Below are 54224 nucleotides of genomic sequence, written 5' to 3'. Positions count from 1 at the left end.
ACCTTGGCACACCGTTCGGGAGTGATGGCCATTCCGGCACTGACCACGTCGAAGCGGTCCGCCATCAGACCGGGGATGAGCGACTTGAAGTCCGTGAGCGTGGGGCGCAGTTCCTTGATGCCGAGGGCCTTGAAGATCTCCCGGTGCAGGGTGGGTGCTTCTCCCGCGAGCTCGTTGCCGTTCTTGTAGCCGTACGGGGCCTCACCGGCGAAACCCACCCGGACGAAGCCCTGGTCGCGCAGCTTCGCCAGGAGGTCACCGTCTCCCGCGACGGACCCCGAGCCGGGTTCCGTACGGCTGCACGCGGTCAACAGGCCCGGGACGGCGACCAGTCCGCCGAGCGCAACGGTACGGGTGAGGAGCCCCCGACGGGAGAGGGGCGCGCGCTGCATCATGCCAATCCTTTCGTCGGTGCCGCGTCACGGAGGCGTGACGCGGCACGCTGCGGCGCCTACCCGACCGATCCCCATGCATGCCCAATGATTTCGCGGGGGCGTGCGGCCCGCTCTCGGGGGCGCTGCAGTTCGCGGCCTCGGTACCGCTCGCGATCTATGCCGCGACCGTCTCGGCGGGGCTGCCCAAGCTCGGGGTCCGTGCCCCCGGCGCCACCATCGCCCCCGCCCACGACCCGGTCGAACGGGCGCTCCGCTTCCACCAGCCCGAGAAGCTCCTGCGGCACCTGGGCCCCGCCCACGACGAGGTCGTGCTCGCCGCCCTGTTCGGACTCGACCCGGCCGGCCACCGGACGCGACTGGACCGGTTCGAGGAGCGGAACCGGGCGGTCGCCGCCGCGCTCACGGCCGTTCCGGGGGCGGACGCACTTCTGGCCGGGCTGCCGTTCCGGCCGGGCGGCCACGTCGTGGCCGTCGGCGAGAGCACCACCGCCGACCGGCTCTCCTGGTTCGAGATCCTGCGGCACCTGCTCCCGGAGGGCGTCCGCTGCACCAATCTGGCCGTGTCCGGCACCACGACGACCCGGGCCCTGGCGAACCTCCCGCTGCTCGCACTCCAGCGGCCCGACTGGGTGCTGTGCATGTTGGGGGCGAACGACGTCCAGCGGCTGGACGGTGTCCCGCTGGTCGCCGCCCCCGAGACCGGCCGCACCCTGAGGGCCCTGCGCGACCTGACGGTCCGCCTGACCGGGACCCGCTGGGTCTGGCTCACCCCGACCGGCATCGACCCCGGACGCGTCGCACGGTACGTGCACTTCCGGCGGGCGGGGCTCGACTGGGTCGCAGCGGACCTCGACGCCGTGGCGGACCTCCTGCTCGCGGAGCCCGAGCCCACGATCGACACCCGGGCCGCCGCGCACGGTCACCTGAGAGGAGGACGGTCTCCACCTCACCCCGACCGGCCAGCAGCGCGTCGCCGAGGCGGTGCTGGCCGCATTGGGCCCGCTCCGGTAGTGCGGTGCCGAGGCCGCTCGCCCCGTGGTGAGCCCCGTGCCGGTAGCGCCAGGGGCAGGGGCAGGGGTAGTCGATGACGGGGTCGGCGTCGCTCAGCACGGTCAGGCGCTGCGACACCGAGCCGAGACGGAGCCCGCAGGGTGCCGGCTGCGTCGTGGCTCCGCGGCCGGTGGCTCCGCGTGTGCTCGACCGCTGCTGGTTGCGAAGGGCCCGGACGGGTGGCTGCCCCTCCGGGCTCTGACGTCCTCTGTCGGTGGGGTGCCCGGGCCCCGTTCTCGTGGGGTGGGTCGCTTCGGGGTTCCGCTTCCCCGCCGGTTCAGTGGTTGCGGAGTCGGGTCAAGGCGGCGTCGAGGTCGGCGGCGCGGGGGCGGTTGTGGGGGAGCTTGGCGAGTACGGCGGCCATGCCGCAGGTGTTGGTGAGGGCGGAGAAGACCAGCCCTGCGGCGATGCCCGCCGACAGGATCTGGAGGGCCGGATGGACGAGGAGGCCGAGGAGCAGGCCGAGGAGGACGATCGTGCCCGCGGTGAAGCGGACCTGCCGTTCCATGCCCCAGGTGGCGCGGGTGGTGCCTTCGGGGCGGTGCAGTTCGTGGCCGTCGGCGGCCCATGCGCCGGTGCCGCCGGAGAGGGTGGCGGTGTCGATGCCGTTGTCGGCGAGGAGCCGGCAGGCGTTCTCGGACCGTGCGCCGGAGGCGCAGACGACCAGGACGTCACCGCGGTCGGCCGCGTGTCGGATGTCGGGCAGGGCTCGCTGGATCTGGTCCAGGGGGATGTTCAGTGCACCGGGCAGGTGCCCACCGGCGTACTCGCCGGGAGTGCGCACGTCGATCACGATCAGCTCGTGCAGGCGGGTGCGGGCTTCGCCGGTGCCGAGGGCGGTGGGCGTGGTCATGATGGGCGTCTTCCTTTGCTGTCTGCCGTGCCCCCGCAGGGGAGAGTGTATTACCCCTGGGGGTATCTGATGGGTGTGATGGCGGGGTGTACCCGGTGGGGCCGGGGCCTTGAGGTGGCTGGTCCCCGGCGCACGGGGCTCGTCCTCAGGCGATGACGTCGACGAGCATGAAGGCCGCCACGCCCAGTAGGACGAATGCGAAGATCCGCTGCAGGGACCCGGCGCTGATCTTCGTGGCGAGGCGCTTGCCGTCCCAGGCGCCGAGGATCGCCGCTCCGGTGAACGGGGCGATGACCTCCCAGCGCAGGTCCCCTCCGGTTCCCGTCCGCGCGGTGAGCGCGGCCAACGAGTTCACGGTGATGACCAGCAGGCTCGTGCCCACGGCCTGCTTCATGCGCAGGCCGAGGACCCCCACCAGGGCGGGTACGGCGAGGAAGCCTCCGCCGACACCGAGGAAACCGGTCACGGTTCCCAGCCCCGCGCCCACTCCCGCGGCCTTGGCGGGGCGTACGCGTTCCGGAGGCTCGGAGGCGGCGGGGCGCAGCATGCGCAGGGCGGCCAGTGCGGCGATGACCGCGAAGGCGGTGGTGAGTACCGCGGCCGGGATCTGTCCCGAGGCGGCTCCGGCGAGGAACGCGGGTAGGACCCCTGCCGCGGCGAACAGGCTTCCGGTCCGCCAGGCGACGTTGCCGTTCCGTGCGTGGGCGTAGAGGGCGGTGGCCGAGGTCATTGTGACGATGATCAGACTGGCGGTGGTTGCGGATGCGGGTGAGAAGTCGAGCAGGTAGATCAGTGCCGGAACCGCGAGGACGCTGCCGCCGCCACCGAGGGCGCCGAGGGCCAGGCCGATGACGGCCCCGGCGACCAGGGCGAGGATCAGGGTGCTCACGCTATCGAGCCGCTGTTCCCGCGTTCGTCGGTGACCGGGAATCCGGCGGCGGCCCACGCGTTCATGCCGCCCGTCACGTCCACCGCGTCCGCTCCGCGTTCGGTGAGGAGCTCCGTCGCCTGCTGCGAACGGTGGCCGCTGCGGCAGATCACCACGAGCGGGCGACCCTGCGCGGACGCGGGCAGAACCGCACCCGCGACCAGCCCGGTCAGCGGGGCGTGCACCGCGCCCGGGGCGTGCCCGGCTTTCCACTCGGACTTCTCCCGCACGTCCAGCAGGACGGCCTCGGGGCGGTCTCCGCCGGTGCGGGTCCGGGCCTCGTGCACGGACAGGCGTGGCCTCTTCTTGCGGAAGGGGAACATCGTGGGCGTCATTTCTTTCGTTTCTTTCGTTCGGGGGCTCGTGTGGATGCAGCGGCCATCGGCCCCTGCCGGGTTCAGTCGCTGACGACGGGCAGTCCGGCGTCGGCGGCGGAGGCGAAGGCGTCGTCCACGGCCACCACCCTCCGCCCGGCGGCGTCCAGCAGCGAGGCCGCGATGGCCGCGCGCATGCCGCCCGCGCAGTGCACCCAGACCGTGCCGCCGGGCACCTCGCCGAGGCGGCGGTGCACCTCGTGGATCGGGATGTGCACCGATCCCTCGATCCGCTCCGTGGCGCGCTCGGACGCGCGGCGCACATCCAGCACCACGATCCCGTCCCCGCGCCGTGCCGCCAGTTCGGCGAACGTGGCGCGGGGGAAGGTCGCGGGTTCCTCGCCCTCCCGGAGCCAGCGGGAGGGGCCGCCGGTCGCGGCGGCGGCAGGTCGGTCGATGCCGACCCGGACCAGTTCCCGCTGGGCGGCCGCCAGCTGCTCCGCCGTGTCGGCGAGCAGGGTGACCGGCTTGCCCCAGGGGATCATCCAGGCCAGGTAGGCGGCGAGCTTCCCGTCGGCCTCGAAGTTGAACGTGCCCGCGACGTGCCCTTCGGCGAACGCGATCCGGTTGCGCAGGTCCACCACCCATTCGCCTGCTGCCAGCCGAGCGGCGATCTCCTCGGGGTCGGCGGCCGTCGGCGGGGTGAGGTCGACGGGGGCGGGACCCGCGGCGTTGGTCGGGCCCATGTGCGCGTAGTAGGCGGGTATGTCCTCCAGGCCCGCGAGCAGGTCGGTGACGAAGGCGTCGACGTCGGAGGTGAGGACCGTGTTGGTGGCCTTCTCCTTGCCGATGGTGGTGGCGTCTCCGTCCGCCTGGGCGGAGGAGCAGAAGCTGCCGAAGCCGTGCGTGGGCAGGACCGCCGTCTCGTCGGGCAGGGCGTCGGCGAGCCGGTGGGCCGAGGCGTGCTGTGCGCGCGCCAGCTGTTCGGTGAGCCGTGGTTCGACGAGGTCGGGGCGGCCGACCGTGCCGATGAGGAGGGAACCGCCGGTGAACGCGGCGACCGGGAGTCCCGACTCGCCGAGTACGTACGCGGTGTGGTGCGGGGTGTGTCCGGGAGTGGCGACGGCCGTCAGGGTCAGGTCGGCGTCGACGTCGACGGTGTCGCCGTCGCTGACCGGGACCCGGGCGAACGAGACCCGCGCTCCGGCCGGCACCAGGTAGTCGGCCCCCGTGATCCGGGCCAGTTCCAGGCCGCCGGTGACGTAGTCGTTGTGGACGTGCGTCTCCACGACGAGGGCTATGCGCACTCCTCGTCGGGCCGCGGCGGCGAGCACCCGGTCGACGTCACGGGGCGGATCCACCGCCACCGCGGTCCGCGTTCCACCGGCGAGGTAGCTGCGGTTTCCCAGACCCTCCAGCTCGATGGTGTCGACGAAGAACACCAGGATGCTCCCTTCTCGCGAAAATTACCCCCTGGGGTATGGATTCCACCATAGCACTTTTACCCCCTGGGGTATGTGTGGAAGGGGGTGACGGTTACGCCCGGTGCATCTGAGCCGGATGCTCGGGCCGCACGGGACACGGGCGGCAAGGCGGGCGCCCAGCAGTCGTGGCGAGCCCCCGAGGCGTTCCTCTCCGAGGGGTACCGCGGGCCCGCGGCCGTACGGGTGCGTTCCGGTGGCTCGTCGATGCCGTCCGTGACCGCTCCCCGTCCCTAGTCGACGGCGCCGGGGGGCCAGTCGCCGGTCAGTGCCTGTTCGACGAGTGCGGCGAGTGCGGCGACGTCCGCGCGATCGGCGGGGTCGAGCTCCTGGGCTGCTGCGACGTCGCGCACGCGTGTGAGCTGTTCGACGATGGCGGCACGCTGCTCGGGCCGGCTGTGCCAGGCGAGTTCCCGCAAGAGCATCAGGAGGCGGGCGAGCACCGCGGGCTCCGCCGCACCGTAGTGCAGGGGCTGGGCGATGCCGAGGCGGAGGAGCTCCGCCAGGTTCGCGCGGCGCAGTACCACGCGGACCCGGCCGCGGTCGTCGTGGAGCAGCCTGGGTGACGGGTCGCGCTTGGCCAGTTCGCACAGCAGCGCGGACGAGTGGGAGAGGGCATGGACGGCAGTGGTGGGGTCGTTGGTGCCGGGGGAGAGCGCTCTGGTGGCCACGTCGGTGAGCTGGCGCAGGCCGAAGGCGACGTCCTGCAGGGGGGTCCGCTCGGGCTCCGTGGCCAGGGTGCGGGCCGCGTTGGACACCACTTCCTCCCGCACCTCGGGGGCGAAGGGCCGACCGGTGCGGGGCCAGACGGCTCCGACGGGGGTTCCGGCGATCAAGGAGCTTCCGGGGGAGCGGTCGACCAGGACGACGGCGTCCGCCTCGACCGCGACGGACAGGATCGCCCCCTCGTCCACGGCGGTCAGGAAGCCCGAGGAGGCCGCGAGGAGGGGAAGGGCTCCGGCGGGCGGCTCGGGGGGTGCGGGAGCGACCGTGGCGGCGGGATCGGCTTCGGGGAGCAGCCTGCGGATGGTTGCGTCCGCGTCGACGTGCACGTCGCGGAGCATGGTTTCCACCCGGATCTTGCGCGCCAGGTGCGACAGGAACACCACGAGCGCGAACATGCTCGCCAGGGTGAGCAGGAAGGCGACGGTGATCGACACCTGGGGCACGGCCGGTGCCCCGTTCCCGGTCCCGCTGCGCACGGTGCGCAGTACGGTCAGTGCATAGGTGAAGGTCGCCAGGAAGAGGGCCAGGGTCGCCTGTACGTAACCGTCCTGGCTGAAGGTCCGCAGCAGTCGGGGGGAGAACTGGCTGCTCGCCAGTTGCAGCGTCACCACCGTGAGGGAGAGGGTCAGGGCCGTTGCGGTGATCAGGGAGCCGGCGATCGCCGCGAGCAGTGCGCGTGCGGCGTCGGGGTCGCCCCCGAAGAGGTACTCGGCGAGGGAGGGCGGGATGCCGGTCCGGATCCGTGCGTCCAGACGGGGCAGCCCCACCCCGAGGGCGACGGCCAGCACGACGGCCAGCGCCGGCACCGGCCAGAGCCGGGTGCGCAGCATCTCGCCCAGCGGCGGAAGGGGCCCCATGACGCGTCTCCTCTCGTGCCGGAGTGCGGCGGGCCCCATCCTGCGTCCCGGGGCGGCGGGGGCCCGTCCGGACACGGCGGTCCCGTCCGCCGCACGCTGAAATCCCTCCGAACGGGGGTGTCGTTGAGGGGCGGCGAACCGGTTGACGGGCGACCCGCCGAAGGGGCGCGCTCCCGGTGGCCTCGCCCCTGGAGCTCATGCGCACCCCGGCCTTCGAGTGCCGGTCGTCCGGTCGATGCTCAACGGCCGGGGCGCGCAGGGGGCCCGGAGCTCAGGAGGACGCCCGGGACTGGAGGGCGTCCTGCCAGGCGGGGGCGGGGAGGACGGGCTCCGCCTCGGCCGGCCGTCCGCCGCGGGCGAAGAAGTCGGCGAGCGGGAGCAGCGCCGCACCCACGGTGACGGCCTCCGGTCCGAGGGTGCCCAGGGAGATGGTGCTTCGGCTTGCCGGGTAGCGGAGCGCGTACTCCCGTGCGTACTCCCGTACGGTGCTCAGGAAGCGTTCGCCGAGCTGGAGGCCGGCCCACCCGCCGACCAGGATCCGCTCGGGTTGGAAGAGGTTGATGAGGTCGGCGAAGCCGGCGCCGAGGTACTCGGCGGTCTCCAGGAGCACGGCGAGCGCCGTTCGGTCGGGCTCCCGTGCGGGGTCTTCGGGGTAGGCGGCGGCGAGCAGTGCGGTGAGGGCGGTCTCTTCGTCGGCTCCGACCGGCGGCCTCCCCCCGGCCTCCTGCCAGCGTTCGAGCAGGGCTTCGGCGCCCGCGTACGCCTCCAGGCAGCCCTGCGCCCCGCAGCGGCAGCGCCGCCCCCGCACCCTCACGGTCAGGTGCCCCCATTCGAGGGCGCGGCCGGGGCCGAGCGGATCGGTGGCCACGCAGGCGCCGACGCCCGAGCCGAAGAGCACCACCACCGCGCTGCGTGCGCCGCGCCCCGCGCCGAACCACATCTCGGCCTGGCCGAGGGTGCGGGCCCCGTTGTCGATCCAGTAGGGCACGGTGTCGGGGAGGTCGACGGACTCCCGCAGCAGCCGCTCCAGCGGCACCGCGTCCCAGCCGATGGTCTGCCCGTGCACGACCGCGCCGTCCTCGGGGGTGCGGGCGACGATGCCGGGCACTCCGACGCCGACGCCGAGCAGGCGATCGACGGGGACCTTCGCGGTGCGCAGGACCTCGGCCACCCCGTCGCGCAGATGGTCGACGACGACCTCCACGTCATACCGCGCGGTGCGCGGTCCGGAGCTGGCCAACGGCCTTTCGGAACGCGCCAGTTCACTGAGGTTCAGGTCGAAGAGCTCGATCCGGAGCCGGGTTTCCCCGATGTCGACGCCGATCATGAATCCGCTGTCGGGCGAGACGCGCAGCAGGGTGCGGGGGCGGCCTCCTGCGGAGTCGACGCTGCCGGCTTCCTCGACGAGGCCCTCGGCGACCAGCTCGGCGACCACATTGCTGATGGAGCCGGAGCTGAGCCCGGTGGCAGGGCCGAGCGTGAGGCGGCTCATCGGCCCCTCGAAGTACAGCCTGCGGAGCACGGCGGTGCGGTTCTCACGTCGCAGGTCACGCACCGTGCGGCCACTCTTCGCGTGCACTTTGGTCCCCGTCTGTCGATGTCCTTCGATGCAACATACCCGCAATCCGGCCCTTGACGCGACCTTCTCATGCGGTTTAACTCACATCCTAAATTAAGCCGGTGTTACGAGGCGGGCGATCCGGACGCCCCGCACCGGCACCTCCGCCGCACCCCGAAAGGGCCCAGGAGCCATGCGCAGAATCAGAGCCGCAGTCACCGGAGCCGTCACCCTCTCCCTCGCCCTCACCGCATCCGCCTGCGGCGGCAGCGCCGACGCAGGCGGTGGTCAGGCGAAGAAGACCCTCACCTACTGGGCCTCCAACCAGGGATCCAGCCTGGAGGTCGACAAGGAGGTCCTCCGGCCCGAACTCGACCGCTTCGAGCGCGAGACCGGCATCACGGTCAGGCTGGAGGTCGTCCCCTGGTCCGACCTGCTCAACCGGATCCTCACGGCCACCACCTCCGGCCAGGGGCCCGACGTCCTCAACATCGGCAACACCTGGAGCGCCTCGCTCCAGGCCAGCGGCGCCCTGCTGCCGTGGGACGAGAAGAACTTCGGTGCCATCGGCGGGAAGGAGCGCTTCGTCGAATCCGCGCTCGGCTCCACCGGCACCCCGGGCCAGGACCCGGCCGCCGTCCCGCTCTACTCGATGGCGTACGCCCTCTACTACAACAAGAAGATGTTCCAGGACGCCGGCATCGACGAGCCGCCGACGACCTGGGACGAGGTCGTCGCCGCCGGCAAGAAGATCAGCAAGGACGGCAAGTGGGGGATCGGGGTCGAGGGCTCCAACCTCTCCAACAACATCCACCAGGTCTTCGCCCTCGGCAAGCAACACGGCGCGGACTTCTTCACCCCCGACGGCAAGGCCGACTTCACCTCGGACGGCGCCGTCGCCGCCGTCAAGCAGTACGTCGACCTGATGGCGGCCGACGAGATAGTCGCGCCGGGCAACGCCGAGTACGCCCAGAACCAGTCCCTCAGCGACTTCGCCAAGGGCCGCACCGCCATGGTCCTGTGGCAGACCCCGTCGCAGACCTTCGCCGCCCAGGGCATGACCGCCGGGGAATGGGGCGTCGTACCCGCCCCGGTGCCCTCCGGCACTCCCGGTCAGGGCGCGCAGACCAACTCCATGGTCGCCGGCATCAACATGGCCGTCTTCAAGAACACCAAGAACCTCGACGGCGCCCTGAAGTTCGTGAAGTTCATGACCAGCGACGCCGAACAGATCACGCTCAACAAGACCTACGGCTCCGTACCGCCGGTCAAGAGCGCACTCACCGACTCCGCGTTCTCCGACCCCTCGCTGAAGGTCATCCGCGACACCCTCGCCGCCAGCGCCGCCGCCCTGCCGCAGGTCCCCGAGGAGTCCCAGTTCGAAACCGTCGTCGGCACCGCGGTCAAGGAACTCTTCGCCGACGCCGCCGCCGGACGGCCGGTCACCACCGACTCCGTGCGCGCCAAGCTCGAAAAGGCCCAGCAGCAGATGCCGAAGAAGTAGGCCGCACGTCCCATGACGAAGACCATTCCCGCCCCCGAGCGCGAGCGGGTCGTGCCCGGGGCCGCACCCGGAGGGGCTCCCGCGGACCGCCGCTCCGGGCGCGGCCGCACGGCACTGCCGTACCTGCTGCTGCTCCCCGCCCTGATCCTCGAACTCCTCGTCCACCTCGTCCCGATGCTCCTGGGCATCGGCATGAGCTTCAAGGAGCTCACGCAGTTCTTCATCGGCAACTGGTCCGAGGCCCCCTGGTCGGGACTGGACAACTTCACGGTCGCGATCGACTTCGACGCTCCCGTCGGCCAGGCGCTGTTGAAGTCCTTCCTGACCACCTGCCTGTTCACCCTCGCCTCGGTCGCCGCGTGCTGGCTGCTGGGCACCGCCGCCGCGATCTACCTCCAGGAGGGCTTCCGCGGCCGGGGCTTCCTGCGCACCCTCTTCCTCGTCCCGTACGCCCTGCCCGTCTACGCCGCGGTCATCACCTGGGCGTTCATGTTCCAGCGCGACAACGGGCTGGTCAACCACGTCCTGCACGACCAGCTCGGCATCGGCGACAGCCCCGCCTTCTGGCTCATCGGCGACAACAGCTTCTGGGCCCTGCTCGTCGTCTCCGTCTGGAAGGGCTGGCCGTTCGCCTTCCTCACCGTGATGGCCGGACTCCAGAACGTCCCCCGCGACATGTACGAGGCCGCCGCCCTCGACGGCGCCGGGACCTGGCGCCAGATCCGGCACATCACCCTGCCGTCGCTCCGCCCGGTCAACCAGGTCCTCGTCCTCGTGCTGTTCCTCTGGACCTTCAACGACTTCAACACCCCCTTCGTCCTCTTCGGCAAAGCGGCGCCCGAAGCCGCGGACCTGATCTCCCTGCACATCTACCAGTCGTCCTTCCAGACGTGGAACTTCGGCACCGGCTCGGCCATGTCCGTGCTCCTGCTGCTCTTCCTCCTCCTCGTCACGGGCGTCTACCTCCTGCTCACCAGCCGCGGAAGGAAGACCTCCGATGTCTGACCGCACAGCCACCGCCGCTGCCCCGGGCCCGTCCGTCCCCCCGGCGCCCGCCCGCCCGACCCGCCCGCGTCCGCCGATGGCCCCGCCGCGCTCCTTCCTGTGGAGCCGACGGATCTTCCTCACCCTGCTCACCGGCTTCGTCCTGGTGCCGGTGTACGTGATGGTCTCCAGCTCCCTGAAGCCGCTCCAGGACGTCTCGGACGAGTTCCAGTGGATCCCCAGCGGGCTCACCCTGCGCCCGTACGCCGACATCTGGCGGACCGTGCCCCTCGCCGACTACTTCGTGAACTCCATCGTGGTGGCCGGGGCGGCAACGGTCTTCTCGGTGATCGTCGCGATCTTCTCGGCCTACGCCGTCAGCCGGCACGAGTTCCGCGGCAAGCGGGTCTTCACGGTCACCGTCCTGTCGACGCAGATGATCCCCGGCATCCTCTTCCTGCTGCCGCTCTTCCTCATCTACGTCAACATCGGCAACGCGACCGGCATCGCCCTGTTCGGCTCCCGCGAAGGCCTCATCCTGACCTACCTCACCTTCTCGCTGCCGTTCTCCATCTGGATGCTCACCGGCTACTTCGACTCCATCCCCCGGGAGCTCGACGAGGCGGCCAAGGTCGACGGCTGCGGACCCGTCGGCGCGCTGTTCCGCGTCATCGTCCCCGCCGCCATGCCCGGCATCGTCGCGGTCGCCGTCTACGCCTTCATGACGGCCTGGGGCGAGGTCCTGTTCGCCTCGGTGATGACCAACGACACCACCCGCACGCTCGCCGTCGGCCTCCAGGGGTACGCCACCCAGAACGACGTGTACTGGAACCAGGTCATGGCCGCCTCCCTCGTCGTCAGCGTGCCCGTCGTCGCCGGCTTCCTCCTCCTCCAGCGCTACCTCGTCGCCGGCCTCACCGCGGGTGCGGTCAAGTGACGTCCCCCCCGGCCCCGTACCGCAGAAAGGCACTCCGTGTCCGATCCCACCGCCCCCCTCGACCTCGGCGCCTTCCCGCCCGCATTCACCTGGGGCACGGCCACCTCCGCCTACCAGATCGAGGGCGCCGTCGCCGAGGACGGCCGCGGCCCCTCCATCTGGGACACCTTCTCCCACACCCCCGGCGCCGTCGACAACGGCGACCACGGCGACACGGCCTGCGACCACTACCACCGCTGGCCCACGGACATCGCCCTCATGAAGGAACTGGGCACCGACGCCTACCGGCTGTCGGTCGCCTGGCCGCGCATCGTGCCCGGCGGCGACGGACCGGTCAACGCGGCCGGACTCGACTTCTACGACCGGCTCGTCGACGCCCTCCTCGACGCGGGCGTCACCCCCAACGTCACCCTCTACCACTGGGACCTCCCGCAGGCGCTGCAGGACCGGACCGAAGCACACCGCGGCGGCTGGACCGAGCGCGCCACCGCCGAACACTTCGCCCGCTACGCCTCCCTCGTCGCCGAACGCCTCGGCGACCGCGTCACCCAGTGGGCCACCCTCAACGAGCCCCTCTGCTCCGCCTGGATCGGTCACCTCGAAGGCCGCATGGCCCCCGGGTACACCGACCTGACCGCGGCGGTCCGCGCCTCCTACCACCTGCTCCTCGGGCACGGCCTCGCGGTCCGGGCCCTGAGGTCGGCCGTACCCGGAGCGCAGATCGGCCTCGTCACCAACCACTCGACCGTCGAACCGGCCTCCAGCCGCCCCGAGGACGTCGCCGCCGCCGCCCGCGCCGACGGCCACACCAACCGCTGGTGGCTCGACCCGGTGTACGGACGCGGCTTCCCCACCGACATGCGCGAGCTGTACGGGATCGACCTCCCGGAACGCGAGGGCGACGCGGACCTCATCGCCGCCCCGCTGGACTGGCACGGCCTCAACTACTACTTCCCCGTCACCGTCGCCGACGACCCCACGGGCCCCGTGCCGTACGCGCGCGAGGTGCGCCTCCCGGACGTCCCGCGCACCGGCATGGACTGGCAGGTCGACGCGGGCGGCCTGGAGGCCTTCCTGCTGCGCCTCACCGAGGAGTACGGGGTGCGCCGCCTGTACGTCACGGAGAACGGTTCCGCCTTCCCCGACACGGTCGGCCCGGACGGCGTCGTCGCGGACCCGGACCGGGCCCGGTACCTGGAGCAGCACCTGGCCGCCTGCGCCCGCGCCCTGCGCAAGGGGGCCCCACTCGCCGGCTACTACGCCTGGTCCCTGCTCGACAACTTCGAATGGGCCTACGGCTACGACAAGCGCTTCGGCCTCGTCCACGTCGACTACGCCACCCAGCAGCGGACGGTCAAGGCGAGCGGCCGGCGCTACGCGGACGTCATCCGCACCCACCGGTCGCGGGCGCGTTGATCCGGCACCGTCCACCGTCCCGCGGGGGAGGGGCGGGAACGATCTCCCGCCCCGCTCCCTTCCCCGCGCGGTGCGGGCGCGCCGTCAGGCCGAGTCGCGCACCACCAGGACCGGTTCGAAGGCCAGGGACCCGGGTCCGTCCCCCGCTCCGTCGAGCGCGTCGACCAGCAGCTCCGCCATCGCCGCGGCCATCTGCTCCACCGGCTGCCGCACCGTCGTGAGCGCCGGGCTGCAGCTGCGTGCCGCAGCCGAGTCGTCGAAGCCCACCACGGCCACCGCATCGGGCACGGCCACTCCCCGTTCCCCCAGGTGCTGGCAGGCCCCCTGCGCCATCAGGTCGTTCGCGGCGAAGACCGCGTCGATCGACGGATCCAGGGCCAGCAGCTCCGCCATCGCACGGCGCCCGCTGTCCACGGTGAAGCGCCCCCGGGCGAGCGGCACCGACGCCGTGCCGAGGGCCGCGCACTCCGCCAAGAACCCTTCGAGGCGGGGCCGCGCCGTCGGAGCGCTCTCCGGTCCGGTGATCATGCCGGGGCGTCGCCGGCCCGTCCCCCACAGGTGCCGGGCCGCAAGGGCGGCCCCCGCGGCGTGGTCGAGGTCCACATGGCCGCACCCGAGGTCCTCCGAGGGCCTGCCGAAGAGCACGGTGGGCAAGCCGGCCGCCACCAGCCGTCCCGGTAGGGGATCGCCCTCGTCGAGCGGCACGACGAGGGCGCCGTCGGCGCCGCCGCGCCGGAGGTAGGCCACCAGCTGTTCACGGGCCCGCTCCGACTCGGCGACGTGCAACACGGGTTGCACCGCTCGTCGACGCAGCACCGGCAGCACCCCGTCCACCACGCGTCCGAAGAACGGGTCGGAGAAGATCCGGGCGGCGAAGGCCGAGTCGGTCGTCGAGAGCACCAGGGCCGCGGTCCCGGCGCGATCCGTCACCAGCGCACGGGCGGCCTGGTGGGGTGCGTAGCCGATCCGGTCGATCGCGTCCCGAACGGTCCGTTGGATCGCCGGATCCACGTTGCGCACGCCGTTGACCACCCGGGACACCGTCGCCCGGGACACCCCGGCCTCGCGCGCGACGTCTTCGAGCGTCGGTCCTCGATTCCCCACTCGCGCACCTTATAGGCCGCTCCGGGGCGTTCCGGGAGGAACGCCGGACAAACCGAGCGGGCCGTGCACCGGAACGACCCGCCGCCGTCCCCGTGCCCCGGCTCGACGACTCCGTCCCGGTGCGCGCGCCCGGCCCGCGCCGTGCCCCGCCGAGCCGCCGGGGCAGCGGCGCGGCGCGGTCAGGGCAGCAGGACGGCCTTGCCGCGGTGGCGGCGGGACTCCAGATCGGCATGGGCCCGTGCGGCCTGGGCCAGCGGGTAACGGAATCCGTCTCGGGGGAAGGCGACACCGTGCCGTCGGTGGGGAGAGGAGCGAGCGTTCCGGTGCCGGCGACGGCGGGCGGCGGGCCGATCAGCCATGCGATCTTCCGCCTTGCCCGTCTGCACCGCATGTTCGCCGGACAGCTGCTGCGTCGCATCGGTCTGCATCCGGGCCAGGAGCTGGTCATGATGCACCTGTGGGAGTTGGGGGCCCAGCGGCAGGCTGATCTGGTGCGGCTGCTGGACTCCGACGCGGCCACGATGACCCGCACCATCCGACGCCTGGAGCAGGCCGGTTTCGTGCGTCGTCGCCCCTCGCCGACCGACCGGCGCGCCTCGCTCATCGAGCCCACTGCGGCGAGCCATGCCCTCCGGCGTGAGGTCGAGCGGAGCTGGGGGCGGCTGGAGGAGCTCGTGGTCGAGGGGCTCACCGCCGATGAGCGGGCCGAGGCGCTGCTCACCCTGGAGCGCCTGGAGCAGAACCTGGTGCGGGCGGCCGGCGAGGTCGAAGGGTCCGGCGTCGAGGTCGAAGGGGCGGGCGCTGACCCCGATGTCGGCCGTGCGGGCGTCGGCGGAGAGGTCTGACCCGGCCCGGCCGGGTCTCGCGGGGGTTTGGGGCGGACGAGCCCCGGCATCGGCTCGGGTCCGGAGGCATGGTGCCGCGCCCCCGCCCCCCACCTCCGCCCGGACGTGCGACCTCCGCCTTCACCGGACGGGGCGGCGAGCCGTGCGGCGGTCCGTCGGGCCCGGGGCGGCTCGGAGGCCGTGTGCGGGACGAACCTCGAAGGAGTCCCCATCGGGCGCCTCGTTCCTGTGGATGTGGCGCGCCGTCCCGGCCTGCCGCCCCGCCCGCACGGTTCTGCGGAGGGAGTGGGCGCGGTGGGGCGCAGGTGTCCCGTGGCGCGCTTCGATGCTTAGTGCACGCTGTAAGAAAAGGTTTGCCACAAGGCTTGACCGTCAACTCCCGCCGCGGGCAAGGTTTCGGGAGAGCGCTCTCCCACGTTTCCTTCCCGTAAACCGAGGAGCCCCCCATGCCCTCCGTCGGGTCCACGCCGTTCTTCCGGCGCCCCGCTCCACTGCTCCGCCGCGCCGCCGCCGGAGCCCTCGTCTCATCGCTGGCGGGCGCCCTGCTCGTCGTCGCCCCCGCCACAACGGCCCAGGCCGCCCCCGCCCTGCTCTCCCAGGGCAAGACCGCCACCGCCTCCTCCACCGAAGGAGTCGCCTACAGCGCGTCCGCCGCCGTCGACGGCGACCTCACCGGCACCCGCTGGGCCAGTGCCTGGCAGGATTCCCAATGGATCCAGATCGACCTCGGCCGCACCGCCGACCTCAGCCGGGCCGTCCTCACCTGGGAAACCGCCTACGGCCGCAGCTACCAGATCCAGGCGTCCGACAACGGCACCGACTGGCGCACGCTGACGGCCGTCACCGACGGCGACGGCGGCACCGATGACCTCTCCCTGTCCGGATCCGGCCGCTACGTGCGGATGAACGGCCTCACCCGCGGCACCGGATACGGCTTCTCCCTCTGGGAGTTCCAGGTGTACGGCACCACTGACGGCGGTGGTCCCACCCTGCCCGGCGGCGGCGACCTGGGGCCCAACGTGCACATCTTCGACCCCTCCACCCCCGGCATCCAGAACACGCTCGACAGCGTCTTCCAGCAGCAGGAGTCGGCCCAGTTCGGCGACGGCCGGCACGCCTTCCTGTTCAAGCCGGGCACGTACGACGGCCTCAACGCACAGATCGGCTTCTACACCCAGATCGCCGGCCTGGGCCTGCACCCCGACGACACCACCATCAACGGCGACGTGACCGTCGACGCCGGCTGGTTCAACGGCAACGCCACCCAGAACTTCTGGCGCTCCGCCGAGAACCTCGCCCTCAACCCGGTCAACGGAACCGACCGCTGGGCGGTCTCCCAGGCGTCCTCCTTCCGCCGGATGCACGTCAAGGGCGGTCTGAACCTCGCCCCGAGCGGCTACGGCTGGGCCAGCGGCGGCTACATCGCCGACTCCAAGATCGACGGCCAGGTGGGCAACTACAGCCAGCAGCAGTGGTACACCCGCGACAGTGCCGTCGGCGGCTGGTCGAACTCCGTCTGGAACCAGGTCTTCTCCGGCGTCGAGGGCGCCCCGGCGAACGCCTTCCCCGAACCGCGCTACACCACGCTCGACACCACCCCGATCTCCCGGGAGAAGCCCTTCCTCTACTTCGAAGGCGGTGAACTGAAGGTCTTCGCCCCGGCCAAGCGCGCCAACGCCCGGGGCGTCAGCTGGAGCGGCACCCCGCAGGGCGAGTCCATTCCCCTCAGCGACTTCTACGTCGTCAAGCCCGGAACCACCGCCGCCACCATCAACCAGGCGCTCGACCAGGGTCTGCACCTGCTGTTCACCCCGGGCGTCTACCACGTCGACCGCACCCTCACGGTGAACCGGCCCGGCACCGTGGTGCTCGGACTCGGACTGGCCACGATCATCCCGGACAACGGAGTCACCGCCCTGCGGGTCGCCGACGTCGACGGCGTCCGCCTGGCCGGTTTCCTCATCGACGCCGGACCGGTCAACTCGCCCACCCTCCTGGAGATCGGCCCCCAGGGTTCCTCCGCGGACCACGCGGCGAACCCGACCACCGTCCAGGACGTCTACATCCGCATCGGCGGCGCCGGCCCCGGCAAGGCCACCACCAGCCTGGTCGTCAACAGCGACGACACCGTCATCGACCACACCTGGATCTGGCGCGCCGACCACGGCGAGGGCGTCGGTTGGGAGACCAACCGAGCCGATTACGGCGTCCGCGTCAACGGCGACGACGTCCTCGCCACCGGCCTGTTCGTCGAGCACTTCAACAAGTACGACGTCGAGTGGTACGGCGAACGCGGCAGGACGATCTTCTTCCAGAACGAGAAGGCCTACGACGCCCCGAACCAGGCCGCCGTCCAGAACGGCTCCGTCAAGGGCTACGCCGCCTACCGCGTCGACGACGCCGTGACCACCCACGAAGGCTGGGGCCTCGGCAGCTACTGCTACTACAACGTCGACCCCACCATCCGGCAGGACCACGGCTTCCGCGCCCCGGTACGCCCCGGCGTGAAGTTCCACAGCCTGCTCACCGTCTCGCTCGGCGGCAACGGCCAGTTCGAGCACGTCATCAATGACGTCGGCGCCCCCACCCAAGGCACCGAGACGGTCCCCTCCACCGTCGTCTCCTACCCCTGACGGTCCCCGGGTGCGCCTCCGACCGGCGCGCCCGGTCCCTTCCTCTCCTCCCGGGTGGCACGTCCCCGCCGTGCCACCCGGAACGCCGCTCCGCCCCCTCCCGTCCTGGAGCCGCCATGACCACGCGCACCGCCACGACGCCCCCGACGGTCCCGCCGCGCACCCGCCCCCTCACCACCTTCGCCGTACTCGGAGCACTCCTGGCCGCACCCGGTCCCGGAGCGCACCGCCGTGGAGCGCCCCCGGGCCCCCGCCTCCCCGGTGGGCTTCCGAAGGCGCCGGGGCGCCCCGACCAACACGGTTCACACCCGTGCGTCGCGCCCGACGGGACGGTCCTCTTCGTGGGCTCGGCGGTCGACTTCGAGGCCGGCCTGAAGTCGTTTCGCGACGGCCAGCGCACACCGCGCGAGCAGGTCGAGGCCGACCGCGGGGGAGCGACCGTCCGATCGGCGGCGGACGGCCCCGGCTCGTGACCGGCAGGGGCGCGACTTCCCCCTCCCGGCGGGAACGCGCTCGCAGCCCCGCTGCCGGGGCCGTCGGCGCCGCCCGTACCCCGAAGCCGCTTCCCGAGGCCGTCACACGGCGCCCCGGTCTCACGTACTGTGTTCCGCCCGGTCGCACACCGGGCACAGTGCGGTTCGGGCCGGCACGCGTCCGGTGCTCCTGCCGACTCCCGACTCGTGGTGCACCTCCCGCGATGCGAACCTCACGTGGTCCGTGCACAGTCCCGCTCCACAGTCACAGCACACGGCCACGGCGGGCACGGCCCTGCCGTCCCCCGTCCGGCATTCGAAGCACTCCATCGATGCCTCCACACGGTTGCGCTCGGGCGCCTCCACCCGACTTCCGCGTACATCCGACACCTACCCGAAACGGCGAGGGCCACCCGCTCAGGGCGCGGTGTGCGTTCCGGCCGGGGCGGGTGACGGCTGGAGGAGGGCCCGCTGGACGGCCAGGGCGATCGCCAGCTGCCCGGTGGCCGTGGGGTGGAGCGGGGCCTGCTCGGTGGAGCCCTGCACATAGGGCTGGCCGCTGCACAGACCGTGCCCGGTGAAGTCAGGACGGGCGGTGGAGAATCCGGCGGCTTCGGCACCTTCCCGCAGGACGGCGTTCAGCTTCGCCAGGTACGTGCGGAGCACGCGCGCCTTGTTCGGGGTGATGCCCTCCCCACCGAGGCAGTCCGCCCGTTCGCCGAAGGGGTCGTAGTACTCGGTGATGACGACGTGGGGGGACCCGGGAAGTGCGGCGAGTCGCCGCAGCAGCTCGCGGTAGTCCAGGGAGAAGCGGGTGAGCTGGGCGTCGAAGAACGCGTCCGTGGCACGGTCCCCACACTGTGGCTGGGTCGTGCACAGTCGGGTGAGCGCCGCCCATCGGACGTCGTTGGCGCCGATGCTGACGGTCACCGCCGACGCCCCCGGGGCCCGGCGCAACTCGGACAGCTGTGGCGGGACCGTCGTTCCGCCGACGGTACGGGCTTCCAGCAGACCGTCACGGATCGTGGCGCCCGAGCAGGCGAGGTTGAGGACCGGGCGTTCCCGCAGGCGTTCCAGGTACTCGGAGAACGCGTCCGCGCTCCGTCGGCACGCACGGTCCTCAGCCGTGGGATCCTCCAGGGGGTCGTTCCCCGACCCGGCGGCCGTCGAGTCGCCCAGCACGATCAGGTGGACGTCCCCGGCGGCAGGCCCCTCGGGCGGCGGCAGGGGTGCCGGGGGAGCACGACCGACCAGACCCTCCAGCGAGTCGATCGAGCGCAGCACCTTCGGCGTGTCCTTGGCGAGCACCAGGGAGCCGACGGCGCTGAGGCCGCTCGCCAGGGCCACTCCCGCGCAGGCCAGCACAACGGCCGACCGGACCGGCAGGCGTCTGAGCACGGCCACGGCCACCAGGATCGCGAGCGCGACGCCCGCGGCGATCACCGTCTGCCACAGGGCGTACCGGAACCATCCTTCCGCCAGTCGTCTTCCCACCTCGGCGGCGGAGCCGCTCGGTTCCCGCACGAGCTGGTCCAGCTCCGGCCCGAACGTGATCTCGGTCAGTGCGAGGCGGGGCCGGAGCGGACCGTGGAAGGCCACGGTGGTGGGGATGTCCTGACCGAAGAGGACGAGCGTCCCGGGCCCGGTCCAGTGGGCCCACGGCCCCGTGACGGAGAGGTGGACGGTCTGTCCACCGACGGAGACCCGTTGTGGCGGGGTGAGGCGCACCGCGAGCCACACGGAAAGGACCGACACCGCCGCCAGCCCCAGAACACGGGCCGGAAGCACCCTCCACCGGGCCGGGTGCTCCCGCCGGCGCCCGGTGGTTACGGGCTCGTCGTCAGTCCGCCGCGCTCGCGTCGTCCACCGCATCACTGGTGATCACGGCCGCGAAGTCCCCCACCCCGACCAGTTGTGTCCCGTGGAACGCGTCCCCGGCCGTCAGCAGCGCCAGCAGGCTCCCGTCCGCGGGATCGAACTCGACGTCACGCACCTCCCCGAGCCGGTCGCCCTGGTCCGTCACCAAGGACTTACCCATCGCGTCGCCGGGGGCTGCCTCGGCGGCACCACCAGAAACGCGTTCGTCGGCGTCCGGCGCACGGCGAACCATCACGGCGTCGGGCCCGCACGCTTGAACCGTGCCCCACGGCACGGTCATCAGATGGGCACCGGTGCGGATCCGGAGCGCCTGTACACGGGCGGGTCCCGGACTCAACAGCAATCCGGTCACCTTCCCCAGGGTCTCGCCGGTGCTCACCAGGACGACCCGACGACCGTCCAGGTCACTGCTCAGCATCGTCCGTACCTTCCTCGTGCGGGCCGCCCGCCGCCTTCCGGAAATCGGCCAGGTCGTCGGTGGTGGAGCGCAGTGCGGCGGCGGGCACCAGCACGTTCTCCGCCGAGACGACGACCGGAGCGGAGACCGGTATGAGGACGGTCCCCTCCTCGCCGTGCCGGTCCAGTCGCACCTCGTAGCCGACCAGTCTCGCCTCCTCGGTCGTCACGTCGAGCACGACGTCGGTCACCTTCCCCACGTCCTCGCCCTCCTGCGTGAGGACGCGCGTTCCCAGCATGTTGGTGCCGCCCTCGGAGTCAGACGCCGTTCCGGCCCCTTCGCGCAGTGCGTCACGATCGGCGACCATCACGGCATCACGGCCGAGGGCGTGGACGGCGCTCCACGGAACCGCCTCCTTCAGGGGACCGGACAGCATTCCCCGCCCGCTCAGTGTGAAGGCCCGGACACTGCCGGTTTCCGGATCGACGATCACATCCTTGACCTGGGCGATCGCATCGCCGTGCAACGTCAGCACGGGACGGCTCACGACGTCTCCCGCCCGCGTGAGAAAAGCGTTCATCGTTCATCGCCGCCCCGGGGGCCGATGTTGTTCATCGACGATCACTCCACCGCGCCGGCGTCTGGCCTGGGTCACGAGCGCCGACACCCCGATCACGATCAGTATGACCACGGCTATCACCAGCCATGCCCACCACTCCATGGGACACCCCTTCCAGGTCCGTCGACGGATGCCCTCCGTGGCAACGGGGGAAGCCACTGCCGGGCCGGTCCGCGCCCGGCGCTACGCATCCGCCGCTTCGGAAGCCTCTTCCGGCGCGCGGAGAATGACGACGGGGCACGAAGCGTGCAGCGCGCACTGTTGGCTCACCGATCCCAGGAGCAGCCGGGCGAAGCCACCCCGTCCCCGGTTCCCCACGGCCAGCAGTTCGGCACCCTCCGATGCGGCGATCAGTGCCTGAGCGGCATTGCCCCGCACCACGTGCTCCTCCACCGGTACGTCCGGGGCGGTGCCGAGGCCCGTACTGATCTCGCTGCTCAGCATGGTCCGCGCCTGCTCGGCGTCAAGATCGGCATCCACCGCCGGGGCGGACCATCCGGTCGCCCCCGGCACGTCGTAGGCCGCCACCGCTTCGACGTGCGCTCCGGCCATGCGTGCGTAGTCCACGGCCCACCGCAGTGCCGCATGGGACGCGGGGGATCCGTCGACGCCCACGACGACCCTCCTGTGAGGGCCCGTTTCGGCTTGCATGCCCGGTCACCCCTTCACCAGATCCGACAAAAGGCATTAAAAGTGTTTTCTTGTGGTTACCTACCCAGAGCATGGCCTCATATCCGGCTGGACGGCCATCGTCCGGCGCCCTGGCTGTGACGCACCGCCCGGCACCCTCACGCGCGGTGACGTCGATGTGCTGGGCTCGCCCCGCGGGGAAACCGGACCGCCGCCTGCCCCGGAGCGCGTCCCCGTGCGTTCCTGTTCAATGGGGCGAGCCGCGAGAACGTGGTGGGGGGGAAGCGGGAGCATGGACGTGGATCGAAGTGGGGAGAACGAGAACCGCGGGGCCCCATTGCTCTCCGCGGTCCGGGCACGGGACGCGGAGCTGCTGAAGGCCCTGCTCTGGGACGAAGACGACCGGGAGGTGCTGCACGAGGCGTTCTCCCTCGCGGTTCGCTCGTCCTTCGGGGACGTCGCCCAACTGCTGCTCCAGCACGGTGCGGATGCCTCCCGGTGTGTGCCCGAGGAATTGCCGTCGCTGCGCGAGGCGGTCGACTCGGGCTCGCCCGCGCTGGTCGAGCTGTTCTTGGACGGCATCATCCGGGAGTGCCCTTCCAAGGCCGAGCTGTTGGAGATGGCGGACCTCGCCCGTCATTGGCAGGAGACGGGAGTCGAAGCCGAACTGCGACACCGCACGGGTTCCCGGGACGCCGTCGTCCGGACCCGCGTCGAAGACGACGAGTACTACGACGTCGGCGAGTTCGTCCTCGGCGGCACGACCGCCCGGGACGGTCACGGGGCGATCCTCACGCGACTGGAGAAAACGCTCGGCGTGCACACTCCGTTCGAGGAGTTGATGGGCCGCGCATTGGCGCACGCACATCAGCGCCATGTCGCCTGGGGGACCGTCACCATCCTGCTCTCCGGCCGGCGCGACCGGGAGACCTGGACGACCGCCCAAGCGCTGCGGACGCATCGGGACCCGTTCCACCGGCTGTTCGGCGCCGAGGTGATGCGGTTGACCCACCTCTTCGACGACAGCGAGGAGGACACGTTCGCGGCCCCTGCCCTCGAAGTCTTCACCGGGTGGTCGGCCGAGGAGGAGGACCTCGCCGTGCTCACCGAGGTGCTGGTCGCCCTCGGCGAGCATTCCGATCCGCGTGCAGCGGCGGCCCTTCTGCTCCACCTCGACCACCCCGATGCCCGAATACGGCAGGCAGTGGCGCAGGGCTTGGGCTGGTGGTCCCCGCCGCTTCCCTCCTTCGGCGACGTCCGCACGGCATTGCTGCGGCTCATGGTCGATCCGGACGCGGAGGTACGGCAGGCCGCCTGCTACAGCGTTGCCGAGGGAAAGGACCGCGACCCCGTCCTCACCGACGCCATGGCCGCCGCGCTGCACGACGCGAACCGCCGGGTCCAACTCGCCGCTGTGTACGGACTCGCCCTCCACGGCGACGAGCGGTGCGTGGAGGCGGCCCGTCGTCTCGGCCCGCCGCGGCAGCCCGACCATCTGTACGAGGAGGGCTGCCTGGGAGCGGCGTGGCGTTACGGATGGCGCCGCAAGGGTCTGTGATACGCCTCCGCGCGTTCGCACGGCCGCACCGGATCGACAGGGGCTGTCCTTCCTTCCCGGCCGATCTCGTCGATCAGCGGCTTCGCGGCGACCGCTGCCCCGTCGGTGCGCATGGTGCCGGCCACTGCCTTCGTACGGGCGAGGGTTTCCGGGGCCGGTGCCGTCCGCAGCGCGGCCGACAGGGACGCCGAGGGCGCTGCCGTCAGCCCCGTGACAGACGGTCCTGGAAGCACGGGTGTTGCGTTGGCGGGTGGGGCTGCGGCAACAGTCGACGACTCGGTCGAGCCTCCCGTGCCTGCTGCTGATGTGACCATGGTGATGCGCCACTTACCATGGGGGCGTGCCACGTCGACCAGGGGCGACGGGGACGAAGCACGAAGCGATCAAGTCTCTAGGGGGCAAGTGAAGCGTTCGTCCGGTTGGTCGCGCGAGGCGCTTGTTCGATACCTCCACCTTTCTCGGATGGTTCGGGTGACGATCGCGATCGTGGTTTTCCTGGTCCTCTTCATCGGCCTCTTCCAGGAGCCGGCCGTCCTGCGATGGGGGCTGTCGTGCGGGGTGGGCAACCTCTTCTTCGGCCTTGCGTACAGCGAGCCGTGGTCCGAGCCGTCCGATGCCGGGCCCCGTGCGGCGAGGCGCCGCTGGTCCTGGCGCGGGGAGGGGCGTGCGGGGCCGGGTCGTTCCGGACGGGGGGCGGGAGATCGCAGGAGCACTCGCCCTGCTGCCGAGGGCTCGGCCCCGGGGCTGCGGAACGTGGGGCACTCCTGACGAGACGCCGCTCGCAGTCGTCATCGACGACTTTGCCGGTGAGCGTGCTTGACGCCGTTTCACCCGTCTCGGAAGGCCGAAGCCGTCTGTACGTCGACGCTTCCTGATCTGTTCCGGCGCCGGAGTGCGGGGCCGCCCCGCGAGGAGGGCGCGCACCGCACGCGGCACGTTTCAGGGACCCGTGTCGCCACCCTCAGGTGTCGGAAGGCGCCCGGCCGAATCGCCGTTCGGGGCGCGGTGCTGTCGTCCCACCGTGGTGACGAGGGTGGAAGAGACGTGGGCCAAGGCCGGGTCCGCAGGGATGAAGAACGTTTCGACTCCGGCCAGTTCGTGATTCATGTGGGCCATCGGCATTTCGTAGTCCAGGTCGGAAACGCCGCGGACCCCGCGGATGACGACGTCGATTCCGACCTGGCCGCAGTAGTCGACCAACAGGCCGCCGGTGTGGGAGTCGACCGTGACGTTGCCCAAGTCGGCTGCTGCCGCGCGGAGTCGGTCCAGCCGTTCCGCGACGGGGAAACGACCGGTCTTGTTCGCGTTGAACATCACGCACACGACCACCTCGTCGAACAGGAGGGCAGCACGCCGGAGTACGTCCTGGTGCCCTTGGGTGACCGGGTCGAAGGATCCTGGGAAGAGCGCTCGCATGGTGCGAGAGGGTAACAAGCGACCGTCCCGCGGTTCCCGGTCATGGCGGGCGAACGTCGCCACCGGCCCCGCGCCCTCGATGCGGGGCAGCGGACCGCAAGGCGTCGTGACCGTTCGGATTCCCGCGCGCACTCGTACGCACGTGCGGTGTTCTGTGGTGTCGCCCGCGATACTGGAGTGGTCCGGATCAAGAAGTGACCAGAGGCGGCGCATGTGGGCAACTTTCATGTGGGTTGTGAAACTCCGTTTGCGAAGTGGGGGAAACCGGCGGTCGCTCCCGAGGTCTACGAGAGGTGTGTGACTCCCCGCGGCGAGGTGACCCTGATCAGGGAGCGCGGCCCACGGATCCGTCCGGAGGACCACGCCGATGCGGTCGAGAGCTGGACGGTGTCCCTGCGGGACGGAGGAGCCGCGCTCAGGGTCCACCGGCTCGTGGCGACCCCCTTGCTGTTGCGGTGGCGGATCCGGAAGGGCTTCGAGGGTGAGGTGGACGGGGATCCGTTCCGTTTGACCGGCAGGTCCGCGCTACGGCGCTCCCGCCGATCGGTCACGTACGAGGGCCCCACGATCGATGTCCGGATCGTGCCGCGCGCGTTCGGCCTCCGTCTCGTCGAGCGGGGGGAGGAGGTCGGATTCCGTTCGTTCAGCGGTGAGTGGGAGCTGTCGGACCCCACGGATCACGCCGTGCTGACCGTCTGTCTCTTCGAGTGGGCCGGGTTGGAGGGCCTGCTCAGGACACCCGTGCTCCGGGACCTGTGACGGGCTGGTGCGGGCTTCGTCCTTGAACGGCCAGGAGCTTCGTCATCCAGCACTGCTGAAATCCCTCAACCCGACCGGCTCGTCAACGGGTCGGAAAGGCTCGACGATGAGCACGGCCCTGGTGGTGGGCGGGATCGCCGCAGCCCGGCTCGTGGACGGGAAGGCGGTTTCGCTCATGCCCCCAAAGCGGAAAGCACCGGTCCCGCGGCGAGGCCGAGTCCCAGGGAGAACGAGGCCGCCGCGTAGGCGACACCGCGTGCGGACCGGTCGCCCGTGGCGAGGGCCGCACCGTCGCCCCGGGACACCGCCGGCACGATCCAGCGCAGGTAGTAGAAGAGCGAGGCCACGGTGTTCGCTGCGGCCAGGACCGCCAACCAGGTGTAGCCACCGTCAAGAGCAGCGGTGAACGCCTCCAGTTTGCCGACGAAGACGGCGGTCGGAGGGGTGCCCACCAGGCCGAGGAGACAGACGACGAGACTCGCGGCGAGCAGTGGACGGCGGTGCGCGAGACCGCGGTAGTCGGTGAGCCGGGTCGCTCGGGGGAGGGCGCAGACCACGGCGAAGGCCCCGAGGTTCGTGACGGCGTACGCGGCCACGTAGAACAGGAGCGCGGGTGCGGCGAGATCGGAGCGTCCCGCGACGGCGACCGGCATGAGGAGGTAACCGACCTGACTGATGGTCGAGTACGCCAGGAGCCGCTTCACGTCGTCCTGGAAGAAGGCCGCCAGATTGCCCAGCGTCATCGAGGCCGCCGCCACCGCGGACATCCCGACGGCCCACGGCATTCCGCTGTGGGCGAGCACGCCCTCGCCGAGGCGCAACAGGGCGGCCAGGGCGCCGACCTTGGGGATCGTGGTCAGGAAGGCCGCCACCGGGCGGCTGCTGCCTTGCACGGCGTCCGGTACCCAGAAGTGGGCGGGAACGGCCCCCGCCTTGAACAGCACGCCCGCGAGCAGTCCGACGGCCCCTGCGCTGACCAGCCCGTCCGGTGCACGGGACAGCGAGGACCCCAGCGTCGGATAGCCGGTGCCGCGCCCCGCGGCGTACAGGACGGTGATGCCGGCCAGCATGAGCACGCCGAGCAGTGCGCCGGTCACGTAGTACTTGAGCGCGGCCTCCGTGCCGGGTCCGTCCTTGCAAAAGCCCGCCAGGGTGTATGCGGGGATGCTTGCCAGCAGGTAGCCGGCTGCGAGGAGCAGGAGGTCCTGGGTGCCGGCCATCATGAGGGCCCCGAGCGCCGACAGTTGGAGGAGCACATGGGTTTCGCTCTCGCGGGGGTGTGCCCGGAAGGGCGAGGCGAGGAGGGCGAGGACGAGGAGGAGCGCGCCCAGGACGACGATCCGGGACGTATTGCTGACCGGATCGACGGTGAACGCGCCGCCGAACGCGGTCAGATCGGGGCGGACCGCGGCGAGGGCCGAGACCACGATGCCCGCGCCGGCGGCGACGGCCGCGAGCAGGCCCACCAGCCACTGGCGGCGGCGCGGCAGCCACGACCCGAGGAGCAGCCCGAGCACCGCCGAGGACGTGAGCAGCACCTCGGGGAGGATGTCGAGGGGGTTCTCGTTCATCGTGCTCACGGGGTTCATCGGGTGAGCTGCTCCAGCACCGTACGGGAAGCGGGCTCGATGACGTCGAGGAGGAAACGGGGCGCGACGCCGATGACGACGGCCGCGGCGAGCAGCGGCACGACGGCGACGGTCTCGTGTCCGCGGAGGTCGGGGAAGGCGAGGGGGGTGCCGGGCGCCTCGGGGAGGCGCAGCGGGCCCATCAGGACCTGCCGCAGCGCGCGGAGGAAGAGGGCGGCGGTGAGCAGGATGCCGAGCACGGCGAGCGAGGTGGCCAGGGGGCGTGGCCCGAGGGAGCCGGTGAAGATCTGGAACTCCGCGACGAAGCCGGAGAAGCCGGGGAGGCCGAGCGAGGCGAAGGCGGCCACGCCGGTCAGTGCGGCGAAGACGGGGGCGAGGGCGGCGACCCCGCCGTAGGCGGTCATCTCGTAGGTCCGGCCCCGCTCGTGCAGGGCGCCCGCGAGGAGGAACAGGGCACCGGTGATCAGGCCGTGGCTGACCATCTGGGTGACCGAGCCGGTGACCGCGAGCGAGCGTGCTTGGACGGAGGTGTCGGCGACGGCAGCGGCGGCACCGACCGCGAGGACGATGTACCCCATGTGGTTCACCGAGGTGTAGGCCACCATCCGCTTGAAGTGGGTCTGGGCGAGGGCCACCAGGGCGCCGTGCAGGACGGACAGCACTCCGATCACGACGATGACGACCGCGTAGCGACGCCAGGCGTCCGGCAGCATCGGCATGGCGATGCGCAGGAACCCGTACGTTCCCATCTTCAGGAGGACCCCGGCGAGGATCGCGGAGCCTGCCGCGGGCGCTTCGGTGTGGGCCGGTGGCAGCCAGGTGTGGAAGGGGAACGTGGGCGTCTTCACCGCGAGGCCGACCCCGATGGCGAGCAGGACGAGCGCGGCGTACGCGGAGCGACCGGCGAGCGGGTCCTGCCGGATCAGGTCGACCATGTCGAAGGTGTGCGGAGCAGCCGCCAGGTACAGGCCGATGAACCCGAGCAGCAGCACCAGCGAACCGACGAAGGTGTAGAGGAAGAACATCAGCGCCGCCCGTCGTGCGCCGCTGTGCCCCCAGCCCGCGATCACGAAGAACATCGCCACGATCGACAGGTCGAAGAAGACGAAGAACAGGATGAGGTCGAGCGAGGCGAACAGGCCGAGACAGGTGGTCTGGAGGAAGAGGAAGAGGGCGGCGAACAGACGAGGGCGCCGGTTCTCGCGGAGCGAGTACACCGAGCAGGCGAGGAACAGGAAGCAGGTGAGGGCGAGCAGCGGCAGCGACAGGCCGTCGACGCCGATGTGGTAGCCCACGCCCGCGCTGGGAATCCATCGGGCCCGCAGCTCGTACTGCGTTCCGCCGGTCGACTCGTATCCGGCCCACAGGGCGATGACCAGACCGAGTTCGCCGGCCGTCGTCGTGACCCAGACGGCCCGCAGCACCCGCTCGGGTACGGCGGGCGGGGCGGCGAGGAGCAACAGGGCGATCGCGGACGGGGTGAAGACGAGGGCGGTGAGCAAGCGGGTCACCTCACGAGGACGAGGACGACGGCGAGGAGGACGAAGGCGGCGACGGCCTGGGCGAGGTACTGGTGCAACTGACCGGTCTGTGGGAGGCGGGCCCAACGGCCCAGCCGCCCGGCGGTGGTGGCGATGCCCTCGACGGCGGATTCGATCGCTCCTTCGACGCGGCGGGCCGTCCATCGGGCGCACGCGAGGGCGCCGCGGGCCGTGGCGCCCACTGTGCGGTCGAGCACCACGTGGTCGAGGACCGCGGCGGCGTCGGCGGCGCGAAGGGCGGGTGCCACGAACAGCCGCCGGGCGGCACGCTCCAGGGAGAGCCAGTCCCCGGCCCACGCCGCCAGCCCCCGGGGCATCGGAGCCGGGCGGGCGCCCCAGGCCCAGGCGGCGCCCGCGGCGACCAGGGCGAGCGCTCCGGACAGGACGAACTCCGCCGCCCTCGCCTCCGCTTGGTCGCCCGCGCCGAGGTACTCGCTCAGCGCGTCCCGCAGCGGGGGGAACGCCAGGGGGGTCAGCGCGAGGCAGCCGAGGGCCGGCAGCGCGAGCGGGGCGACGGCACCGCCGGGGACCCGCGGACCGTCCCCGGTGCGTCGCACCGGCGGGCTCCAGACGAAGCGGAGGATCCTGGCGCTGTAGGCGGCGGAGAGCACGGCCGCCGCCAGGCCGGTCGCGTACAGCCACGGACTGTCGTCGAGGGCGCCGGCCAGCAGGACGTCCTTCGCCGCCCACAGGGAGAGCGGGGGCAGGCCGGCCAGTGACAGGGCGCCCACCGTGCAGAGGGCGCCGACGGTGCGGTGGGACCGGGCGGCTCCCCGGAGCTCGGACAGTTGCCGGGTGCCCCAGGCGGTCAGCCAGGCACCGGCCACCAGGAAGAGCAGGCTCTTGGCCGCTGCGTGGGCCGCCAGTTGGAGGGTCCCGCCGGTGGTCGCCCCGACTCCGGCCGCCATCACCATGAAGCCGATCTGCGCACAGGTGGATGCGGCCAGCAGCTGTTTGAGATCGGTTTGCGCGATGGCGACGAGCCCGAGGGCAACGGCGGTCACCGCGCCCGTCCACGCCGCCGCGGTCGCGCCCCAGCCGGAGGCGGCGAGCAGCGGCCCGGTCCGCAGCAGCAGATAGGCGCCAGCCACCACCATCGTCGCCGAGTGCAGCAGTGCGGAGACCGGGCTCGGTCCCTGCATCGCCCGGGACAGCCAGAAGCTGAACGGGAGCTGTGCGGACTTGCCGAAGGCCGAGACCAGCAGCCCTGCCGTCACGAAGGACGCCCAGGGGTCCTCGGCCCGGACGAGCCCGTCGAGGTCGAGTGCACCGGGGCCGGCCGCCAGGGCGGCCCCCGCCGCGAGGTAGAGCCCCAGGTCGGCCGTGCGGGTGGTGAGGAAAGCGGTCTCGGCCGCCGCCGTACGGGCGGGCTCGCGCCACCAGTAGCCGATGAGCGCCCACGAGGTGGCGCCCATGACCTCCCAGCTCAGGAGGAGGGTCGGGAGGGTGGTGGCGGTGACGGTGACCAGCATGCTCCCGGCGAAGAGCAGCATGAGGCCGAAGAACCGCGCCCGTGCCTCCGCAGCGCCGAACTCCGCCGCACTGAACAGCAGGACGACGAGCGCGACGGCGGCGACGGTGATGACGAGCACTCCGGAAAGTCCGTCCACCGCCAGGCCGAGGGGCAGTCCCTGGAGGAAGGGGGCCCGGGCCGCGGGGTGTCGGACGGCGGCCGTGACGGCGAGGCCCAGCGTCACGGCGGCGACCGCGAGTGCCGTGCCCGCGGCCCACCGGTCGGCCGCCCGCCCGGTGACGAGCAGCGCGGTCCCGGCCAGCGGTGGCAGCAGGACCAGCAGCCACAGCAAGGGGCTCATTCCCTCAACTCCGCCGCACCGTCCGTCATGTCCACCTCGCGGGACCGGAACAGGGCCGTGACGACCGCGAACCCGATCGCCATCTCCAGGGCCATGGCGGTGACGGCGACCACGATCAGCACCTGTCCGGCGGCCTCTGCGGGAGCGATGAAGTGCCAGGCCGCGCCGGCGGCGAGCATGACCCCGCCCAGCATCAGTTCCAGCCCCATCATCAGCATCACGACGGACTGCTGGGTCAGCGCACCGAAAAGCCCGATGCAGAACAGGGCCGAGGCGAGGACCAGGAAGGTTTCCAGGTTCACCGGCCCACCCCGCCGCGCACCGGGTCCTCGGGGGAGGCGGCCCGCAGGTCGTCACCGTAGCGGTCGTACCGGCCGCGCGGAGTCGCGAGGACGACCGTGGCCACGATGGTGGCGAACAGGGCCGTGCCGAGGGTCATCATGGTGAGCATCTGCGGCCCCATCAGGGAGGTCCCGAGGTCTCGGGTCGGATCGGCCGGGGCGTCTCCTTGCCGTCGGGGCCACGGGGCGAGCAGGATCCCGGTGACCATCAGGGCGAAGGTCAGGGCGCAGAGGACTGCGGCGCCCCGCCGGTTGTGCACCATCGTCATCGGCATCAGGCCTGCCGGATTCATCATGAACATGATCATGAAGACGGCCATGACGGCCATCTCGATCGTCATCATCAGGACGGTGACGATGCCGAGGTAGTCCAGACCGAGCACCACCAACTGCCCGCCCACGCACAGCAGGGCCGTGAGCAGGGAGAAGGTCGCCCGTGCCATCGAGTCGAAACGGAACACCATGATCCCGCCCGCCACCGCCACCGTGGCCATCACCCAGAACGCCGCCGTGCTCACCTGCCCAGCACCACCACGGCCACCACCAGGGCCTGCGCCACCGCCAGCGGCGTCAGGACCACCCAGGTCAGCTCCACGTAACGCTCCGTCCTCAAGGTCGGTACCCGGCGCCGCACCCACAAAAGGAACCCCAGCACCGCGGCCGTCTTGACCACCGTCCACAACCAGCCCGGCAGCAGCGGTCCGTGGCCGCCGCCGAGGAACAGCGGTACGGAGAACGCGGCGGCCACCACCAGCAAGAGCCACCGCCCGCCCAGGAACAGCAGTCGGTCCACGCCGGACAACTCCACCGCCGCACCGCCCGCCACATCGGCCCCGGCCGGCTGGTCGAACGGCCCCCAGAAGGCCATCGCCAGGGCGCTCAGCAGATAGATCCCGAACGCCAGCGGCATCCACACGGCGAACCACAGCCCGGACTGCGCCTCCACCACCGCGCCCACCCGCAGGGACTCGGCACCGAGGGCCGCCGTCGTGATCGCCAGCATGTGCGGCAGCTCGTACGCGAGCCCCTGGGCGAGGAAGCGGTAGCCGCCGATCAGCGACAGCGCAGAGTTCGGACCCCACCCCGTCATCCAGACGGCAGCCCACGCCAGTGCCTCCATCGCGTTGAACCAGACGATCCCCTCGGGCAGGTCGGAGAGCGAGCGGAAGCCGAGGGGCAGGACCGCGGCGGCGAGGAGGGCGGCCCATGGAAGCAGGCCCGTGCCCACCCGGGCGAGAGCGGTGTCTGCTGCGGGCGTGACCCGCCGTTGTTGCACCAGCAGTCGCAGCACGCCGCTCCCTGCCCCCGTGGACCGTGCGTCGACCGCGGCCACCGCCCGGGCGACGAGGACCCACGCCACCGGCAGGACGACGGTCACCCACAGCGGAGCGGTCTCAGCCACGGCCGTGCCCTCCCGGCGGGTGCTCGGGGGGCAGTTCGTCCAGGTCGGGGTCGAGGCTCGCCACGATCAGCCGGGCACACGCGAACTCCGCCCCCTCCAGGAGGCCCGGTAGTGCGTCGAGGAGCACCTGCGAAGCCGGAGTCCCGGCGTCCACACGTCCTCGGGGGCCGGTCGGCGGACCGTCCAGGAGGGGCGCGCGCACGGCGATCTCGCCGAGGGCGCGCTCGATCGCGTCCAACCAGCCGAGCAGCCTGCCGTGCACGTCTCCGTCGACCGGCCCCCGGTTCCCGGCGCCCACGCCCGCGGTCAGCCAGCGCAGCGTCCACGACCGGCGCAGTCGCCGGACCAACGGGACGATGCGCGGGGCGAGCACGTCCTGTGGGGCGCCGCCGAGGACCTGGTCCCGGGCGCCGCGTGCCCGGGCCGCCGCATCGTCCCAACCGGCGACGCCGAGGAGTCTGCCGAGGCTGTCGAGATGGGCCGCGCACCGGCGCCGGGCCGCCTCGCCCGTCGTCACCTGCTCGCCCTCCAGGGCCCTCAGCCACGGCTCGTTCCAGAAGGCCCGGCGCGGGGCGGAAGGCGGCACGTGCACCGTCTCGACGGAGGCGCGCTGCACGAGGTCGCCTTGGAGGGCCACGCGCAGCACCAGCCCCGCCGGCCAGTCCGGCAGGGCGGGTCCGAGCGGCACGTGCAGCCGGTCCAGCCGCAAGCCGTCCCGATCATCGGCCCGTTCGGCCATCGGGAGCCCGGCGACGGAGCTCGAGTGGCCCTCGTGCCCGGTGTGCGAGCCGTGGCCCTCCTCCCGGGGACCGTTCCCGTGCCCCCGGTCGTGGTCCTGGGCTCCGCCCGCTCCGCCCTTCGCGCCCCGGAACCGCCCGTCGTCCCGCCCCTCGTGCCCGTGCTCCCCGGGGCGTCCCTGCCCATCGGCACCCGTGTGGCCGGCGTGCCGCGCGGGCGGCTCCAGCAGCATCGCGTGCCCCCGGTCCAGCAGACGTGCCGTTTCCCCGGCGGAGCCGACGGTCACCCGTGCCTTCGGTGCGGGAACGCTCCTCCACACGCGCTCGGCCCAGTCGTCCCGACCGAGCGGGAGCGGATCTCCCGCGAAGACCAGCAGGTCGGCATCGGCCGGACCGGTGCTCTGCGGCCAGCCCCTCCGGGCGAGCTCCCGCTCGACCGCCAGGCGCACCCGCGTCCCGCCCGGCGAGGGGACGAGCAGGACGGTCGGCCGGGCCAGGGCCGTCCTGCGGATGCGCGTCCTCAGGTCCACCGGAACGCCCCTTCCCGCCAGGCATAGCCCACACCGGCGAGCAGGACGGCGAGGAAGAGGAACATCTCGATGACCGCCGGGGCACCCATCTCGGGAACGACCTTCGTCCACGGGTACATGAAGAGCATCTCCATGTCGAACGCAAGGAAGATCATCGTGACCGGGTACCAGCGCACGTGGAAGCGCGAGACCGCGTGCTGCGCCGGCTCCAGGCCCCCGCTGAACGCGCCGGCGCGCAGCGGCTCCCGCACCGAGCGGGCCGCGGCCCCCAGCACGCGCAGGAGCAACACGCCCGCCAGGGCGACCGCGGACAAGAGCGCGACCGGTTGCCAACTCGCGTCCCGCACGCCATCACCTTCCCCGCGGGTGGACCGCCGCACCCACCGTCGGCTGGCAGCATCTCAGCGTTCAGTCGACGCAAAGGCGACCAACACGGGCGAAATGACGATTCGTCAGCGCGGAGGACCTCGGCCCGTCGATCTCCTTCCCCCTCCTTCCGGTTGCTCCGCGGTCAGACCGGACGCACCCGTACAAGACCCGGTGCTCCGCCGTCCCGCGCCTGACGCCGGGCCGTCGAGTGAATCAGCCCTTGAACCGCTCCTCCGGCCGGCGTGCAGACGTCCACGGCGCGCCCTGACCTGGTTCCAAGGCGATGACCTGCGGATGTGGCATCCGGTGCGGTCGGGGTATCGCACACGCCATCGGGTCGGCGGGAGGCGCGTTGACCGAGGACAGCGATGACCGGGCGGTGCTCGGGGGCCCGCTGTCCCGATGCCCGGTTGAAGGGCCCCTCGTGCGTGACCGCGCTCCCGAACGGTCGAGGGGCGGTCCGTGCTTTTCCGCCCCGCCGTCTCCAGACACCAGCGGACGCGCTTCCTGCGTCGGTGCCGCCGTGCGGTGCGCCCCTTCGAGAGGCTCGCGAGCCGCCCCGATGGCGGTGAGCCGCTCGTTGCGGGTTCCCGGCTCCTGCCTGGCCGCACCCCCCACCCATGGGAGCCGATGCATGCGGCTCTTGCTGCGGGGCAGTTGCGTGGAAGGCCGGTCGGCCGAGCGTTCCTCGGCCCGAGGTCGTGTCCCGCCACGTGGTGTAGAGGATCACGTTCCACTTCGGCAGCGTGCCACCTGTGACCACCGCGTTGGTGCCGAGGGGGCAGTAGTGATGCTCGCCGTTACACCACTCTGCGGGACGCGATCCGGCCCGATGCTCCACGTCGTGGGCCCGCCCTGTTGACAAGGAGGCTCGTCATGGCGGCACTTCTGCTTGTGCTCCTGCTGGTTCTGGTGCTCTTCGGCGCCGGCTTCGCCGTGAAGCTGCTCTGGTGGATCGCTCTCGCCCTGTTGATGCTGTGGATCATCGGCTTTCTGGCGCGCGGCTCGGGCTCCCGCTGGTATCGCTGGTGATCCCCGGGCGGCGTTCCGACATGCGCGGTGGGGCGCACCGGCACGCCCGCGCCGCGGGGCGGAGCCCCCGGCCCTGTTCCCGGACGGGTGGAGGGAGGCGGGACGGGGGAGTGCCCGGAATCGTCATCGCGTCCGGCCGCGGCTCCCGGCCGTAGGCGTTGCACGGCGTGGATCCGCGCGGCTCGTCTCCCTTCCGGGGGCGGATCGGTCACTCAGGCGCGCGTGTCAGCCGGTGGCGGGTGGGTAGACGCCGTCGACCGTGTCCTGGTCGGTGGTGGTCTGCCACTCCGTGGCCTTCTGGGACTCCGCTTTGTGTACCTGGCCGTTGTGGCCGTAGAAGTAGACGATTTTGTAGAAGCCGTACCGCTTGAGCAGGTAGTACGGGCTCTCCTGTGCCGTGCGGGCCTGTCCCCGGGCGGGGTCGACGACCAGCGGGGAGGGCAGGCTGGTGGTGCCGACCAACACTTCGGGCGTGGTTTCGGGGTTGGGCTTGGTGTAGCCGGTCGGCGCCGGTACGGGCTGGCGCAATGCAGTCCCACGTGCTCGAAAACCTGCCGCCCGGCCCGCTCCAACCCGCTGACGCGCGGGCCCGTCGACTTCGACGACCTCCACGTCCGCCGGTCCGGTGCGTGCGGGGTTCCGAACCGCCGGCACGGATCACCGGGCGCCGCAGTGCCGGGTGGGGAGGGCATCCCGCCTCCGGTACTGGCCGGGGAAATTAAGGTGACCGACGAGGACGCTTCTTCTTACCATCGGGCGCTGCGTCACCTGTCCTCCCGTCGCTGAACGGTCACCGTATGAAATCCCTGATCCCCGGCGTGCTACGTGACGAACCGCAGTTCGCCCGCCTGTTCATCGGGCAGTCCCTGTCGGTGCTGGGGGACCGCGTGGCCTTTGTGGCCGTGCCCTTCGCCGTGCTCGCGACGGGCGGGTCCGCCTCCGACGTCGGCTTGGTGGCGGCTGCGGGGCTGGTGCCCATGCTGCTGTTCACCTTGGTGGGTGGGGTGTGGGCGGACCGGTTCCGACGGCACCGCATCATGCTGGTCTCCGACCTGGTGCGGTTCGTCGTGCAGGGGTTCATCGCCGTGCTGCTGCTGACCGGTGTCGCCGAGGTTCTGCACCTGGTCCTGTTGATGGTCGTGTTCGGAACGGCGGACGCGTTCTTCATGCCCGCTTCCACCGGGCTGATGCCGCTGGTGGTCGGGGCCGAACGGCTGCGGGAGGCGAACGCCCTGCGCGGCTTCGTCCAGTCGTCCGGTCTGGTGCTCGGTCCGGCCCTGGCCGGTGGACTGGTCGCATTGGCCGGCCCCGGCGGCGCCCTGGCCCTGGACGCCCTGACCTTCGCCGTCAGTGCCGCGTTCTTGGCCCGACTGAAGCCCCGACGAGCGGCATCCGAGGAGAGGGAGGTCACCGCTGCGGGGACCTTCCTCGAAGAACTGCGCGTCGGCTGGGTTCATGTGCGCAGCCGGACGTGGGTGTTGGCCGGCATGGCCGGCATGGCGGTCTACCACGTCGTCGTGCTGCCGTCGGTCTACGTACTGGGACCGGTCCTCGCCGAGCACGAGTGGGGTGGTGCGGCTGGTTGGTCGGTGGTGGTCGCGGCCTTCGGCATCGGGGCCGTCGTCGGCGATCTGTCCGCCTACCGGCTCAAGATTCCGCGCCCCATGGCCCTGGCGGCTGCGGCCCTCGCCGTGGCCTCCTGCCAGGCGGTCATCATCGGGTCCGGTGCTTCGCTCGCCTTGACCGCGGTGCTCGAAGGCGTCACCGGCGTTGCCGTCTCCCTCTTCTTCGTCCTGTGGGAGACGGCGCTGCAGACGCACGTGCCGGAGCACGCCTTGTCCCGCGTGAGCTCCTACGACCACCTGCTGTCGGCCGGGCTGATGCCGGTCGGCCTGGCACTCGCCGGTCCGGTGTCCGAATCCATCGGCGTGCAGACCACCCTGTACGGAATGACGGTCATCGCGGTCCCGGTCGCTCTCGCACTTCTCTGCGTTCCGGCCGTACGGCGGCTCCCGGCACATGTCCCGGGTAGTGCGAGTGGCAGCGGCCACGCCGCCTCAGAGGTCAGCCTGACGTGAAGCGGGTCAACGGCCGCTGTCGCTTCTCCTCTTCCGGCTGAGCGGCCGCGGTGCCGGCAAGAACGGGTCGCCCGCTAGCGACGGCCCCGCGCCTGCCGACGAGCGGAGCGCCGCATCAGTCGGAATCCGGTACCGGCGAGCTATTGGATGCTCCAGCGGTGCGGGTGGTCGGGATCAGTGGGGCAGGCGAAGAGGTTGAGTTCGCCGTATCGGCCCACGCTGACCTTGGTGGGGGTGGCGTACCGATGGGTGGACCGACCTCGGTCTTCGAACGGTTTCCAGCTGCCGCTGCCACCGTCCCACTCCGAGCTGTCGATGGTCAGCAGCAGGCGCATCGGTGCCCCGCAGGTCTGACAGTCCATGGGGTACGGGTCGGTCTTGTGCCAGGAGGCGTAGCCGCCGACGCGCCAGCCGGGCGGGATGGACAGGTCGTACTGGTAGCCGACCGGATCCGCCGCACTCTCGTCGGCCGACTGAGCGGCCTGCTCTTCCCGGGCTTCCTCCCAGGCGTCGAGCCGGGCGCACAGCTCCTCGGGCAGAAGGCCGGCGAACGGGTAGCTGACCACCTGTTCCGGGTGCAGCACGCACGGCTCGGGCACGAACCCGTCGGATCCGACGACCCGCGGCTGGGGGGCCGCGGCCAGCACTTCCCCGACGCCCCACGACCGCCGCCAGCGCAGGTGTAGCTTCAGGCCGTACCGGCCCGGGCCGTGCACGCCGAAGGGGCACCAGAACACCTGGAGCAGGTCGCGGCCGTCCGGCCCTGCCGGTAGGTCCGGGACGTCCCGCCGGTACAGCTGTGCCAGGCCGATCATCGGCAGCGGATCCGTCTCCGACACCTCGGGAAGCCGGTGCTCCCGGTACAGCTCGGCCAGGAGTTCCTGCTCCTCCTCCGTGGGGCCCGGGTCCTGCTCCCGGGTCCATGCGGCAGCCAGGATCCGCCGGTAACGATGGATGTCGGCCGGGCGTCGGCCCTGCCCGCGGTCGTGGGCCTCACCGCATACCGGCCACGGCTCGTCCACCGGCCACAGCATCGGGCCGCCCACCGAGCTGGCCGACGCCTGCGGGCTGCCCGGCCGCGGGTGGAGCCGCGTCGTCGTACCCCGGTAGGCGGCCAGTTCCGGGAAGAGCACCTCGACATCGAGCGGGCGTGGGGGCGTGGTCCTCGGCATGGAAAGCCACCTTAGACGCCCGGCGACTTTCGTCATCGAGTACCCCGGCAGCAACCTCGTGGGGCCGGTGCCGCTGTCGAAAGCCGGGCTCCGGCACGACTTCCGGGGCCACGCTGACGGTTTCGCGTTCCACCGCCCGGACGACGACCGGCGCCCCGGCGGGCTGGGGGGCTCAGGGGGCGGCGACGATGACGGCGTAGCTACCGGTGCCGAGGAGGCGTTCGCCGTCGACGTCCTGGTCCACGAGGACGAGGCGTTGGATGTGCCCGGTGGTCGCGTCGAACTCGATGTCGTCGGCGGGGCCGAGGTCCTGTCCCGCTTCGGTCAGGACGCGCCTGCCGAGCGGGTCGTAGAGCTTGTCCGCCGGGATCGAAGCGTCGTCCTCCGGCTGGATGTCCTCGGCGGAGCGGATCGTGACGGCGTCGGGTCCGCACGCATGGACGTGGTTCCAGGTCACGAGGGTGCCGGGGCCCTTGGTCTTCACGCGGAGGGCAGTGATGCGGGCGGGCGAGGGGGCGACGGTCAGCCCGGTGACGGTGGCGAGCGTCTCTGCAGTGTCCAAGCCGACGACACCGTGGCCCTTGACCCGGCTGAACAGCGGCATCGTCACTTCTCCTGTTCCAGGCGGGTGCGCAGCCCGTGGGCAGCTTCGGGGAATCCGGCCAGGTCCCCTGCGGTGAACTCGCCGGTGGCGTCGGGGACGAGGACCATCTCGCCGGAGACGGCGACGGGCTTGAGCACGGGAAGCAGGACCCGCTGGTGGCCGTGCTCGGCGGATTCGACCTCGTAGCCGACCACCGCGGGTCTGCGACCGGTTTCGAGGATGACGTCGACGATCTTGCCGAGGTCAGTGCCGCCTTCGGTCATCGCCCGGGCGCCGAGGACGTTGCCGCCGCCGGAGGACGTGAGGCTCTGGGAGGTCTGGTCGTCATCGTCGAGCGCGTTCTCGTCACGGACCATCACCCCGTCCGGGCCCAGGGCATGCACCTTGTTCCACGACAGGTCCCGCTTGAGCGGTCCGGAGAGCAATCCGCGCCCACTCAGGGTGAAACAGCGGACACTGCCGCGGGCGGCGTCGAAGACGATGTCCTTGATCTGGGCGATGTCCTCACCCGTGAGGGTCACCACCGGCAACTTCGTGATCTCGCTCGCCCGTACGTACCCGGTCATGGCTTGGCCCTGCCTCCGCCACGAGGGGGACGCTTTCCGGCGATGACCCCGCCACTGCGCCGCCGCGCCTGGACCCCGAGCACGGATGCCGCGCACAGCGCGACGACCGCCACGGCGATCACGAGCCAGATCCACCACTCCATCTGTGCCGACCTCCCGGGGAACGGCCCCACGACTTCAAGTATCCGCCGGAACCCCCACCACCGACAGCGGTGGGCCGGCCGGGGCCGACTCCGACGACGAGCGGCACCGACGGGACGCGGTGACGGACGACCCGGGCCCGCCCGTCGAGTTGCGTCCCGAGACCACTGCGCCCCGTTCCCAACTGCACGGTCACGAAGGCCAGGTCACTCAAGGACGCGCCGGACGGACCCTAGGGGGCGCCCCGGACGGTAACCCGCAGCCCGTGCGCCGCTCTCCCGGTCAGGGGATCAGGGGAGACCCCCTCCTCGCTGAGGATCCGCCCGATCGCCAAGATCACCAGGATGGATACCGGCAACGCACCCCGAGACCCGAGGAGCCCCGAATGAGCCCCCGCACCCGCACTCGCACCGGCCTGGCCGTCGCCATCGCGCTCACACTCGGCCTGACGGCCGGCCCCCTGGCCGCTCCCGCACTCGCCGCAGGCCCCGACCCCGTTTTACGGACCCCTGCGTCCGCCCCGGGTGCCCGGGCGGACGGGCTGAACGTGCCCGCGCTGGAGGCCGCGATCGCCGGACTCCCGGACCGCGAGGCCACCGCCGCGCTCATCCGCGTCGGCGGTGACGCCACCTGGTGCGGCACCGCCGGCGTGCGGGACGTCCGGACCGGTGCCCCCGCCCTGACCAACGCCCGGTTCCGCGCGGGCTCCGTCACCAAGGTCGTCACCGCGTCGCTGGTGGTCCAGCTCGCCGCGGAGGGGCGCATCGACCTGGACGGCACCGTGCAGTCCTATCTTCCCGGTCTGCTGACCGATGACTTCGAGCCCGTCACCGTCCGCCAGCTGCTCACCTTCACGAGCGGCTTGCAGCCGGGCATCTCCTTCGGCAATACGGTCGAGGACTCACTCAGGTACCGCTACACGACCCTGACCCCGGAGACGGTCGTCGCCTCAGCAGTCGCGAAGGGCCCGGCACACGACCCGGGGGCGGAACAGCACTACTCCAACATCCACTACACGGTGCTCGGCATGCTCGTCGAGAAGGTCACCGGCGACAGCTACGCCCACCAGGCGGAGGCCCGGATCTTCAAGCCGCTCGGCATGCGCCACACCTCCTTCCCCGAGGGCGCGGACCCGCGCATCCACGGTCCGCACAACCGCGGCTACGAGGAGGTCGAGGGCCGGCTCATCGACGTCACGGAGTGGAACATGTCGGACCGGTGGGCGGCCGGAGACCTGATCTCGACCACCGCCGACCTGGAGCGGTTGGTGGTGGCGCTGTTCGGTGGTCGGGTCGTCCCCGAGCGGTACCTGGACCAGATGCTCACCGTCCCGGATCTGCCGGGCGCGGCGATGGGCATGGGGCTGACGCGGTACGAGGTGAACGGCACGGAGATCTGGGGCAAGACGGGCGCGCGCCCCGGATACCACACGGTGGTCGCGGCTACCCGGGACCTGTCGCGGACCCTGGTGTACTCGGTCAACGCCACCGACGCCAAGCGGAAGGGCGCCGAACTCGTCGAACGCTTCGCCATCCCGGCGTTCACCGACTGACCTGCGGCCCCCCGCACGCGGCGTGCGGGAGCACGGCGGAGGCGGGCGCCGGTGCGTTGTCATCGGCGACCGTCGGTAACCGACGGCGACGCACCGGACGGGCGTGCCCGACTCCGTCCCCAGCACGATTCGCCGGACACTGCCCGGGGCCCGTTGCGTGCTGCCGGGCCCGCTGCCTCGTGCGGAAGCGGAACTCCCACCAGGGCGACGGGCCCGGCTCCTCGTGAGGGGGAGGGGCGAGCTGTGAGGGTCGGGGCCCAGGGGGAGGGGGGAGGGCGAGCCGGTACTCCGCGGTTGGTTCGTCCATCGAGGCCGGTTGGGCATTCCTCCGAAAAGCATGCGAATTTTTGCTCTAAATTTTTCTAAATATATACTTAATGATCGAATGATGACTTCTCTGGAGCATCGATCGACAGCGGAGAACTGCGCGTTTCATGCACCGTGAAAAGCCCCGGCCGCACGGCGGCCTGCTGCTGGAAGCGTCGCCCCTCGCCCTCGCCCTCCTGGACGCCGCAATCGGTCCGGACATCTGCTTCGTGCACGTGGCCGCGGTGGTACCGGTGCTCGCCGCCATCCACGGCTCCGTGGTCACGGTGCTCCGGATCGGCGCGACCACCGCGGTCCTCAGCGCGATCGCATGTGCCATCAGCGGCGACTGGGGCGCCGCGCACTCCCCCGCGGCCCTCGGCACCGTCGTCCTGGTCACCCTTTGTTCCGCCTGGGCGGCGCGCCGGCGCCTGCGGACCGCGCACCGCCTGTCCGATGTCGAGACCGTGGCGGAAGCGGCGCAGAGCGTGATCCTCCAGGCTCCGCCGCCGCGTGTGGGGCGGGTGAACACTGCGGCGTCGTACGTGTCCGCCGCCCGTGCGGCGGACATCGGAGGCGACTTCTACGCGGTCGAGCCGATCCGGGGCGGGGTGAGGGCCATCATCGGCGACGTCCAGGGCAAGGGCCTCGAAGCGGTGAGGACGGCGGCGATCGTGCTGGTCTCGTTCCGTGAGGCAGCCGCGACGACCGGCGACCTGGAAACCGTCGGGCGCCGGGTGGAGTGTGCGTTGAACCGACGCAGGGAGGGCGAGGAGTTCGTCACCGCAGTTCTCTCCGAACTCCGGGACGAAGGGACCCTGTTCACCCTCAACTACGGTCACCCGGCACCGTTGCTGATCCGCCGGGACGGGACCGGTGAATGCCTGCAACCCCCTGCCCCGGCCCTCCCGCTGGGCCTGGGTGCGGTTCTTGGTGAGTCCGTCACCCCGGTCCTTGGGCGTACCCGCCTCGGCAGCCGCGACCGGATCCTCTTCTACACGGACGGGCTCAGCGAGGCACGTGACGCCGGAGGAACCTTCTACGCCGTGGAGAACGGCATCGGACTGCTCGCCCACGACGGCCTCGACCACGGTCTCGAACGGCTGCGCACAAGCCTGCACCAGCATGTGCGCGGGGAGTTGGAAGACGACTCCGCCCTTCTCCTGCTGGAGGTCGCTCCCTCACCGGAAACGACACCGGGCCTCAGGCGCCCCGAGGCCGCGCTCCGCTTCCCCGGGGGCCACCCGGACCGGGGAGGCGCCCCCGCGACCGGCTTTTCCCTGCTGCCCGTCTTCGTGGAAGGCGGCCCGGACTGCGGAGTGTGTCCGGCCTCGGCCTGCCCGTCGCGCTCCTCCTGAACACGGCCGTCCGCAGCAGGCGTTCGCACCCCGGGCGCGTCCGGGGCGCTCATGGAGGGAGCTGCACCGTTCCGCTCGTGTGTCGCCGGCCGGCGCGACGCGGGGACTGACCACTTCCTGCGGCGCGACCTCCCCACCCTTCGGAAGTGCGGGGAAAGGGAAGAGGGCGGCCCGGCGGAGAACAGCGGCCGGTGGTGACCGCGCCCGCCCCGCTGTGCGGTGTGTTCAGGTGAGCGGACTGCTGTCCTCGACGCACACCTTGAGGGAACCCTCGTAATCCTCCGCATGAGCGGTGGCCGTGCCGCCCAGCTCCTGCACGCGTGCCAAGGTCCGGGCGAAGAAGTCCCTGCCGGAGGGCCACGGGCACGCCAGCTGCAGGTCCTGGTGGTACACGAGCAGTCGCCCGTCCTCGACCCGGAGCGTGATGGGGAACAGGTGGTCGGCGGTCCGGGCGGCGAGTTCCTGGCGGGCACCCGGATGCCAAGGGGCCCAGTGTCCGGTGAAGGGCAGGATCAGGCCGGGGTCCGAGGCCCGGGCGTAGGCGACGGACATCCGTTGCAGGTCCTCCCACCAGGGCATCAGCAGACGCAGCCTGTGATAGCCGTACATGCGGTTGCGGGAGGTGGTGATGACAGGTCCCACGTCGGCCTTCCGCCCCGTGTACTCCTCGGGATCGACCTCGTACGGTTCCACATGGGCGTGGCAGCCGACGGGGCGCCCCGTGGCGTGGGCCAGGCCCCGTATGGGCCCGCCGAGCGACACCAGATTGCGGTCGTACGTGTAGCCGAAGTGTCGCTCGTGGTCGGTTCCGCCGTGTCCGGGCGGGGCGGCGACGCTGACGGTTTTGGGGTTGTAGTCGTTGTCCGGCCGCGGAACGAGCTGGACTGTGACGGGCAGGACCGTGTCCCCGCCTCCGGGGGGCCTGCGTATACGGGCGAGGCCGCCTGAGACGACCTCCTGCCGGACGAAGGCGTGAAAGGCGTCTTCGGCAGGACCGTCCCAGATCGAGACGCCGAGGGCGAACTTCTGTTCCTTGACCGGTGGGATCAGGGTGAGCCCCGACTCTTCGTCGAAGGTGATGGAATCCTGCACCGTACGCACGCGGCCCTGCCTTTGCTCCACAGTCGTCACACACCGCCCGGCACGCCGTCTCGACGGCAACCAGTGCCGTGCGCACACGGCCCCGCTTTCTCGGGGAGGGGCCGGGCCGAAGCGACGATGGTCGCTCAAGGGCCGGAGAAGTGAAACCATCGGTGACGGCCTTCCCGGACCGTGGGAGCGTCCCCGATGGAGTTGAGGAGGAGCATGTGCGGTTGCGGAACGTTCTGCCGGGCGACGTCGACGCCTATGTTCGCATGCGATGCGATCCGATCATGATGGCTCACCTGGGCGGGCCCCTCCCACGGGAGGGGATGGCGGACAAGGTGCGCCGGGACGCCCAGAAGGCGGCAGACGACCTCGCATGGTTCAAAATGATCGTTCCCGATGCGGCCGAGCCCGACGTGGTGGCCGGGATGGTGACGGTCTGGTCCCGCGACACCGGCGACGGGCCGATCTCCGAGATCGGTTGGATGGTTCTGCCGGAGTTCCAAGGTCAGGGCCTCGGCAAGCGTGCCGTCCGCACTCTCCTGCAACAGGCCGGTGACCAGGGCCGCTGGGGGCTGGTGCATGCCTTTCCGGCAACGAACAACGCTGCTTCGAACGGGATCTGTCGGTCCGTCGGGTTCCGTCTCCTCTCTCCCCTTGAGATGGCCTTCGCAGAGCGAGTGCTCAGCGCCAACCACTGGGTCATAGACCCCGGGAAAGAACTGCGCTGACGCCGACGATCCCCGGATTCCGTTCGGGACCCGGGACGGCGCACGGGGCGGCGCACCGAATGGGCTCGGTGCGCACGTGCACGGCAAGCCGGTGCACGGGGCGGTATCTGGTGCTGACTCTCGAAGGGATCACCGCCCGACTGGCCGCAACCGCTTCGGCGCCACGGACGGGGAGCGGGCGAACGTTGCCCGATGCGGCACGGGCGTCTGTCTTCCCGCCCGTCTACCGGCCGGGGTGTTTGCGGATGCTCCGCGCCGGTGCCGTCGGCATTCCGCGAGCAACCGTTGATTCCTCTGGAGCGTCGAAAGTTCCCCACGTCGCCCGCAGCCATTGGTGGATGATCGTGAAGTCTTCGTCGGCGAGGCCGCGGGACGACGCGATGTGATGGAGGAGGGCCGGGGCGGAGTGGTGAGAGGACACCCAGTCCCGATCGGCGTCGGTGATTTCGTCGTCTGCCCAGACGAACGGACGTCCGTCCGCCCATGTCACCAGGGTCCGGGTCTTCCAGTGGAGCCCGAACCACTGGTCCTCGTGCTCCTGCGCGTCGGAGGGCTCCGGCCAGTGCACGATGGGCAGGGGCGGCAGGCCGAGCAGCGGTGCGACGTCGGTGTTCGCCGCCCCTTCCCAGGTGGTGGCCCAGACCAACTCGCACGGCAGTGCCGCGAGTCGAGGCCCGACGCGCGGGTCGAGCCGCATCAGGGCCGTATCCGTCGCGGCGCCTGACGGCTCATGCTGTGGGCCGTCGCCGAACGGCAGGAGGGGCCCGTCGACATCCAGGAACAGCAGCGGTCGTTCCCTGTGCCCACTCATCCCACGGCCTCCTCTTCCCCCTCGGCCAGGATGCCACGTTCGAACCGGGCGCCGTTGCGGACGAGGGGGACGAAACGGGCTGTGGCCATCGTGGTCGATGGTGCCCCGAGCACGTGGACGATCCCCGCCCCGTTGCTCCCTCCGCCGGGGCCTCCGGCGTCGACGGGGGAGGGGTCAGTCGTGCGGGACGACGGCGACGGGGGCGGCGGAGTGGTGCAGCACCGCGTGGGCGACCGGCCCGACGTGGGCGCCGACCCCGGTCCGCCGCCGCCGGCCCACCACCACCAGGGACGCGTCGTGCGCGGCCTCGACCATCCGCAGCGAAGGGCTGGCGAACTCGGACTCCTCGATGACCTCGACGGAGGGGTACTTCTGCCGCCAGGGCTCCAGGAGTCCGGTCAGAGCGGCCTTCTCCTGCGCAGCGATTTCCTGGTCCAGGGTGGGATCTGCGGCGAACCCGTAGACGTAGTAAGGAGACATGCTCCAGGCGCTGACGGCCCGCACCGAGGTCTTGCGACGGGCGGCCTCCTCGAAGGCGAACGCGAACGGTGCGTCGTGCGGGGCCTGGGTGTCCACCCCGAGGACCACCGGTCGGAAAGGCGTCCGCGCGGACGGAGCGCCGGTGGTGTCCGGCTGGTGCTCATCGGCCGCCCGCTCCTGCCCCCGCACCAGGACGACCGGTCGGTCGGCGTGCGCGACGACCGACAGCCCGACCGAGCCGACCAGGAAGCCGCCGATGGCGCCCAGGCCCCGGGAGCCCAGCACCAGTAGTTCCGATTCCCCTGCGGCCCGCGTCAGCACCTCGGCCGCGTCACCGTTGTGCTGTTCGGTCAGGATCTCCACCCCGGGGTGGCGGGACCGGAGTTCGGCAACGGCCTCCCGCGGGATCTTCTCCGTCCAGTGCTGGTGCGTCTCCGTGCCCAGCAGCGGTGCCTGGGCCAAGGGGACCGGCACCGGCTCCCACACGTGCACCAGTCTCAACGGCAGGCCGTGCAACTCGGCCTGACGGGCCGCCCAGTCGGCGGCGGCCCGGCTCTCCCGGGATCCGTCGAGCCCCACGGTGACGGTGCGGGACATGAAGCCCACCTCCTGTATGTCCGGTGTCCGGCCCCCTTCCGGAGCCGGCTACCAGCTTCCCGGGCGGCGAGCGGCGCGGGCAGGGTCTTGAGGCCCTGGTGGGGGTCCGATCGGCCCTACGCACCCGTGCGATCGAATCCGTTCACTGCAGGAGGTGTCGTGTCCTCGTCGGCCCGCTGCTTCGTCGGCGAGCGGGGGAACCCGTCCTTTCGGCGGGTTGGCGTGCGGGACTGTCTGATCTCGGTGCAGGCGCGCAATGATGGAGGCATGGAGATCGAAGTCCTGGTCGTGCCCGACTGCCCCCACCAGCAGCTCGCCGAGGAGCGGCTGCGACGGGCCCTCGCCGCCACCGGCCTGTCCGGGCTGGGCTTCACCACGCGGCTGATCACCGGCCAGGACGAGGCCGAGCGTTCCGGGTTCGCCGGTTCCCCGACGATCCTCATCGACGGGCGTGACCCCTTCGCGGAACCCGACACGGTTCCGTCCCTGTCGTGCCGGATCTATCGCACCTCCCTCGGCCCGGCCGGGGCGCCCAGCGTCGACCAGCTACGACAGGCCCTGCAGGAAGCCGCCGGCGCCACGGCCTGACCGCTCATTCGCGGCTTCTCCACGGCGTCGGGAGCGGAGGACGAGGCACCCGTCAAACGTTCTGATGACGACGCCGTTTTCCTGTTCCGCATCCACGAGGATCCTCCGTGCGGTCGCGCCGGTCGCCCCGCCGCGTGCCGCTGAGGTCAGCAGGGCCCGTGCGAGCTCGGTTGCGGTGCCGGGTTCGTGCCACGGGGCGCGCAGGCGGGCCGGGGCCTGTGACCACGGCGACCACATGCCGGCAAGGGGCGGGCATTCCGCGCCGTCCCCGACGGCTCCACGGTCTCCGCAGCATTCGGACCGCTCGGTCGACCGAGTGCGAGGACGGTTCCGGCTGCGGGCGCGCGCGACCAGCAGCACGGTCACGCCTCGGCAGCCTCAAGTCGCCGGCGGCCCCGCCGACGGCCGACCCGGCGGAGCACGTCCATGAGCCGCGACGCGGTGTTCAACACCAGGACCAGGACGACCAGCACCATGCAGACGCGCGCCGCACCCCAGGAACCCGCGGCAACGGCGCGTGCGTAGGAAGCCACCCAGGGCCCCGTGCTTCCCAGGTCCGCAAGAGGCCGCTGCGGGAATTCGGTGCTGACCGACTCGCCCAAGAACCAGCTGGCAACGGAGAGCACCGACAGGCCCGCGGCGGCGATCGCGAGTCCCCTCAGAACCGGACGTCGTTTCAGTACGCCACCCATGTTCTTCCCCCTTTTCCTCGCACCCGGGCAACTGTACGGGTGCCCATGATCCCGGGTAGCCGCGGGCGGCGATCCACGACGGCGTCCGCGTGATCGGACGAGGCGGTTCTTCGGGGCTCCTGTCGCGCCCGCCGGATCAGCCGCCGTATCGGGTGAGGAGGCCGTTCACCGCCCGGGCCAGACGGTCTGCGGCATCGTCGTCGTACTCCAAGTAGAGGAACGGTTCGATGAGTTCCACCTCGACGATGCGGGGTTGCCCGAAGCGGTCCCGAATCATGTCGATGCGGGCGTGCAGCAGGTTCCCGGCTCCGGGCACGCAGTTCAGGACGTGCCGGGCCACCGCGAAGTGATCGGGGTCGGGGAGGCAAGGCCGGGCGGACCAGTCGCTGCCCGGTTCAGGCGCCAGGATCCCGTCGCGCAGCGCCTCGGGCGCCAGGTACCCGTGCTTGCGGACGGCGTGGCTGAAGGTGCCGCCGAGGTACACCAGGGAGATCTCGCCCGCACGGTCCACGCCGCTGAGATAGGGCTGCACCAGCATGGGCGCACCCGAGGTGGCGTACACGCACGCGGCATCGAGATCGGTGGTCCGCAGGACGTGCTGGCCGCCGATCCCGACGGCGGGCTTGACGACGACCTCCGTCCAGTCCCGGGGCAGCTCGATGGGGGTCAGTCGCTCCCCGGGCGTCGTCCACACCGTGGGCACCACCGAGCAGCCCCGTTCGGCCAGGTCCCGCAGGTAGTGCTTCCGGCTGTTCCAGGCGATCACGGGCGCCGGGTTCGCCAGCACGCTGAGGTCCCCGATGCGCTGGACGGTCGTCAGGAACTCGGCATGGCGGGCCGTGTAGTCCCAGGTGCTGCGCACGATCGCCGACCGGTACCGGCTCCAGTCGACGTTCGGGGCGTCCCAGGGCACGGCCGCCACGCTCAGCCCGAGGGACTCCAACGCTCCGGTGGCGGTCTTGAGTTCGGGGTCGAACCCGTCGAAGGTCACGTACGCCACGTCGATCGATTCGCCCGGGTCACGCACCGTGGCCCTCCTGCGCGGTGACGGGTGCGAGGGTGACCACGACGACGTCGCGGTGGGCGCGTCCGGGGCGAAGCGGGGTCAAGGGGCTGACGTGGTGCTCCACCAGGGAATCCTCCAGCAGCAGAGCCTCGCAGACCGCCAACGGGCCTTCGTACAGCGGTTCCGCCACGGCGTCCGGACGTCTGACGGTGGTGATCGCGCCATCGGTGTTGTGCCGCGCGACGCAGGCGATGAGGACCCAGGCGAAACCGTCCCGGTGGAAGCCCTCCGGGGTGGGCGGTGCCGCGCGACCGTCCGTGGCCACGACCCGGATCTGATGGCAGCCGAGGGCGAACTCCCCCCGCGGGACGATGCCGTGGTCCTGTGCGCGCAGGGCCAGAGCCCGGGCGAACTCCTGGGCGACCTCGGTCAGCGGGGCGAACGTCCGACTGACGCCCCCGGCATGGCTGTTGAGGCGCTTGCTCTGGAAGAACGGAACCCCGAGGCTCCAGCGCGGCCGGTTCGGGGACAGGACCGTCTGGCCGAAGGCCCGGTACCGGTAGACGTGTTCGCCGGCGAGGTACCGGTCCTCCGGAAGGTCCTCGTAGCTTGCTACCAGACTGCTGGTGACCAAGTCAGGGCAGGCGAGGGTGTGGACGGGCAAGAGGTCTCCTTGTGTCGCATCGATGCCTTGGGGCCGAGGGCGGGGTACCTGCGGCACCCTCCGAGCCACGGGCGCCGGGTGAAAGCCCTCCCGGCTGCGCTGTCGTGCCTTCCCCCGATGAACCACCGGCGCACCCCGTGTAGTTGATCTGCCCACACGAGTGGGGTGCGGCGAGCTGCTGGCCAGTGGATCACCCGCGTGGCCAACGACGGCGTCCAGGCCTGGTTACGGGGGCGAGGCACTGTTTGCGCGGGCCGGCTCCGCATGCGGATCAGTGGACTCGTCCGCGGCGGAGCGCAGGCACCGCTCGCCCTTCGACCGACTCCACGGAGTCGACGGCATCCCCACCCTGGCTTTCGTCCCCACCGCGGACAGGTCGACGAGGACGGTGTCGCGGAGATTGCGCTGCGCGAGGTCGGTGCCCCGTGCGTCCTGTCCTCGTCCGCGGTCCGGAGCCACTCGTGGTCCCTGGTCGGGGTGCGGTCAGGCGGCCGGTCCGGGCCTCCGGCGGGTCCGTACGTACTCCACTGCCAGGGGGACGACGGAGGCGGCGACCAGGGCGATCAGGATGAGCTCGATGTGGGCGGTGACGAAGGGCACCTGCCCGAGGAAGTAGCCGAGGAGGATCACGCCGGTGCCCCACAGCGCGGCCCCGATCAGGTTGAACCTGACGAAGGTGCGGTAGTGCATGGCACTGACGCCGGCCACGATCGGGATGAAGGTGCGCACGACGGGCACGAAGCGGGCCAGGACCAGGGAACGCGGGCCGTGGTCGGCGAAGAACGCGGCTGCTTTGACGGCGTTCTGCTGTTTGAACAGGCGGGAGTCCGGGCGCCGGAAGAGGGCGGGGCCGAGTTTGCGGCCGAAGAGGTATCCGGCCTGGTCGCCCGCTGCGGCTGCGACCACGACGAGCAGGCACACCAGCCACAGGGGCTGGGTGAGGTAGCGGTGGGAGGCGGTGAGGAGCCCGGCGGTGAACAGCAGGGAGTCGCCGGGCAGGAAGAAGCCGATGAGCAGGCCGGATTCGGCGAAGACGACGGCGAGGATGCCGATCAGGCCGAAGACGGAGATCAGGTGGTCGGGTTCGAGCCACTGGGGGCCGAGGGCGAGGACGGTCATGGTCGTGGGCTCCTGTTCGGGCGGGGGGTGTGGCGACTGTCAGGCGTGCAGGGTGCCGGTGCCCAGCAGCCCGAGCAGGAGGACGCCGACGGCGATGCGGTAGGTGACGAAGGCGTTGAAGGAGTGCTTCGCGACGAACTTCAGCAACCAGGAGATCGAGGCGTAGGCGACGGCGAAGGAGACCGCGGTGCCGACGATCAGGGAGCCGGCCACCACCCACAGGGAGGCCAGCGGGCCGTCGATCAACGGTTTCGCCGCGAGTCCCACGGCGACGATCGGGAGGGTGGCATAGATGACCCACCAGGCGAACTTGTAGTCGTGGTGGTAGCGCTCCTCCTTGTTCACCAGGCCCCTTCCCCAGGCCGAGACGATCCGCACGATGTCCTTGAAGAAGTAGACGAGGACCGCCGCGATCGCTCCCACCTGGATCACCGCCGTGAACGCGACGACGGAGGCGTCGTCGACGGGGATGCCCATCAGTCCTTCGGTGATCTTGAGGTGCCCGGTGGAGGAAATCGGCAGGAACTCCGTCACCCCTTCCACGACCCCCAGGAGCACGGCCTGTCCCACACTGATCACACTCATGGACCCTCACCTTCGACGGATGGCGCGGCGGCGGTCTTCCGGCACCGCAGGAGAACGAGGAACATCCCCGACAGCCCGGCCCAGGAGGCGGTCAGCAGCCAACCCGCCAGGACGTCGGTGGGCCAGTGCATCCCGAGGTAGACGCGGCTGGCGCCGACGGCGACGGCCCACAGCACGGGCACCATCAGGACCGGTCGCCGGGCCCGGCCCCGCACCGCGTGGTACGCCCCGGCGGTGAGCAAGGCCGCGACGGCTGCGGAGGTCGTGGTGTGCCCCGAGGGCAGGGCATGGCCGCTCGCCGTCCACGCCCAGTCGGCGGCCGGCGGGCGCGGCCGGGCCAATCGGCACGCCAGCGCGATGCGCGGGACCTGCACCGACACCAGGGCCAGAGCGCCCGCCAGTGCCCCGAGCCATCGGGCGCCGGGCCGGGCAAGGGCTCCGCCGAACGCCGCCAGCAGGTAGGCCGGCACTCCGCTGCCGGTCACCGTGACCGCAACCGCCGCCCCGACCGCCCAGGAGGGTCGGTGCCGCACTGCCCAGCCGTGCAGTGCACGGTCCGCCCCGAAAGGCGCCCCGTGCGCCGAGACGGTGGCCACCACGAGCGCGCCGAGCAGCGCCGAGCACACCAGCGCCGTCGCGGCGGGCAGCCGCCATCGCGCGCCACCGGCTCGGGTGGCGGCGGTCTGGGAGTGGGGCATCGGGCATCCTGTCTGGGCAGGCCGCACGACCGGCACGTGCAGAGCGCGGGCCCGGAGCGGGTACGGACGAACACGGTAACTTCTATTCGCGAATAGAAGTTACCGTGGACTGTAGACGACGAAGCGAAGGGCGAGGACCGTGGGCACGCACGAACAACCGTCGGGTACCACCGGCGGACGCCGGGCGAACGGGGCCCTGGAGAGCGAGATCCTGGCCCTGCTGCACACCGTCGGCCGGGCACTGACCCCCGGCGAGGTGACCGAACGGCTCGCGACCGGCCTGGCCCACACCACGGTGGCCACCACTCTGGGGCGCCTGCACACCCGCGGCGTACTGGAGCGCACTCCGCGCGGACGCAGCTACGCCTACACCCCGGCCACCGACGAGCCCGGACTCACCGCCCGGCAGATGCACCGCGTCATGGAGAGCGGCAGCGATCGCGCCTCGGTCCTCACCCGCTTCGTCGACGAGCTGTCCGACAGCGACGAGGACCTCCTGCGCCGCCTCCTGGCCGGCGACGAATAGAGAGCCTTCCCCAGAGATGCACCTCGCCGCTTACCTGCCGCTCCTCCTCCCCGTCCTCGCCGCCCTCGGCGCAGGTCCCCTCTCCCGCCGCCTGGAACCGCGCCTGGCGACCTGGCTGCTGACCGTCGCAGGTCTGGCACTGGCCGCATCCAGCACGTGCGTCCTCGGCCTGCTGGCCCTGGCCGGGCTCGTCCGCGTTCCGCTGGTGGCCGCGCTCAAGGGCTACTCGCCCGAGACCGTGGCGCGCCAGGACCCCACCGGATGGCCGGCCGCCCTCGCGGGCGCCGTTCTGCTGGCCCTCGCCGTCCTCGCCGCCGTTCGGCTGGCCGCCCGCCGCGCCGGGGCCCTGTGGTCCGCAGCACTGGAGGCCGCCTGCCTGCCCGGTACCGACCCGGTCGTCGTGACCGACGACCCCGGCGCCCAGGCTTACACCATGCCCGGGTTGCCCGGCCGCATCGTCGTCTCCCACGGCATGCTCGACGCCCTCGACCCCACCGAACACGAGATCCTGCTCGCCCACGAACGGGCCCACCTGGACAACCACCACTACGCCTTCGTCTCCCTCGCGCAAGTGGCCGCCGCCGCCAACCCCCTGCTGCGCCCCCTGGCCACCGCGGTCGCCTACACCGTCGAACGCTGGGCCGACGAGCATGCCGCCCGGCACACCGGCGACCGCCGCGCCGTCGCCGAGACCGTCGCCCGTGCCGCCGTCGCGGCCAAGCGCAGCCGAACCGCCGACCCCGTTCCCGCCGCAGCCCTCGGCATCCTCGGCCGCCGGAGACCCGGCCCCGGTGTCGTCCCCCGCCGTGTCGCGGCCCTCCTCGCGCCCCCGCCCCAGAACCCGCCCCTGCTGCTGGTCGTGTCCGCAGCCTTGCTGGCGGCCACTGCCCTGAGCGCCCTGGAAGCCGCCCGTGACCTCCACCAGTTCCTGGAGCTCGCCCATGCGCGCTGAAGCGCCATGCCGTACGGGAAGGCGGACCGCACGGAGGAGGCCCCGTCCGTGGACCGGAAGTGTCGGCGAAGGTGGGCGGTCCGCACCGGAGGGGTACCGGGGTCGCTCCCGTCACCGGAGGCGCTGTGGATGGGCCCCTGTTGCGCGGGAAGGCCCTTCTCCGCACTTCCCCCGGACGGATGTGTGGCCCTTCCGTTTCGCTGCGGACTTCCTCCGCGAGGGCGGGCTCCGCGGAGGCGTTTCCCGATGCGAGTCCGACGCGGAAACGGGCGGGGGGAAACTACGGTGTGGCCCAGACCGTTGGACGGGCATGGAGCTGAGTAAGCGAGCGGGGCATCAGGGGACCGGGCCCGGGGTGATCACCCCGGACGGCTGCGCGGTCGAACCGTACTCGCGGCTGCCGGTCGGGATCGAGCCGGACGTCGTCGCCGGTGCCGTGTCGCCGGGTCCCCACATCCTGGAGCTGGGTTGTGGTGTGGGACGCGTGACCCACCCGCTCCTGGAGCGGGGCTTCGTGGTGACTGCCGTGGACGAGTACCAGGAGATGCTCGATCGGATTCGCGGGGCACGTGCGATGCGCAGCGCGATCGAGGACCTCGACCTGGGCGAGACGTTCGACGTGGTGATGCTTGCGTCGTTCCTCGAGGTGGGCCTGAAGGTGGATGCGTACCTCACGGAGGACGGGACATGGGCGCGGACGAGTCTCGCGGCTAGGCCGTGTTTTAGGAAGCGCGGGCGGCCAGCCACTTGGTGAGGTCGCCCGCGATGCGGTCAGTGTTGGTCTCGACGGTCACGTCGTGTTCGCGGCGGGTGGTGTCGCGGCGGACGATCTCGTATCCGCCTTCGTCCAGGACGGTGACGGAGGCGAACCAGCCGGGGTCGTCCTGGTCGGGCTGGATCACGACGAACGTGTTGTCCGAGTCGTTCAGGTCGCCGATCAGCATGAACAGGGCGTCCTCGGACGGGTCGTCGACGTGGTCGCCGTTCTCGCTGTCGGCGCAGTAGTACCTGGCGGCCACCGAAGCCCTCCCCGAAGATGCTGCCCAATTGCCGTGATCAGCATGGCACGGCCGTGCGGACGGCCGCTGGTTCACAGCCACTGGTGGATCGCCGCGATCTGGACGGTCGCCTCGAACCGGACGGCGAGCTTGTCGTACCGGGTCGCGACAGCCCGGTGCTGCTTGAGGCGGCTGATTCCGCACTCGACCGCGTGGCGGGCCTTGTAGTCTTCCCGGTCGAAGG

The 54224-nt window shown here is 71.6% G+C and carries 57 protein-coding genes and 2 pseudogenes (1 of these 59 running past the window's edge); 20 read left to right on the top strand and 39 right to left on the bottom strand.

Annotated features, from left to right (window positions below; translation table 11 throughout):
- A protein-coding gene (ehuB, locus tag ACFW2Y_RS08655; protein WP_384875471.1) for an ectoine/hydroxyectoine ABC transporter substrate-binding protein EhuB crosses the window boundary here: on the bottom strand, positions 1-395 show its beginning. The gene continues 523 nt to the left of window position 1, outside the view; only the first 395 of its 918 coding nucleotides appear in the window; its start codon is at positions 393-395; its stop codon lies off the left edge, out of view.
- A gap of 77 nt (positions 396-472) precedes the next feature.
- Here ehuB and ACFW2Y_RS08650 point away from each other — a divergent pair, with 77 nt between their 5' ends.
- Positions 473-1483 (top strand): SGNH/GDSL hydrolase family protein, encoded by a 1011-nt coding sequence (locus tag ACFW2Y_RS08650; RefSeq protein ID WP_384875468.1) that lies wholly within the window; start codon positions 473-475, stop codon positions 1481-1483.
- Positions 1484-1722: 239 nt separating this feature from the next.
- Here the strand turns inward: ACFW2Y_RS08650 and ACFW2Y_RS08645 are convergent, their stop codons facing one another.
- The 6 genes from ACFW2Y_RS08645 to ACFW2Y_RS08620 all read right to left on the bottom strand — a co-directional run bounded on the left by ACFW2Y_RS08645 (position 1723) and on the right by ACFW2Y_RS08620 (position 8183).
- Positions 1723-2298, bottom strand: a complete 576-nt coding sequence (locus tag ACFW2Y_RS08645; protein WP_384875466.1) for a rhodanese-like domain-containing protein — start codon at positions 2296-2298, stop codon at positions 1723-1725.
- 145 nt (positions 2299-2443) lie between these two features.
- Positions 2444-3187, bottom strand: coding sequence for a sulfite exporter TauE/SafE family protein (locus ACFW2Y_RS08640; protein WP_384875464.1), 744 nt, complete (start codon positions 3185-3187; stop codon positions 2444-2446).
- The gene (locus ACFW2Y_RS08635; protein ID WP_384875488.1) at positions 3184-3549 is read right to left on the bottom strand and encodes a rhodanese-like domain-containing protein; all 366 of its coding nucleotides are present in this window, start codon (positions 3547-3549) and stop codon (positions 3184-3186) included. The genes ACFW2Y_RS08640 and ACFW2Y_RS08635 overlap by 4 nt, the downstream gene beginning before the upstream one ends.
- A 74-nt stretch (positions 3550-3623) precedes the next feature.
- Complete coding sequence (locus ACFW2Y_RS08630) at positions 3624-4982, bottom strand: rhodanese-like domain-containing protein (protein ID WP_384875461.1); 1359 nt, start codon at positions 4980-4982, stop codon at positions 3624-3626.
- A gap of 272 nt (positions 4983-5254) precedes the next feature.
- Positions 5255-6604, bottom strand: a complete 1350-nt coding sequence (locus ACFW2Y_RS08625) for a DUF2254 domain-containing protein (protein ID WP_384875458.1) — start codon at positions 6602-6604, stop codon at positions 5255-5257.
- 271 nt (positions 6605-6875) lie between these two features.
- A complete protein-coding gene (locus ACFW2Y_RS08620) occupies positions 6876-8183 on the bottom strand; it encodes an ROK family protein (protein ID WP_384875455.1) in 1308 nt (435 codons plus the stop codon).
- A 172-nt stretch (positions 8184-8355) separates the two neighbouring features.
- Here ACFW2Y_RS08620 and ACFW2Y_RS08615 point away from each other — a divergent pair, with 172 nt between their 5' ends.
- The 4 genes from ACFW2Y_RS08615 to ACFW2Y_RS08600 all read left to right on the top strand — a co-directional run bounded on the left by ACFW2Y_RS08615 (position 8356) and on the right by ACFW2Y_RS08600 (position 13003).
- Positions 8356-9666, top strand: a complete 1311-nt coding sequence (locus ACFW2Y_RS08615; RefSeq protein WP_384875453.1) for an ABC transporter substrate-binding protein — start codon at positions 8356-8358, stop codon at positions 9664-9666.
- A 12-nt stretch (positions 9667-9678) separates the two neighbouring features.
- Positions 9679-10671 carry a carbohydrate ABC transporter permease gene (locus ACFW2Y_RS08610; protein WP_384875450.1) on the top strand — a complete coding sequence of 331 codons (993 nt, stop codon included), beginning with the start codon at positions 9679-9681 and terminating at the stop codon, positions 10669-10671.
- 76 nt (positions 10672-10747) lie between these two features.
- Positions 10748-11587 (top strand): carbohydrate ABC transporter permease, encoded by an 840-nt coding sequence (locus ACFW2Y_RS08605; protein ID WP_384875485.1) that lies wholly within the window; start codon positions 10748-10750, stop codon positions 11585-11587.
- A 36-nt stretch (positions 11588-11623) separates the two neighbouring features.
- On the top strand, positions 11624-13003 hold the full coding sequence (locus ACFW2Y_RS08600) for a GH1 family beta-glucosidase (RefSeq protein WP_384875447.1): 1380 nt from the start codon (positions 11624-11626) through the stop codon (positions 13001-13003).
- 84 nt (positions 13004-13087) lie between these two features.
- On the opposite strand, the gene ACFW2Y_RS08595 is transcribed toward ACFW2Y_RS08600, so the two are convergent.
- Complete coding sequence (locus ACFW2Y_RS08595; RefSeq protein ID WP_384875445.1) at positions 13088-14107, bottom strand: LacI family DNA-binding transcriptional regulator; 1020 nt, start codon at positions 14105-14107, stop codon at positions 13088-13090.
- A 179-nt stretch (positions 14108-14286) separates the two neighbouring features.
- The gene (locus tag ACFW2Y_RS08590) at positions 14287-14466 is read right to left on the bottom strand and encodes a zinc-binding dehydrogenase (RefSeq protein WP_384875496.1); all 180 of its coding nucleotides are present in this window, start codon (positions 14464-14466) and stop codon (positions 14287-14289) included.
- Between ACFW2Y_RS08590 and ACFW2Y_RS08585 the strand changes: the two genes are divergently transcribed.
- From ACFW2Y_RS08585 to ACFW2Y_RS08575, 3 genes are all read left to right on the top strand, one after another.
- The gene (locus ACFW2Y_RS08585) at positions 14431-14952 is read left to right on the top strand and encodes a MarR family winged helix-turn-helix transcriptional regulator (RefSeq protein ID WP_384875442.1); all 522 of its coding nucleotides are present in this window, start codon (positions 14431-14433) and stop codon (positions 14950-14952) included. The genes ACFW2Y_RS08590 and ACFW2Y_RS08585 overlap by 36 nt on opposite strands.
- A 446-nt stretch (positions 14953-15398) precedes the next feature.
- Positions 15399-17585: a discoidin domain-containing protein gene (locus ACFW2Y_RS08580; RefSeq protein WP_384875440.1), complete on the top strand. Its 2187-nt coding sequence runs from the start codon at positions 15399-15401 to the stop codon at positions 17583-17585.
- 116 nt (positions 17586-17701) lie between these two features.
- Positions 17702-18058, top strand: a complete 357-nt coding sequence (locus ACFW2Y_RS08575) for a hypothetical protein (RefSeq protein ID WP_384875437.1) — start codon at positions 17702-17704, stop codon at positions 18056-18058.
- A gap of 120 nt (positions 18059-18178) precedes the next feature.
- On the opposite strand, the gene ACFW2Y_RS08570 is transcribed toward ACFW2Y_RS08575, so the two are convergent.
- The 5 genes from ACFW2Y_RS08570 to ACFW2Y_RS08550 form a co-directional block, all read right to left on the bottom strand.
- A complete protein-coding gene (locus tag ACFW2Y_RS08570; RefSeq protein WP_384875434.1) occupies positions 18179-18388 on the bottom strand; it encodes a DUF2180 family protein in 210 nt (69 codons plus the stop codon).
- An 87-nt stretch (positions 18389-18475) separates the two neighbouring features.
- Positions 18476-19813, bottom strand: coding sequence for an SGNH/GDSL hydrolase family protein (locus ACFW2Y_RS08565; protein WP_384875431.1), 1338 nt, complete (start codon positions 19811-19813; stop codon positions 18476-18478).
- 85 nt (positions 19814-19898) lie between these two features.
- Entirely contained in the window at positions 19899-20354 is a 456-nt protein-coding gene (locus tag ACFW2Y_RS08560; RefSeq protein WP_384875427.1) for a PRC-barrel domain-containing protein, read from the bottom strand.
- The gene (locus ACFW2Y_RS08555) at positions 20341-20880 is read right to left on the bottom strand and encodes a PRC-barrel domain-containing protein (protein WP_384875424.1); all 540 of its coding nucleotides are present in this window, start codon (positions 20878-20880) and stop codon (positions 20341-20343) included. The genes ACFW2Y_RS08560 and ACFW2Y_RS08555 overlap by 14 nt, the downstream gene beginning before the upstream one ends.
- Before the next feature lie 255 nt (positions 20881-21135).
- The gene (locus ACFW2Y_RS08550) at positions 21136-21603 is read right to left on the bottom strand and encodes a universal stress protein (protein ID WP_384875421.1); all 468 of its coding nucleotides are present in this window, start codon (positions 21601-21603) and stop codon (positions 21136-21138) included.
- A gap of 271 nt (positions 21604-21874) precedes the next feature.
- Between ACFW2Y_RS08550 and ACFW2Y_RS08545 the strand changes: the two genes are divergently transcribed.
- Positions 21875-23140, top strand: coding sequence for a HEAT repeat domain-containing protein (locus ACFW2Y_RS08545; protein ID WP_384875418.1), 1266 nt, complete (start codon positions 21875-21877; stop codon positions 23138-23140).
- Positions 23141-23611: 471 nt separating this feature from the next.
- Positions 23612-23908, top strand: coding sequence for a hypothetical protein (locus ACFW2Y_RS08540; protein ID WP_384875415.1), 297 nt, complete (start codon positions 23612-23614; stop codon positions 23906-23908).
- A 171-nt stretch (positions 23909-24079) separates the two neighbouring features.
- On the opposite strand, the gene coaD is transcribed toward ACFW2Y_RS08540, so the two are convergent.
- Positions 24080-24556 carry a pantetheine-phosphate adenylyltransferase gene (gene coaD / locus ACFW2Y_RS08535; RefSeq protein WP_384875412.1) on the bottom strand — a complete coding sequence of 159 codons (477 nt, stop codon included), beginning with the start codon at positions 24554-24556 and terminating at the stop codon, positions 24080-24082.
- 297 nt (positions 24557-24853) lie between these two features.
- Between coaD and ACFW2Y_RS08530 the strand changes: the two genes are divergently transcribed.
- Positions 24854-25315 carry a hypothetical protein gene (locus ACFW2Y_RS08530; RefSeq protein WP_384875409.1) on the top strand — a complete coding sequence of 154 codons (462 nt, stop codon included), beginning with the start codon at positions 24854-24856 and terminating at the stop codon, positions 25313-25315.
- A 173-nt stretch (positions 25316-25488) separates the two neighbouring features.
- On the opposite strand, the gene ACFW2Y_RS08525 is transcribed toward ACFW2Y_RS08530, so the two are convergent.
- The 8 genes from ACFW2Y_RS08525 to ACFW2Y_RS08490 are packed head-to-tail and all read right to left on the bottom strand — an operon-like array spanning position 25489 to position 33616.
- Positions 25489-26895 (bottom strand): NADH-quinone oxidoreductase subunit N, encoded by a 1407-nt coding sequence (locus ACFW2Y_RS08525; RefSeq protein WP_384875406.1) that lies wholly within the window; start codon positions 26893-26895, stop codon positions 25489-25491.
- A gap of 5 nt (positions 26896-26900) precedes the next feature.
- Positions 26901-28406: a NuoM family protein gene (locus ACFW2Y_RS08520; RefSeq protein ID WP_384875403.1), complete on the bottom strand. Its 1506-nt coding sequence runs from the start codon at positions 28404-28406 to the stop codon at positions 26901-26903.
- Between the two features lie 5 nt (positions 28407-28411).
- On the bottom strand, positions 28412-30259 hold the full coding sequence (locus ACFW2Y_RS08515; RefSeq protein WP_384875400.1) for a proton-conducting transporter membrane subunit: 1848 nt from the start codon (positions 30257-30259) through the stop codon (positions 28412-28414).
- Complete coding sequence (locus tag ACFW2Y_RS08510) at positions 30256-30561, bottom strand: NADH-quinone oxidoreductase subunit NuoK (protein WP_384875397.1); 306 nt, start codon at positions 30559-30561, stop codon at positions 30256-30258. Before ACFW2Y_RS08510 ends, ACFW2Y_RS08515 begins: the two co-directional genes overlap by 4 nt.
- Complete coding sequence (locus ACFW2Y_RS08505; RefSeq protein ID WP_384875482.1) at positions 30558-31094, bottom strand: NADH-quinone oxidoreductase subunit J; 537 nt, start codon at positions 31092-31094, stop codon at positions 30558-30560. The genes ACFW2Y_RS08510 and ACFW2Y_RS08505 overlap by 4 nt, the downstream gene beginning before the upstream one ends.
- Positions 31095-31114: 20 nt before the next feature.
- Complete coding sequence (locus ACFW2Y_RS08500; protein ID WP_384875394.1) at positions 31115-32002, bottom strand: NADH-quinone oxidoreductase subunit H; 888 nt, start codon at positions 32000-32002, stop codon at positions 31115-31117.
- The gene (locus tag ACFW2Y_RS08495) at positions 31995-33269 is read right to left on the bottom strand and encodes a hypothetical protein (protein ID WP_384875391.1); all 1275 of its coding nucleotides are present in this window, start codon (positions 33267-33269) and stop codon (positions 31995-31997) included. The genes ACFW2Y_RS08500 and ACFW2Y_RS08495 overlap by 8 nt, the downstream gene beginning before the upstream one ends.
- Complete coding sequence (locus ACFW2Y_RS08490; RefSeq protein ID WP_384875388.1) at positions 33260-33616, bottom strand: NADH-quinone oxidoreductase subunit A; 357 nt, start codon at positions 33614-33616, stop codon at positions 33260-33262. The genes ACFW2Y_RS08495 and ACFW2Y_RS08490 overlap by 10 nt, the downstream gene beginning before the upstream one ends.
- An 898-nt stretch (positions 33617-34514) precedes the next feature.
- Here ACFW2Y_RS08490 and ACFW2Y_RS08485 point away from each other — a divergent pair.
- On the top strand, positions 34515-34670 hold the full coding sequence (locus ACFW2Y_RS08485) for a hydrophobic protein (protein WP_384875385.1): 156 nt from the start codon (positions 34515-34517) through the stop codon (positions 34668-34670).
- Positions 34671-34895: 225 nt separating this feature from the next.
- Here ACFW2Y_RS08485 and ACFW2Y_RS08480 read toward each other — a convergent pair whose 3' ends face one another.
- Positions 34896-35198 (bottom strand): hypothetical protein, encoded by a 303-nt coding sequence (locus ACFW2Y_RS08480; RefSeq protein ID WP_384875383.1) that lies wholly within the window; start codon positions 35196-35198, stop codon positions 34896-34898.
- 269 nt (positions 35199-35467) lie between these two features.
- On the opposite strand from ACFW2Y_RS08480, the gene ACFW2Y_RS08475 reads away from it, so the two are divergent.
- Entirely contained in the window at positions 35468-36748 is a 1281-nt protein-coding gene (locus ACFW2Y_RS08475) for an MFS transporter (RefSeq protein WP_384875381.1), read from the top strand.
- A 140-nt stretch (positions 36749-36888) separates the two neighbouring features.
- Here ACFW2Y_RS08475 and ACFW2Y_RS08470 read toward each other — a convergent pair whose 3' ends face one another.
- The 4 genes from ACFW2Y_RS08470 to ACFW2Y_RS08455 form a co-directional block, all read right to left on the bottom strand.
- Entirely contained in the window at positions 36889-37920 is a 1032-nt protein-coding gene (locus ACFW2Y_RS08470) for a hypothetical protein (RefSeq protein ID WP_384875379.1), read from the bottom strand.
- Positions 37921-38092: 172 nt separating this feature from the next.
- The gene (locus tag ACFW2Y_RS08465; RefSeq protein WP_384875377.1) at positions 38093-38524 is read right to left on the bottom strand and encodes a hypothetical protein; all 432 of its coding nucleotides are present in this window, start codon (positions 38522-38524) and stop codon (positions 38093-38095) included.
- A gap of 2 nt (positions 38525-38526) precedes the next feature.
- Positions 38527-39090, bottom strand: coding sequence for a PRC-barrel domain-containing protein (locus ACFW2Y_RS08460; protein ID WP_384875374.1), 564 nt, complete (start codon positions 39088-39090; stop codon positions 38527-38529).
- Complete coding sequence (locus ACFW2Y_RS08455) at positions 39087-39233, bottom strand: hypothetical protein (protein WP_384875371.1); 147 nt, start codon at positions 39231-39233, stop codon at positions 39087-39089. The genes ACFW2Y_RS08460 and ACFW2Y_RS08455 overlap by 4 nt, the downstream gene beginning before the upstream one ends.
- Positions 39234-39616: 383 nt before the next feature.
- Between ACFW2Y_RS08455 and ACFW2Y_RS08450 the strand changes: the two genes are divergently transcribed.
- Positions 39617-40783 (top strand): serine hydrolase domain-containing protein, encoded by a 1167-nt coding sequence (locus ACFW2Y_RS08450; RefSeq protein WP_384875369.1) that lies wholly within the window; start codon positions 39617-39619, stop codon positions 40781-40783.
- 434 nt (positions 40784-41217) lie between these two features.
- Positions 41218-42447, top strand: a complete 1230-nt coding sequence (locus ACFW2Y_RS08445) for a PP2C family protein-serine/threonine phosphatase (protein ID WP_384875366.1) — start codon at positions 41218-41220, stop codon at positions 42445-42447.
- Between the two features lie 225 nt (positions 42448-42672).
- Here ACFW2Y_RS08445 and ACFW2Y_RS08440 read toward each other — a convergent pair whose 3' ends face one another.
- Positions 42673-43548 (bottom strand): hypothetical protein, encoded by an 876-nt coding sequence (locus tag ACFW2Y_RS08440; RefSeq protein ID WP_384875363.1) that lies wholly within the window; start codon positions 43546-43548, stop codon positions 42673-42675.
- Positions 43549-43754: 206 nt separating this feature from the next.
- Between ACFW2Y_RS08440 and ACFW2Y_RS08435 the strand changes: the two genes are divergently transcribed.
- On the top strand, positions 43755-44264 hold the full coding sequence (locus ACFW2Y_RS08435) for a GNAT family N-acetyltransferase (RefSeq protein ID WP_384875360.1): 510 nt from the start codon (positions 43755-43757) through the stop codon (positions 44262-44264).
- A 223-nt stretch (positions 44265-44487) separates the two neighbouring features.
- Here ACFW2Y_RS08435 and ACFW2Y_RS08430 read toward each other — a convergent pair whose 3' ends face one another.
- A complete protein-coding gene (locus ACFW2Y_RS08430; RefSeq protein WP_384875357.1) occupies positions 44488-45075 on the bottom strand; it encodes a hypothetical protein in 588 nt (195 codons plus the stop codon).
- 174 nt (positions 45076-45249) lie between these two features.
- A complete protein-coding gene (locus tag ACFW2Y_RS08425; RefSeq protein ID WP_384875354.1) occupies positions 45250-46152 on the bottom strand; it encodes a universal stress protein in 903 nt (300 codons plus the stop codon).
- A 267-nt stretch (positions 46153-46419) separates the two neighbouring features.
- On the opposite strand from ACFW2Y_RS08425, the gene ACFW2Y_RS08420 reads away from it, so the two are divergent.
- Complete coding sequence (locus tag ACFW2Y_RS08420) at positions 46420-46740, top strand: hypothetical protein (protein WP_384875351.1); 321 nt, start codon at positions 46420-46422, stop codon at positions 46738-46740.
- Positions 46741-47102: 362 nt separating this feature from the next.
- Here ACFW2Y_RS08420 and ACFW2Y_RS08415 read toward each other — a convergent pair whose 3' ends face one another.
- From ACFW2Y_RS08415 to ACFW2Y_RS08390, 6 genes are all read right to left on the bottom strand, one after another.
- Positions 47103-47432, bottom strand: coding sequence for a hypothetical protein (locus tag ACFW2Y_RS08415; protein ID WP_384875349.1), 330 nt, complete (start codon positions 47430-47432; stop codon positions 47103-47105).
- Between the two features lie 136 nt (positions 47433-47568).
- On the bottom strand, positions 47569-48459 hold the full coding sequence (locus ACFW2Y_RS08410) for a RimK family alpha-L-glutamate ligase (RefSeq protein ID WP_384875345.1): 891 nt from the start codon (positions 48457-48459) through the stop codon (positions 47569-47571).
- A complete protein-coding gene (locus ACFW2Y_RS08405; RefSeq protein ID WP_384875342.1) occupies positions 48452-49102 on the bottom strand; it encodes a 2OG-Fe dioxygenase family protein in 651 nt (216 codons plus the stop codon). Before ACFW2Y_RS08405 ends, ACFW2Y_RS08410 begins: the two co-directional genes overlap by 8 nt.
- Before the next feature lie 483 nt (positions 49103-49585).
- Complete coding sequence (locus ACFW2Y_RS08400; RefSeq protein WP_384875340.1) at positions 49586-50221, bottom strand: DedA family protein; 636 nt, start codon at positions 50219-50221, stop codon at positions 49586-49588.
- 39 nt (positions 50222-50260) lie between these two features.
- The gene (locus tag ACFW2Y_RS08395; RefSeq protein ID WP_384875337.1) at positions 50261-50806 is read right to left on the bottom strand and encodes an undecaprenyl-diphosphate phosphatase; all 546 of its coding nucleotides are present in this window, start codon (positions 50804-50806) and stop codon (positions 50261-50263) included.
- Positions 50803-51504 (bottom strand): phosphatase PAP2 family protein, encoded by a 702-nt coding sequence (locus ACFW2Y_RS08390; RefSeq protein ID WP_384875334.1) that lies wholly within the window; start codon positions 51502-51504, stop codon positions 50803-50805. The genes ACFW2Y_RS08395 and ACFW2Y_RS08390 overlap by 4 nt, the downstream gene beginning before the upstream one ends.
- Before the next feature lie 139 nt (positions 51505-51643).
- Between ACFW2Y_RS08390 and ACFW2Y_RS08385 the strand changes: the two genes are divergently transcribed.
- The 3 genes and pseudogenes from ACFW2Y_RS08385 to ACFW2Y_RS08375 form a co-directional block, all read left to right on the top strand.
- Complete coding sequence (locus ACFW2Y_RS08385; RefSeq protein WP_384875331.1) at positions 51644-52030, top strand: BlaI/MecI/CopY family transcriptional regulator; 387 nt, start codon at positions 51644-51646, stop codon at positions 52028-52030.
- A 16-nt stretch (positions 52031-52046) separates the two neighbouring features.
- Entirely contained in the window at positions 52047-52982 is a 936-nt protein-coding gene (locus ACFW2Y_RS08380) for a M56 family metallopeptidase (RefSeq protein ID WP_384875328.1), read from the top strand.
- A gap of 310 nt (positions 52983-53292) precedes the next feature.
- Positions 53293-53625 (top strand): annotated as a pseudogene (locus ACFW2Y_RS08375) (class I SAM-dependent methyltransferase); the annotation flags it as partial.
- Positions 53626-53704: 79 nt separating this feature from the next.
- On the opposite strand, the gene ACFW2Y_RS08370 reads toward ACFW2Y_RS08375, so the two are convergent.
- Both ACFW2Y_RS08370 and ACFW2Y_RS08365 read right to left on the bottom strand, forming a co-directional pair.
- On the bottom strand, positions 53705-54001 hold the full coding sequence (locus ACFW2Y_RS08370; protein ID WP_384875325.1) for a hypothetical protein: 297 nt from the start codon (positions 53999-54001) through the stop codon (positions 53705-53707).
- A gap of 71 nt (positions 54002-54072) precedes the next feature.
- Positions 54073-54224 (bottom strand): annotated as a pseudogene (locus tag ACFW2Y_RS08365) (IS5/IS1182 family transposase); the annotation flags it as partial.

The sequence above is a fragment of the Streptomyces sp. NPDC058877 genome, from assembly GCF_042742855.1.
Classification (GTDB): Bacteria; Actinomycetota; Actinomycetes; order Streptomycetales; family Streptomycetaceae; genus Streptomyces.
This window is presented reverse-complemented; position numbering and strand designations above follow the sequence as displayed.

Excerpts from the sequence above, each read along its gene's own strand:
- ACFW2Y_RS08445 (WP_384875366.1), top strand. The coding sequence starts at position 41,218 with ATGCACCGTGAAAAGCCCCGGCCGCACGGCGGCCTGCTGCTGGAAGCG.
- ACFW2Y_RS08560 (WP_384875427.1), bottom strand. The coding sequence starts at position 20,354 with ATGCTGAGCAGTGACCTGGACGGTCGTCGGGTCGTCCTGGTGAGCACC.
- ACFW2Y_RS08550 (WP_384875421.1), bottom strand. The coding sequence starts at position 21,603 with ATGCAAGCCGAAACGGGCCCTCACAGGAGGGTCGTCGTGGGCGTCGAC.
- ACFW2Y_RS08645 (WP_384875466.1), bottom strand. The coding sequence starts at position 2,298 with ATGACCACGCCCACCGCCCTCGGCACCGGCGAAGCCCGCACCCGCCTG.
- ACFW2Y_RS08515 (WP_384875400.1), bottom strand. The coding sequence starts at position 30,259 with ATGAGCCCCTTGCTGTGGCTGCTGGTCCTGCTGCCACCGCTGGCCGGG.
- ACFW2Y_RS08455 (WP_384875371.1), bottom strand. The coding sequence starts at position 39,233 with ATGGAGTGGTGGATCTGGCTCGTGATCGCCGTGGCGGTCGTCGCGCTG.
- ACFW2Y_RS08425 (WP_384875354.1), bottom strand. The coding sequence starts at position 46,152 with ATGTCCCGCACCGTCACCGTGGGGCTCGACGGATCCCGGGAGAGCCGG.
- ACFW2Y_RS08610 (WP_384875450.1), top strand. The coding sequence starts at position 9,679 with ATGACGAAGACCATTCCCGCCCCCGAGCGCGAGCGGGTCGTGCCCGGG.
- ACFW2Y_RS08400 (WP_384875340.1), bottom strand. The coding sequence starts at position 50,221 with ATGACCGTCCTCGCCCTCGGCCCCCAGTGGCTCGAACCCGACCACCTG.
- ACFW2Y_RS08650 (WP_384875468.1), top strand. The coding sequence starts at position 473 with ATGCCCAATGATTTCGCGGGGGCGTGCGGCCCGCTCTCGGGGGCGCTG.
- coaD (WP_384875412.1), bottom strand. The coding sequence starts at position 24,556 with ATGCGAGCGCTCTTCCCAGGATCCTTCGACCCGGTCACCCAAGGGCAC.
- ACFW2Y_RS08635 (WP_384875488.1), bottom strand. The coding sequence starts at position 3,549 with ATGTTCCCCTTCCGCAAGAAGAGGCCACGCCTGTCCGTGCACGAGGCC.
- ACFW2Y_RS08470 (WP_384875379.1), bottom strand. The coding sequence starts at position 37,920 with ATGCCGAGGACCACGCCCCCACGCCCGCTCGATGTCGAGGTGCTCTTC.
- ACFW2Y_RS08615 (WP_384875453.1), top strand. The coding sequence starts at position 8,356 with ATGCGCAGAATCAGAGCCGCAGTCACCGGAGCCGTCACCCTCTCCCTC.
- ACFW2Y_RS08465 (WP_384875377.1), bottom strand. The coding sequence starts at position 38,524 with ATGCCGCTGTTCAGCCGGGTCAAGGGCCACGGTGTCGTCGGCTTGGAC.
- ACFW2Y_RS08505 (WP_384875482.1), bottom strand. The coding sequence starts at position 31,094 with ATGGCCACGGTGGCGGTGGCGGGCGGGATCATGGTGTTCCGTTTCGAC.
- ACFW2Y_RS08545 (WP_384875418.1), top strand. The coding sequence starts at position 21,875 with ATGGACGTGGATCGAAGTGGGGAGAACGAGAACCGCGGGGCCCCATTG.
- ACFW2Y_RS08415 (WP_384875349.1), bottom strand. The coding sequence starts at position 47,432 with ATGGGTGGCGTACTGAAACGACGTCCGGTTCTGAGGGGACTCGCGATC.
- ACFW2Y_RS08590 (WP_384875496.1), bottom strand. The coding sequence starts at position 14,466 with ATGGCTGATCGGCCCGCCGCCCGCCGTCGCCGGCACCGGAACGCTCGC.
- ACFW2Y_RS08460 (WP_384875374.1), bottom strand. The coding sequence starts at position 39,090 with ATGACCGGGTACGTACGGGCGAGCGAGATCACGAAGTTGCCGGTGGTG.
- ACFW2Y_RS08395 (WP_384875337.1), bottom strand. The coding sequence starts at position 50,806 with ATGAGTGTGATCAGTGTGGGACAGGCCGTGCTCCTGGGGGTCGTGGAA.
- ACFW2Y_RS08570 (WP_384875434.1), bottom strand. The coding sequence starts at position 18,388 with ATGGAGTGCTTCGAATGCCGGACGGGGGACGGCAGGGCCGTGCCCGCC.
- ACFW2Y_RS08390 (WP_384875334.1), bottom strand. The coding sequence starts at position 51,504 with ATGCCCCACTCCCAGACCGCCGCCACCCGAGCCGGTGGCGCGCGATGG.
- ACFW2Y_RS08475 (WP_384875381.1), top strand. The coding sequence starts at position 35,468 with ATGAAATCCCTGATCCCCGGCGTGCTACGTGACGAACCGCAGTTCGCC.
- ACFW2Y_RS08605 (WP_384875485.1), top strand. The coding sequence starts at position 10,748 with ATGGCCCCGCCGCGCTCCTTCCTGTGGAGCCGACGGATCTTCCTCACC.
- ACFW2Y_RS08575 (WP_384875437.1), top strand. The coding sequence starts at position 17,702 with ATGACCACGCGCACCGCCACGACGCCCCCGACGGTCCCGCCGCGCACC.
- ACFW2Y_RS08420 (WP_384875351.1), top strand. The coding sequence starts at position 46,420 with ATGGAGATCGAAGTCCTGGTCGTGCCCGACTGCCCCCACCAGCAGCTC.
- ACFW2Y_RS08430 (WP_384875357.1), bottom strand. The coding sequence starts at position 45,075 with ATGAGTGGGCACAGGGAACGACCGCTGCTGTTCCTGGATGTCGACGGG.
- ACFW2Y_RS08580 (WP_384875440.1), top strand. The coding sequence starts at position 15,399 with ATGCCCTCCGTCGGGTCCACGCCGTTCTTCCGGCGCCCCGCTCCACTG.
- ACFW2Y_RS08625 (WP_384875458.1), bottom strand. The coding sequence starts at position 6,604 with ATGGGGCCCCTTCCGCCGCTGGGCGAGATGCTGCGCACCCGGCTCTGG.
- ACFW2Y_RS08450 (WP_384875369.1), top strand. The coding sequence starts at position 39,617 with ATGAGCCCCCGCACCCGCACTCGCACCGGCCTGGCCGTCGCCATCGCG.
- ACFW2Y_RS08485 (WP_384875385.1), top strand. The coding sequence starts at position 34,515 with ATGGCGGCACTTCTGCTTGTGCTCCTGCTGGTTCTGGTGCTCTTCGGC.
- ACFW2Y_RS08380 (WP_384875328.1), top strand. The coding sequence starts at position 52,047 with ATGCACCTCGCCGCTTACCTGCCGCTCCTCCTCCCCGTCCTCGCCGCC.